Origin of the sequence: Nocardia carnea NBRC 14403 (assembly GCF_000308515.1) — a bacterium.
Taxonomy (GTDB): Bacteria; Actinomycetota; Actinomycetes; order Mycobacteriales; family Mycobacteriaceae; genus Nocardia; species Nocardia carnea.
In genome coordinates this window covers 1-57,671 of sequence record NZ_BAFV01000121.1, presented here as the reverse complement: position 1 = coordinate 57,671, position 57,671 = coordinate 1, and the positions used below count along the sequence as shown (strand labels likewise).

Here is a 57,671-nt window from a genome sequence, read left to right as displayed (position 1 = left end):
TTATCGCCAACGCCGTGGTCCCCCGGTTGATCGAGGCCTCGGGGTGGCGCGAGTCGTATCACGTATTCGGCATCGTCACCGTCGTCATCAGCGTGCTGTGTTTCGTCCTGCTCCGTGATCGGCCGCAGGGAGCCACCGAGCAGACGGCACCGCAGAAATCTCGGGCCGGCGCGCTACCGGATCTGCGGCCGCTGCTGCGCAACCGCGATCTGCTCCTGCTCGCCGTCACGGGATTCGGCGGACTGTGGGGTACCTACGGCTTCGTCACCTGGTCGAATACGCTCATGGTCAAGGCCAACGGTATCGATCCCGTCGACGCCGGAACGGTTCTGGTGATCTTCGCCGGGGTCGCCGTCCTGGCGAAACCCATGGTCGGATGGGTCACCGACCAACTCCGGCTGGGCCAGAAACTGCCGATCATCGTGATCCTGGTCGTCTTCGGCGGAACTCTGCTCACCTTCGGATCGCTGTCGAGCCTCACCCAGTTCCTCTGGTGCGCGCCACTGCTGGGACTGGGCGCCTACGCCTACTCGCCGCTCACCGCCGCGCTGACCCCGGCCCTCGCGGGTCGCGACCTGGTCGGCTCCGCAGCCGGTGGAGTCAACGCGATCTGGCAGCTCGGCAGTGTGGTGGTGCCCGCGGTGGTCGGTTTCGTCTTCCACGCCACCGGTTCGTTCTACGCGGCGTTCATCGTGCTGGCGATCGGTCCGTTCGCCGGGGCGGCCACCTGCTGTTTCATCCGATCCGACAGGCCCCGCAAGAGCGGAACCTCCGGGCACACCGACCGCCCGGACCCCGCCGATCACAAGGTCACTGTCCAGCGGCAGACGAGCAAGGGCCGATCTCGCCGCCGAGCACCGGCAGCGAGGTCGATCCGCGTGGCCGACCGGTCGAGCACGACGGCCGAGCGCTGAGGAACCTGCCGTTATGCGTGCTCGGCCGGTTTCCGCTCGGCTGAGCGAGTCCGGCGCGGGAGGCTGACCAGTACGACCACTGCCATCACCAGCAGTACGGCCGCCCCGGCCGTGGTCGCCACGTGCATACCGCTGACGAACGATTCCCGCGCCGCGTGCACCAGGGCCGGGTCGTCCTCGGCGAATTGGATGGTCTCGCCGATGGTCGGGGCGAAATCGCCGCCGGAGCGGAAGATCACCGCCGCCAGCGATCCGAACAGGGCCAGCCCGAGGGCGTTGCCGAGTTCGAAACTGGTTTCCGAGATGCCCACCGCGGAACCGGCCCGCTCCGGCGGCACCGATGAGACGGCCACTTCCGATACCAGCGTGAACACGATGCCGTAGCCGACACCGGCGAGCGCCGATCCCGCCACATACCAGCCGACCCCACCGTCCACGCCGATACCGAGCAGCATCAGGTTGCCGATCGCGGCCGCCCCGAGTGCCGACGCGAACGCGCCCCGGCCACCCAGCCATTGCGCGACCCGCGACCCCTGCATCGAGAACACGAATACCGTCACCGCCATCGGGATACCCAGCAGCGCGGCCGCCAGCGGGTCACGGCCGGTGACCGACTGCAGGTAGACGCTGGCCAGGTAGCTCAGGCCCGCCAGCGACATCATCCCGGCCAGGCTGGACCCGATCGCGACCGAGAACGGACCGTTCCCGAACAACTGCAGATCCAGCAACGGTTCACTGATCCGCCGCTGCCGGCGCACGAAGAGGGTGAGGAGTGCGCCGCCGACCACGGCCGATACCAACGTCACCGAGTCGATGCCGAATTCGGCGGCATGCTTCACCGCGTACACGGCCGGCAGGATGCCGCCGATCGACAAGACGACGCTCGGCAGATCCAACGGGCCCAGCGTGGTCGACCGGTGTTCGGGTAAGAGCAGCCGGCCGAACACGAGCAGGACCAGAAGTACCGGGACGTTGATCAGGAATACCGACCCCCACCAGAAGTGGTGCAACAGCACTCCGCCGATGATCGGGCCCACTGCCGAACCGCCCGCGAAGAACGCCGTCCACACACCGATCGCGGTGGCACGCTGCCGGGCATCCGAGAACAGGGTGCTGATCAGTGACAGGCTGGACGGCAGCAGGGTCGCGCCGCCGATACCCATCAGCGCCCGCGCCGCGATCAGTACCTCGGCGCTCGGCGCGAACGCCGCGAGTACCGACGCGACCCCGAACATCATCGCGCCCGCCAGCAGGATGCGCCGCCGGCCGATCCGGTCGCCCAGGTTGCCCATGGTGATGAGCAGCCCGGCGATGAGGAATCCGTAGATATCGAGAATCCACAGCTGCTGGGCGGCCGACGGGTCCAGGTCGACGGTCAGTGTCGGCAGGGTCAGGAACAGCACGGACATATCCATCGACACCAGCAGCACCGGCAGTACAAGGACGGCCAACCCGAGCCAGGCGCGCCGCGAGCCGCCCGTATCCGGCGCGGCGTGCACTGCCTCCACGTTCGTCATCAACCATTCCCTTTCCCTGTCGCGTACGGCGTACGCACGAGCCGGGGTACAGTGTACGCATGTCAGACCCGCGGTCGAAGCCAGATATCCGATGACCGAACCGAAGCTCACCAGAACGGCCATCGTCGATACCGCTATCTCCCTCGCCGATACCGACGGTCTCGATGCGTTGTCCATGCGGCGTATCGCCGACCGGATGGGAGTGGGCGCGATGTCGCTGTACCGGCATATCGCGAACAAAGATGTGCTGATCGCCGCCATGGCCGACGAGGTGGCGGGCCGCTACCCCTACCCGTCCGTCGAGGGCAAGAACTGGACCTGGCGGGATCGGGTACGGATCGCCGGCGAGATCGACTGGGAGCTGTACCAGCGGCATCCGTGGGTGCTCCTGGCCTTCGCCACACCCCGCTACGGCTTCGGGCCCAGCAGCCTCGAATGCCTGGCCTGGCTCGTCGAAGGTTTCCGGGAACTCGAGGTCACCACTCACGAAGCCACCGAGATGTCGTTCGCGGTCTGGAACTACATCTCCGGTGCCACCCTCCCCCACATCAGCTCCTCGCTGATGACACGCAAGGGAGCCGACAGCACGGACGAGAACGGGCTGCGGTCACTACTGGCCGGCTACCCGATTCACCCGACCCCACCCGCACTATCGGAACTACACGGCACCGGCGGCCACTTCGCCCAGGTGGACCTGCTACACCTCGGCCTGACTGCCCTGTGCGACGGTTTCGCCCTCCGCGCCGGCCGAACCACTCCGGCAGCCTCCTCGTCAAGCACAACGGGGTAGCCGATCCCGCGGCGGTGATCGCCGAACCTTCGAATCGACAGCCTCCGCCGATTCCCACCCGCGGAGGCTGCTCGATAGCTGCTCGGATTCTGCGCGAATACCGACCGGGACCGACGAGCCGAGATAGCAGCAAAGCTGCAGATGGGGCGTATTGCGCTGTCGCACAAGCTATTCTGCGGCAACCGGCGAACTGCTCACTTTTGTGGACGGACCTCGATCACCGATGCACACTCTATATAACGACGACGTTCGGCACCGATAGCCGAACTCGGGGGTGAGGCAACAGATATGACGCGTCGACCAGCAGACCGGCCGCAGTTCATCGGCGGAGCTCCACTCACCACAACCGGTGAGGCCAGACTCCGGTCTGCGCGACTGGAGGACCTGCCCATCCTGTCGGATATGGAAGAGGCCCAGTTCACCGACTTGGCCTATCCGTTCTTCATCCTGCGTCAGCTGTTCGAACTGCACAGATCACACTGGGTCGTCGCCGAAGAGGCGGGCGCGATCCTCGGGTACGCCGTGGTGGGCGTCGACGGGCAAGGCTGCGCCTGGGTGCTGAGTATGGCTGTTTCCGAACGGGCCCGCCGCAACGGCATCGGAACTCGGTTGCTGGAACACGTATTCGATCGGTGTCGTGACGCACAGGTATACCGCGTCCGGCTCACCGTGCGTCAGGAAAACACTGCTGCGGTCAAGCTGTACGAGAAGACGGGCTTCCGGCAGGTCGAGCGGGACCAGAACTATTTCGGCACCGGCGAGCCGCGCGATGTACTCGAACTCCGGTTCGATCCGGCCCCGCGACGCTGGGACAGTTCCGCTTCCGACGGCCCCCAATGGGTCAAACGCCCACGCGGTCAGCAGTTCTGACCCAGCCATTCGTTCGAGGGGACCCCATATGCCGGATAACGCCGATCAGACCCCACCCGCGGTACGGTCCATGATCGACCTCATCGGTCGTCAATCCGCGCACTACGCGCTGCGTCTGGACGAGCTGGGAACCGTCCAGGACAACGGCAAGCCACTGACCGAACGGAATCTGCTCGCCAATTTCCATCAGCGGGTCGAACAGGTCGTCGTCGAATACGAGAAATCCAATGTTCCGCCGCGTGGTGATGCCCTCGTATTCGAGCAGGTGCACCGGCCGAGCCCGGACGATCCCGATGTTCTGGACGGCCGGGCCGCGAGCATTCGGAAACTGCTCGCGCTGGAGGTGGAGTTCCGCGGGCCCCGCCGGCTCAGCGGTACGCAGAACATGTATCTCGCCGAACTGTACGAAGTGCTCGGCGGGGTACTGAAGAAGAGCGGGTTGCCCGCGCACGCGGCACTCGCCTACAAACGCGCCACCTACTGTTTCGATGTCGCCGAAGATGTCACGGCCCAGGACCGCTGCCGCCTGGCACGGGCCCGGGCCAAGCGGCAGGCGACGATGCCGCGGTGGCGGCGTATCCCGGGCTTCATCTCGGATATGTTGTGCGGGTATGGGTTCAAACCCTTCCAGTTGCTGGCCTGGATCGCGGTACAACTGGTCCTGTTCACCCTCCTGTACTGGATATGGGAAGGGGATGCACTGGGCTGGCCCTCGCTGGCGGCTGCGGCCAAGGTGTGTTTCGCCAACTATCTCAATCCGATGGACGTCCCTGAACTCAACGCCCGAGCCCAGGTTCTGTTGCTGGTCGAATCCTGGACCGGAATCATCTTCCTGTCGGTGCTGTTCGCTCTGCTGGTGCGCCGCTGGTTCCGATTCTGATCCTTACAAGGAGTTCTCGTGCATGGCCTTCCATGTCGAGACCAGCAACCGGTTGCGCATATGCCCGACCGTGCGAAGCCATTGCGCGGCGAGGTCGGGTTCCTCGGCCAGCTGCGCCCACAGGTCACGCAGGCCCGGTGGGGTATGAGCGCCGGGAACCCACAGATGCGCGAGATGTTCCAGTACCGGGGCGAGAATATCCACGGATTCGTTCGTGCCCGGACCTGCCAGGTCCGCCCGCTCGACTGCGTCGGACGCAACGCTCAGCAGCCAATCGTGAGCGGCCAGGTCTTCGCAAAAGCGTTGCACGGCGTCGAGTTCCGATTCCGTGGGCACGACGATCAGCGCCGTCCTCGTCAGGTCATCGTGTACCCGGAACGCCACCTGCGGCCGCGTGAGGTCGCCCACCCGGGCCGCCCAGCGCAGCCGGAGGGTTCCGGCCCGCAGCGGGGCCTCGTTATCGAGACGGCGCAGCCCGATCCGGCCGAGGAGCCGGTCGGTCGGCGAGGTCAGATCGAGGGTCGCCGAGCTCGGACGGTCGCCGAGGAAACCCTCCGCCAGACGTGCCGGTGTCTCGTGGGTGACCCTGGTCATCACCTCGAGAACGCCCACCCGGCTCAGATAGTGGAACCACCCCTGCCGTTTGTCCGATGCCGAACGGGTCACCGAACACCGGGCCGAACTCTGCACGATCCGTCCCCCCACCACGGTCGCGCGCAAGGCCATGGTGCCGACCGCTCGCACTGCCGGATGCCTCGCGACAGCGAGCCCGCAATCCACCCCTTCGGCGACCGGCGGCGATATCCCCAGCGATACCGGCCGTTCCCGCCACCGCACTCGGTGGTCGGGGCTGAATTCGAGCAGCTCCCGGACCTCCCCGTGCTGTAGCGCGGTGGCCGTCGGCAGCAGGGAGGTGCTCACCTCACCGAACATCGCGAGGATGCCGGGCGGCGCATGCGGCGGTGCCGGCGGCGACGGCGTGCGCGGTTGGCCGGCCGCGGCACGGGCGAGAACCCGGACGGCCCGGCCTCTGCCCTGTGCGCGGGCAGAACGGCGGGCAGAACCACGCGGTGGCTCTGCGGCAACGGATCCGGACATCAGGATCCGGCCAGCAGATGATGCTCGAGCCGCTCCGCGACCCGCCGGGACACCGCGATGTTCTCGGCCCGGCCACGTTCGACCACCTGCTCGACCACGTCGTGGTCGAGCTGGATGTGATCGAGAATGACCCGGACCGCGTGTTCTATACCGACGTAGCGCATCGGCAGAATCGACAGCGAACGGTAGGCGGCGAACGGTTTGGCGGTCGGTTCGATCTGGATGACCGAAGGAAGATCCTCCCAGCGGTCCGGCCAGCGTTCCGGGTTCCGCTGCGGTTCCACAGGGGGCCGTCCCTCATATCGCAGCATGCCCAGCCGCAGCAGTTGCCAGATCGCCGCCAGATACGGACACGACCATTTGGGAGTATCCACGCCCTGGTTCGAGTGGTCCCACATTTCGACATCGAGGAATATCGAATGCCCGCGGCGGCCGAATTCCTCAGGCGGCCGATACTCCTGCTCGGGATGCAATGCCTGCCCGCGCTCTTGGTCGGTGGCCCGTTTTCCGTTGCACAACCACCCGGACTCCGCCGTCGGCGGCCGACGGCCGTTCTCTCCCTGGTAGGGCTCGGCGACGATCCGGTGCCGCACCATTTCGGCCAGCGCTATCGAGGGAGTGCGCACGATCCCGTCGCGAACGACCTCGGGAACATCGGCGCAGCCCGCTTCCCGGGCCACATAGTCGATCCGCAGGCCACAGTCGTGGGCCGTGTCCAGTATCTTGTCGAGAATTACGCGCGGGTCGGTATCGGGCCGGAAGTAGTCGTCGACGAGAAAGCAGGTGCTGATCCGGGCCCGGTCCCCGAATTCGTCCTGCGCGGACCGGGTGAACGCGTCGAGCAATGGCACGATACGCCGGAACTGCTTTTGAATGCGGTCTACCCCATTGACCAGATCCTGCATCAGGAAGTGGCCCACCTCGACCGATATATGCGACAACGGCACAGCGCTGACTCGTCCGAGTTCGCCGGCCTCGCTGTAATCTGCCACATTCTCCACGTGGTCGGATGCCTGTTCTGCGAACGATGTCGCGGTCGAATGATTCCGGACGGTTGTCTAGTTCAGTGGTACCCATGTGCGCGGATCGAGCAACCGATCACCGAGGTGGTCGAAAGCTTCGACGGTCGAGCGGTTCGCGATCTGCTTCTGCACGTCGACATCGAGGATCAATTGCTCTCGCCACTGCAGCATCGGCTCGACCGGAATCGTACCGAGCAGGGAACTCGCACCGATCTGAAGCTCTCCGGCGAGTTCGTTCAGGATTCGATCTTGCCGGTGCAGCCAGGCGGCCTGCGGGGCCGCTCCCCCGCGGATTCGGTCGACCTGGGGCACAGCGGTCCGCACGAAGCGGATATTGCTCAGCAGTTCGTCACGATCGTGCCCGGCACGTTCGCCGCAGTCGAGCAGTCCGTGGGGACCGTAGACGAGGCCGCTCGCGGCATAGATATGCTGGCGTGTCCAGCGATGGAATACCAGCCAGCGCGCCGTCCGCGCGGCCAGCACGCCCTGCGCGGTGGCGTTCACCACGATATCGAGGGCGATGGAGCGCCCCGCGCTGAGATCGACGATCGTCAGATCGAATTCCTTGTCCACCGTATGCAGCAGGCGAACGCATCGTTCGACCACCTCCGGGTCCCAGCGCCGGTCGAACTCTCCCCCGCCCTGATCGCCGGGAAACAGCACCAGATGCCCGCCTCGGCCGCGTCGGCGACGGACATCTTCCCGATCGGTCCGGTCGCGGACGTTGATACGGGCAGGCGCGCCTCCCGTTCCCAGCAGGTAGGCGTGCAGGCCGACGCCCTGACCGGCACCGTCGCGATCGACCTCGGGTGCGACCCCGCGCTCGTAGCCGCCGAGTTCGAACAGGGCCCCCGCGGTGGGTGAACCGAAATCGAAGTCGAGATAGGCAACTCGCTTGCCCCTGGAAGACAGCCGGTAGCCGATATTGCAGCTCGTCACCGAGCGCCCGGTACCCCCCTTGTCGGATGTCGCGAAGACGATCATGGGATCACATATTCCTCGTGGCATCCCGGCGTCCCGCGGCGAGCTCGTCGAGTTCGCGCAGTGCGTCGAGCGTGTGGACGAAGGCGGTCGCCGCGTCCTCCCGGATCAGCCGCCGGGCCTCATCGATATGACGTTCGACGCCGTACAGCGCCTCCCGGTTGTCGGAATAATCGTCGATCCTGACCCCGAGCATCTCCTGATCGAAACGATGTTCGGCGGTATTGAGCATGATCCGCGCCATCGATTGCAGATCGGGCCAGTTCGGGGGCGGCTCACGGTAGGTGCGGTCCGCGACGACGAAACACTCGATCATGCGCTCGGTCATGTACCACGAGGGCCGCGTCTCGGCACTGCTCTGGTTACCGCTGCCAGGAGGGTCGGCGAACGCCCCGCCGGGATCGTCCCACAGGCCGATCGCGCCTTCGCGGAGCATGCGTGCGTTGAGATGGTCCATGGTCGCCTTCGACAACTCCATGAGCTTGTCCCGCGCGGCGACATTGTTCGACAGACGGGCCGCCTGCATCATCCGCTTGAGCAGTACCGCCGCGAAGTCCGATACCTGCCACTGCAGCTGCGGGCCACCGTCCACTTCCTCGGTACCCCGCAGGGCGAGCAGAACACCGGGCTGGTGCAGTTGCACCGCCGGATCGCCACGCATCGGTCGCCGGATGATCCGGCCCCGGCCCGCCAGCTCGTCGAAAATTGCCACGGCCCTGGTCAAATCGTCGTCGGAGGCGGCGCGGGCCACGAGGTCCTGGATCAGCACGGCGGAAACGATGAGACTGTAGTAGTCGGACTGCTCGCCGTCGGAGGTCTCCCACGGAATATCCTCCAGCGGCCAGCGCCCTTCACCGAACCGGGCCACGTTCGACCAGTAGCGCTGGGTCAGCTCCCAGCGAGTACGCAGCGCTTGCGCCAGCCGGTGCTGGGTTTCGTCGAGCATGCCCAGTTCACCGGCACGCGGGGAGACCAGGTCGTTGATGCCGTCGAGGGCGACAACGGTGAAATACAGGTAAGGCCGTGACTGTGCCACCCCCGGCGCGTCCGCGATCGGCGCGGAGACGAAATCGACAGGTGAGGCGTCGTTCGCAATTCCCCACGTCCAGCCGCATTCGAAGAGCAGGGAATCGTCTTCGAGTTCCTCGACCGCCTTGTCCTGCCCGAGCGCGATATCACTGCGCAGGCGGGCCCGGACGCGCGCGAGGCCGGTCCGGATACCGGCGAGCACTGTTCGCTCGGTAGTGCCGGACTGGTTCAGCATGCGCAGGATCGCCTGGCCCTCGCGCGAGGCCGGGCGGAACGTGTTGACGACGAAGCTACGCACGAGACCGGTCATGGCGGCGGTGAGTCTGTCGCTGAGACGGGCCGACAACTCTTCGATTTGCACGGTGGATGCCCCGGGCCGGACACGGGTCCGGTAATCGCGCAGGAACCGCAAGCCGGCCATGCACAGGGTCAGCGACATCGAATAGGAGTCGACGATATCGAGCCGCTGCTGCACATCGGTCGCCGGACGGGCCTCGCTCGAGCGCAGATAGCTGCCCCCGGCGAAGATCGGCTGCCCGTCCGCGGCCGAGTTGTTCTCGATATAGGACGCCAGCAGCGACACCACGAAGGCACCGATACGTGTTGTGCCGCCGATGGGTTCGAAGACGGCCTGCACATCCTTCTCGATGCGGTCCGGGTCGTGCAGGGCGAACACGTCGATTTCGGTGGCGGGGTACAGCAGGCAGAGCAGCTGCTCGGAATCGCTGATCGAGTTGACGGAGCGGATCCCGCCCCACTGCCACTGCTCGCCGTCCCAGCAGGCGTCGATCATCGCCTTCCAGATTCCCAGAATCTGTTCTCTCGGTTGAATTCTCATCCGCCGGCGTCCTCACACCCCTCGTAGCGGTCCACCGGGCTCCCAGTCGCGTGGTACCGACCCGGTCGGCGATTGCGGGCAAAACATAGCACGCCCCGATTTCCATCGTATTCGTTGGCACCAGCGCAAAGTCAGGGTTTCGCACACCGGACTTCCAGAGCAGGACCTCACGGTGGCCGCAGCGGCTCCGGAGAGCGGAGCACCGCGTCGCGCGCCCACGCCCGACGGGTCGATTCGGCGGGGCTATTCCACGATGCGACCGTGTTCCCCGAGCCGTGGCGGCGGACGGTAGTCCGGGGTCCAGCCGGCCACCCGGATGGGCGAGGCGACCAGGCGATGCCCGCCCGCCCGGACCACCATCTCCGGGGTGTCGTCGAGTGCCTGCGGCAGGGTGCGCACCGCGGCGGCGGGAACGCCGAGCGGACGCAGGCGGGCCTCCCAGGACAGAGCGGTATCGGTACTCAGGGCGGTGGTCACCGATTCCAGCACACCGTCCCGGTCTGCCGTCCGCTCGGCCATGGTGTCGTAGCCGGTGATCCCGGCCTCCTTCGCGAACGACCGCCAGAAGCTATCGTGGGTGATGAACAGGGCCAGGTATCCGGCTGATGTCGGAAACAACTGGGCGGGAACGTAATAAGAGTGTGCGCCGTGGGGGCGCCGCTGGGGTTCGATGCCGTTGTCGAGGTAGGCGGCGGCGTGGTAGTTCAGCTGGGAGAGCATCACATCGCGCAGGGATACGTCGATCTGGCCACCTTTGCCCGAGACGATCTGGGCGAGCAGGCCGAGGGCAGCGGTGAGGCCGGTGGAGTTGTCGGCGGAGGAATAGCCGGGCAGGGTGGGTGGACCGGCCGGGTCGCCGGTGAGGGCGGCGATGCCGGTGGCGGCCTGGACCACGTAGTCGAATGCCGGGTCGTCGCCGTTGTCCAGCCCGAAACCGGTGAGTGCGACGCAGACGATTCGTTCGTTGTGGTGGCGCAGCGCCTCATAGGTCAGACCCAGTTTGCGGATGGCCGAGGGTTTCAGATTCACCAGGAGCGCATGGGATTCGGCGGCCAGCTCCGCCAGCCGCCGCTGTCCGGCAGCGGAGGTCAGGTCCAGGCAGATACTGCGCTTACCGCGGTTGAGGCTGGCGAAGTAGGAATCGCCGACCTTGCGGGAGATATCGCCCGTGGCCGGTTCGAGTTTGGTGACCTCGGCACCGAGGTCGGCGAGCATCATGGTGGCGTAGGGGCCGGCCAGCATGGTGCCCACCTCGAGCACCCGGATACCCGCCAAGGGCCCCGCGCTCATCGGAACTCCTTCGGAGCGTGGCAATGTGCTCGGCACAGGCCGACACGTCGACAGCGGGGTCGCATCATCGGAGATCCTTGGCGATCTGCGCGATCATCTCGCGAGTGCGGCGTTTCGAGGCGATCAGTTCGTCGCGGTTGTCGCCGATGGGCAGCAGGCGCACGGACAGGTCGGTCGCCCCGGCTTCCGCATAGCGGCGCAGACCCGCCGCGATGGCTTCCTCGTCGCCGGCGATGCAGATATCGCCGATATCCTTGGCTTCGCCCTTTTCCAGGAGTCGCTGGTAGTTCGGGGAAACCTCGGCTTCGCCGAGGATGCGGTTGGCGCGTTCGCGGGCGGTATCGATCTCACCGGAAGCGCACAGGCAGATGGGCAGCCCGGCGACGATACGCGGAGCTGCGCGACCGGCATCGGCGGCGGCCTTGGTGATCCGGGGAACCACATGGTCGGCGATGGCACGTTCATCGGCCATCCACAGAATCGTGCCGTCGGTGTGCTCGCCCGCGATCCGCAGCATCACCGGGCCGAGCGCCGCGATCATCACCGGTAGCGGGGCCACCGGTCCGAGATCCAGCTGGTTGTGCACAGTGAAGCTCCCGTTCGAGACCTCCACCGTCCCCGGGCCGTTCAACGCCGGATTCAGCACCTCGAGATAGTCACGCGAGTACGCGGCCGGCTTCTCGTAGGGCAAACCGAGCATGTCCTGCACGATCCAGTGGTGCGAAGGCCCCACTCCCAGCGCGAGCCGGCCACCGGCCACAGCATGCGCGGACAACGCCTGCCGGGCGAGAGCAATCGGGTGCTGCGCCTGTAACGGGACCACCGCGGTGCCGAGTTCGATCCGCTCGGTGGCGGCACCGAGCAGCGCGACCGTCACCAGCGCATCGAAATCCGTGGGGATCTGCGGTATCCACGCGGTATCCATACCGGCCGATTCGGCCCATTTGATGTCGTCGACCATCCGGGCGGCCTTACGCGCGGTATCGCCACGCTCGGGACCGATCATCACACCGATACGCACGGTTCCTCCACTCTCACAAACGAATTAAGGAGAGCCGCCGCCCACCGTCACGGCGGCGGCTCCGAACCCGGACGCCGGGCGTCCAGGAGATCAGGACGGGGCCGTGGTCCCGGTGAGCTTCCGCATTTCGGTGACCAGGACCTCGAGCGGGGTGCCGGTCGGGAATACGGCGGCGGCACCCGCCTCCTGCAATTTCTCGATATCGCCCTGCGGGATGGTGCCGCCGACGACGACCGCGATATCCCCGGCGTCGGCAGCACGCAGGGCGTCGACCACCCGTTTCGTCAGGGCCACATGGGCGCCGGACAGGATGCTCAAACCCACCACGGCCACGTCTTCCTGCACCGCGATCGAAACGATGTCCTCGATACGCTGCCGGATCCCGGTGTAGACCACCTCGAATCCGGCGTCGCGCAGAGTGCGGGCGACGATCTTCGCACCCCGGTCGTGGCCGTCCAACCCGGGTTTCGCGACCAGTACGCGCGCGGTCATCAGAACACCACCGGCTGCTGGAACTCGCCCCATACCGATTTGAGGGCGGCGGTCATCTCGCCCACTGTGCAATACGCGTTGGCACAGTCGATCAGACGATGCATGAGGTTGTCGTCTCCTTCCGCGGCCCGCGACAGCGCGGCCAGGGTGTCGCGTACGGCGGCGGAATCCCGTTCGGCCTTCACCTTGGCCAGCCGTTTCAACTGGGTTTCCCGGCCTTCGGCGTCCAGTTCGTAGGTGGAGATCTCCGGTGCCGGTTCGTCGGAGACGAATTTGTTCACGCCCACCACAGGTTTCGCGCCGGATTCGACCTCCTGGTGCAGCTTGTACGCTTCGTCGGCGATCAGGCCCTGCAGATATCCGTCTTCGATGGCGCGAACCATTCCGCCCCGGTTCTCCAGGTCGGTCATGATCTCCTTGATCGCTTCCTCCGTCTTGTCCGTGAGGGCCTCGACGAAGTAGGAACCGCCCAGCGGATCGGCCACCCGTGTGACACCGGTTTCGTAGGCCAGGATCTGCTGAGTACGCAGCGCCATGGTCGCCGATTCCTCGCTGGGCAGCGCGAACGGTTCGTCCCAGGCCGCGGTGAACATCGATTGCACGCCACCGAGCACTGCGGCCATTGCCTCGTACGCGATGCGCACGAGGTTGTTCTGGGCTTGCGGAGCGTAGAGCGAGGCGCCGCCGGCCACACAGCCGAACCGGAACATCGACGCCTTATCCGTTGTCGCGCCGTAACGTTCGCGGACGATGGTCGCCCAGCGGCGGCGCCCGGCCCGGTACTTCGCGACCTCTTCGAAGAAATCGCCGTGCGTGTAGAAGAAGAACGAGATCTGCGGGGCGAATTTCTCGATACTCATCCGGCCGCGTTCCACGACGGTATCGCAGTAGGTGACGCCGTCGGCGAGCGTGAAGGCCATCTCCTGGACGGCGGTGGCGCCCGCGTCCCGGAAATGCGCGCCCGCCACCGAGATCGCGTTGAACCGCGGGACCTCCGCGGCGCAGAACTCGATGGTGTCGGCGATCAACCGCAGCGACGGTTGCGGTGGCCAGATCCAGGTACCGCGGGAGGCGTACTCCTTGAGGATATCGTTCTGGATGGTGCCGGTGAGCTTCTCCCGGGGCACGCCTTTCTTCTCTGCCGCCGCCACATAGAAGGCGAGCAGGATCGCGGCCGTGCCGTTGATGGTGAAACTGGTACTGATCTTGTCCAGCGGGATGCCGTCGAACAGGATTTCGGCGTCGGCGAGCGTATCCACTGCGACACCCACTCGCCCGACCTCCTCCCCCACTTCGGGATCGTCGGAGTCGTAGCCGCATTGGGTGGGCAGGTCCAGCGCGACCGACAAGCCGGTGCCGCCCTGGTCGAGTAGATAGCGGTAGCGCCGGTTGGACTCTTCGGCGGTGCCGAATCCCGAGTACTGCCGGAAGGTCCACAGCCGTCCCCGGTAACCGGTGGCGTAGTTGCCCCGGGTGAACGGAAACGCGCCGGGCGCGGGCGGTTCGGTATGCCGGTCGGCCGGCCCGTAGACCGGTTCGAGCGGGATACCCGAGGAGGTATGGACTGGATCGTTCATCGTTGAATACGATACTTGCATAAAATGAGAATGCCAATACCGCTTCGCGGAAACGCGTAATCGACCAGGAGTGATATGTCGACCGAGCAGCAGAACCTCACCGACCGGACCCTGGTGGTCTCCGGCGCCAGCCGCGGTATCGGACTGGCCATCGCCCTGTCCGCGGCGCGCCGGGGCGCGAATGTGGTGCTCCTGGCCAAGACCGCCCAGCCCCATCCGAGGCTGCCGGGCACCGTGCACACCGCAGTGGCAGATATCGAGGCAGCCGGCGGGAAGGCGGCCGCTGTCGTGGGTGATGTGCGGGAGGAAGCCGATGTGGCGCGGGTCGTGGACACCGCACTCGAACGCTTCGGTCGCATCGACTACTGCGTGAACAACGCCAGCGCCATCGCCACCGACCCCACCGAAAAGCTCTCGGCGAAGAAATTCGACCTGATGCAGCAGATCAACCTGCGCGGCACCTTCCTGCTGACCCGGGCCTGCCTACCCCATCTGCGGCAGGCCCCGAACCCGCATATCCTCACCATCGCGCCGCCGCTGAACACCAGCCCGCGCTGGCTCGGCGCCCACCCCTCCTACACGCTCTCGAAATACGGGATGACGCTGCTGACGCTGGGCTGGGCCGCGGAATACGCCGACGCCGGAATCGCCGCGAACTGCCTGTGGCCGCAGACCTATATCGCGACCTCCGCGGTCGCGAACCTGCCCGACGGCACGAACCTGCTGGAATCCTCGCGCAGCCCGCAGATCATGGGCGATGCGGCCACCGAAATCCTGTCCCGCGAAGCCAAGTTCAACACCGGCAACACCTATATCGATGCCACAGCGCTCCTGGAGTCGGGCCGCACCGACCTGTCGGAATACGGCGGCGGCGCCAACCCGATCCCCGATATGTTCCTCGACTGAACAGTCGGCCCCGGAGCACCGTGGCGGGCTGTCCGGTTTCCTGGCGGCACGTGCCCGCCGCGGGTTCCGGCAACCTCCACCCCAAAGTCACGGACGCGTCCGGCGATCCTGTTGCCGGGCATCGAGCCCGTCCAGATAGTGCCCGAGGGCGAGTTCGAAAGTTTCGTCCAACCCGGTGAGACCGAATATTTCGGTGGGCAGCGTGTCCAATTCGGCAAGTCGGCGGAAGTTGGCGCCGTGGAGCAATTCGGATGCTTCGGCGTCGATTGTCGCCCACCACTCTTCGTTGCGCAGGCGGCTCTGTCGTTCGGCGCGCACTTCGTGCAGTGCCCCCAGAGCGAGGCCATGAACCAGCGCTGCCAGAGCCAACGCGGTGCGAATTCGGGTCGGCGCGTCGAGCTGCAGTTCGGCGAGGGCTTCGAGGGTCCATTCGGTGTGCAGCATGGCCTCCGGGGCCAGCGGTGGACGGGTCACCAAGGTCAGCTCCGCGAGCCAAGGATGAGCCCGGTACAGCCGCCACTGCCGTCGATAGACCGTTTCGAGTCGCTCGCGCCATCCGGCAGGCATGGGGTCGGGTAACGGACTGGAGTTGAAAATGGCCCGAACCATCAGGGTCTCCAGCTCGTCGCGACCCGCGACATGCCGGTACAGCGACATGGGCGACACTTTCAACACACCGGCGAGTTTGCGAACCGACACCGCCTCCAGACCTTCGCGGTCGGCCACCTGAACAGCCACACCGAGGATTCGACTCCGGGTGAGGGCCGGGCGATCTGTCCCGGGGCCACCACGGACCACGGTTCCGGAACCGGTCCGGGTCGTCACCAAGCCCTCGTCGCGAAGGATCGCCAAGGCGCGGCTCGCCGTTGCCATGGCCACTCCCCAGTCGCGCACGAGCTGGCGGGTGGACGGAATCCGATCACCGGCTCCGAGCTGTCCGTTGGCGATTTTCTGTCGCAACGCTGCCGCGATTCGCTGCGATGGGATGTCGTTCGATTCGGACACACCGGAAAGTGTACTAGTGCATCGAGTCGGCGGACCAGACACCGACCTTCATTTTGACGCGATAGAACGGACAGTAAAAGCAAGTGCACTGCAGGGACTTTCGCGTGACTAGTGCGTATATACGCTGTACTCATGACGCACTCCGAGATCGTTGCATATGTCGGCGCTACGGTGATCGACGCTACTGGTGCTATGCCACGGCCCGACCAGACCGTGATCGTGATCGACCGAATGATCACGACGGTGGGGCCGGCGGCGCAGGTTCCGATTCCGGCCGGAGCTCACGTGCACGACCTACGGGGCAAGTACCTCATCCCGGGCCTCACCGATATGCACGTGCACAGCGAATCAGAAACCGATGACCCGAGGCACTTCGCCGGGTTGTACATCGCCAATGGCGTAACGGCCGTACGGGAGATGTGGGGCCGGCCGGTGCTCCACCGAATCCGCCAGAAGATCGAGTCCGGCGAAATACTCGGGCCACGGATGACCATCGCCAGCCCCCTCCTCGACGGCGCCCCAGGCCTGTGGTCCGATGTCCCCGATACGCCGATCGTGACCATAAGCTCACCCGAACAGGCACGACGGGCTGTATCCGAGGCGATCGACTCCGGCGCGGATTTCATCAAGGTCTACTCCCGGCTCGCGCCCGACGCGTACCGGGCGATCCTTGCCGAGGCGCACCGCCGGGATATCACCGTGGCCGGCCATCGATCGGACAATGTGCCGTTTTTGGAGCAGATCGAGTCGGGTCAACGTTCGTTCGAGCATATGTTCGGCATCTGGACTGCGACCTCATCTGACGTCGAGCGGCTCGAAGCGGCACTGGCCGGCATCGAAACGTCTCCGGAGTTCCACCTCGGCAGCTGGTTACGCCAGATCGGCAAGATCGAGTCGGAGGGCGTCGCGTCGTACGACCACGCGGCGGCAGGTTCGGTGTTCGAGCGACTCATAGCTGCCGATGTCGCCTGCACGCCGACGCTTGCGGTGCACGCGGTCGTCGACCGGCCCGAATCGTTCCGGCTCGATGACGAACGGATGGACTATATGGTCCCCCACACTCCGGAGTCCTGGGACTTCCTCCGAACACATATCTACTGTGGTGGCGGCCGGTCGGCCGAGGAAACAACGTATTACAGCGATCTGCTCGATCGGCGCCGTGCGACGGTGGGCGCCATGGCCGAGGCGGGAGTCCGGTTGCTCGCCGGTACGGACTCGGTCGGCCCCGGCTTATTCCCCGGCTTCAGTCTGCACTTCGAACTGGAGCAACTCGTCGCCTCCGGCTTGAGTCCGCTGCAGGCTCTCCAATGCGCGACCCAGGAACCTGCCAGGTTCCTGGGTCGCGAGAATTGGGCCGGCACGGTCCAGGAGGGCCGCGTAGCCGACCTGGTGATCCTGGACGCCGATCCCTTGGTCGATATCCGAAATACCCAGCGAATCCACGCCGTTGTCGTCGACGGACACCACCTCGGCCCCGAGGAGCGTAAGCGCCTGCTGGCGACCGTGAAACAGATTGCAGGCGGCGACCGGTGAACAGCCCGACCCGTACGAGCGCATCCCCGCGTGACTGGGCCGGAATGGCAGTGCTGGTGCTCCCCGCCCTGCTGGCCTCGATGGATCTCTCCGTACTGTTCATGGCATCGCCATCGATCAGCGCGGATCTGAACCCCACAGCCGGCCAGCTCCTTTGGATCATGGACATCTACGGCTTCATGATGGCCGGCCTGTTGATCACCATGGGTAGCCTCGGCGACCGGATCGGGCGGCGGAGACTGCTGATCATCGGCGCATTGGCGTTCGGCGCCGCCTCGGTTTTGGCCGCATGTGCCTCCAGCGCGGAGATGCTCATCGCCGCGCGCGCTCTTCTGGGGTTGGGAGGCGCGACACTTGCTCCTTCGACCTTGTCGCTCATCCGCGGAATTTTCCTCGACGAGACTCAACGACGCATCGCCGTCGGCGTCTGGACCAGCGCGTTCATCGGCGGTGTTTCGATCGGCCCGATCATCGGCGGTCTCCTGCTGGAGCATTTCTGGTGGGGTTCGGTCTTCCTCGTCAACGTCCCGGTCATGGTGTTGCTGTTGATCGTCGCACCACTGCTGATTCGCGAGTCTCGCGACCCGGATCCGGGCAGGTTCGATCTCCTCGGCGCCGCACTGACGCCGGCCTGGATCCTACCGACCGTCTATGGCATCAAGAAGATGGCCGAGGGCGGCGTCGACTGGATCGTCCTTGTACCGATCGCGGTCGGTGCGGCCTTCTTCGCACTCTTCGTAGCACGTCAGCTGACTGCCAACAGCCCCATGATCGATCTGCGCCTGCTTCGCCGGCCCGCGTTCGCTGGTTCGATCCTGTCGAACGCCGTCGTCGTCTTCGCCGCTGCCGGAACGGGTTTGCTGGCGGCAAGCTACACCCAGACCGTTCTCGGCTATGCGCCGCTGACGGCCGCGTTGTGGATGCTGCCTACAGTCGCCGGAAGTTTCCTCGGCGCGGCTTGTGCTTCCATGCTTGCGCGAACCGCTCCTCCCGGGATCCTGGTCGCCCTCGGGCTCCTGATCGCAGCCGCCGGATTTGTCGGCATCAGCTTCGTCACCCCGAGCTCACATATCAGCACACTGGTCGCCGGCTACAGCGCGCTGACGCTCGGAGTCGGCCTGGTCGCCACCCTGGCGACCACCCTCGTCCTGGCCACGGCGCCGCCGGAGAAGGCAGGCGCCGCATCCGCGCTCGCGGAGACGAGCAGCGAATTCGGAGGCGCACTCGGTATCGCCGTTCTCGGCACTGTCACCGGAACGATCTACGGCGCCGCGATGCATGCCTACCCCACATCGGGAGAGAACACAGGCGAATCCATCGGAGCGGCTGTTGCCGTCGCCCGGAGCCTGCCGGACGCAGTTTCGGCGCAACTGCTCCAGCAGGCGTTCGCCGCATACACCGATGGGTTCATCGTTGCGGCCCGCGTCGGCGCCGCTGCCCTGGCGATCGCAGCCCTCGGCATCGGCTTATGTCTGCGCAACGTGCCCAACCAGCAGATACTCGAGGCACGTGAGTAGGGACGGACGTTGATCGGTCCAGAAGTCAGTGTTTCGCTACGCCTGGCCGAGCCCCGATGGTGCGGCTTTGATCGTTCTCGCTGCGGAGCGGGCATGGAGAACTCGATTGACCGGCCACTGTTACACCCGCCGGGCCACCACGGCGAAGTTCAGCGGAATCCGGGGGGCGCCGGGCTGCAGGGTCCAGCCCTGCGAGCAAGGGACGAGGTCGGGGAAGGCGCGCCAATCCATATACGGCAGCTCGTGTACCGCTTCGATCCGCAGACCGGCGCTCAGCAGCGAACCGATGATCTCGCCGAGGTCGTGGCGCCATTCGTGGACCGTGGCCTGGGTGATCTGCCCGGCCGAGTTGTCGGTGTAGCTGCCCGAATCGGTATAGGTCCGGGGGCCGGTTCCGCCGAGATAGTCGTCGGTGATCTGCCACGGCTCGAAATCCATCGCGCCGAGAATCGGGTGGTCGTCGCGGATCATGAAGACCGCGCCGGGGGCGAGGAGATCGTGGATCGAACGCGCCCAGCCGTCGAGGTCGGGCAGCCATACGATGGTGCCGGCGCTGGTGACGATGAGATCGAACTGCCGGTCGATCAGCGCGGACGCGTTGCGCGCATCGCCTTCGACCCAGGTGAGTTCGCGGCCGTCGGCCCGGGCGATCCGGTCGGCATGGTGCAGCGAATTGGGTGAGAGATCGAGACCGTGGACATCGACCGCGCCGAGGCGAGCCCAGGACAGCGTGTCGGTGCCGATATGACACTGCAGGTGCAGCAGAGATCTGCCCTGGATACCGGTTTCCGGCAGGTGCGGTGCCAGTACCGAGAGGTCGTTGCGCACCACCGATGAGATGTCCTCGGGGGCGGCCAGAAAGGCGTCGACGTCGTACATATCGGACCGGCGGTGCACATCGGCCCGTTCGTCCCAGTTCGCGCGGTTGGCGGCGAGGGCTTCGGCTTCGTCCATGGCGGGTTCTCCTCGGCAGTCGGATGCGGTGCGACCGATTTTGTATCACACGTGTGATGTAACCCGATACCGGTTTTCTAGACTGTGTCCGTGCCAATCCGGGTAGATGCCGATGCGCGACGACGCCATATCGTCGATGCCGCCCTGAATCTCATCGTCGCCGGCGGTCCTTCCGCCGCGACCTTCCGCAAGGTCGCCGCCGAAGCCCGGCTGAATATCGGCTCGGTGCGCCACTATTTCACCGACCACGAAGCCCTGGTCGTCGCCGTGGCCACCGAGGTCGGCGACCGAATGGGCCGGCGCCTCACCCGCCACCCGGCCGCAGCGGCCGGCGACAGGCCCGCAGCGAAACGTCACCTGCTGCGATTACTCGAAGAATTGGTCCCCCTCGACGACGAACGGCACCGCGAAGCGGTCATTCTCATGGAGATCATCGCCGCCGCCCGTATCAACCCCGCATTCGAACCCGTCGTCCGTCGGATGGCGGCAGACCTACGCCAAGTCCTCGCCGACGCCCTGGCCGCCACCGGCACCCCCGCCCCCGAACACCACGCCGTCCACCTGGCCGCACTCATCTCCGGCCTCTCACTGGACGCCGTCACCCCACACGGCTCGGTCGAACCTGCCACCATTCGCGCCGTACTGGAGCAGCAGATTGCGGCGCTCTGACCCGGTGCGAGTCACCGGCACAGCGGCGGTACTGTTCCCCACGCTCCGAGCAGCACAACAGCGAACGCGGCCGGCGGCTGCGGTCAGGCTTCGATCGCAGCGCCGCAGATACCACAAACCTCCAGCTGACGACGCTTCCAGCGGGCGACCGGGATGAAGAACAACGTGAACTGCTTGAACTCCCGCACTCGCTGCCACTGACTCGTGTTGTGGCAACGCGGGCAGGTCCGGGCTTGCCCGAAGCCGAGGTTCTGCCGCTTGGTTCCGAAACCGAAGATGAAGAACATCAGCCCAGCGTAAAGGCAAACCGCAGAGCTACCGGGCGTGAGCGCCTACGATCGCGCGGGAGCCGCCGACGGTTGGATCGCAACGCTGTGACCGGCGGCGCGGGCCAGGAGCACCTCGGCACTCCGACCCGGCCACCGATTCCGATCAGAAAGATGCCGGCATGGATTCCCAGCCGCGCACTGTCGAGGTGGGTGAGAGTTTTGCCTGCGACAGGTCGGTATCCCATTCGGGGAAGCGTTTCAGGATCTCTTCCAGGGCGACCCGCCCTTCCAATCTGGCCAGGGCCGAGCCCATGCAGAAATGGGTGCCGACGCTGAAGGCGAGGTGGGGTTTGCTTTCGCGGTGGATATCGAAAATATCGCCGTCGGGGGTGAAGTGGCGGTGGTCGCGGTTGGCGGCGCCGATGAGCAGCATCATGGCGCTGCCTTCGGGGACTGTTTGCCCGTGGTATTCGATATCGCGGGTGACGTAGCGGGCGACATGCGGTGCCGGGGGTTCGAAGCGGAGTAGTTCTTCGACGGCGGCGGGGATCAGAGACGGGTTCCGGACCAGTTCTCGGCGCTGGTCGGGGTGTTCGGCGAGGACTTTTCCGGCCCAGCCGATCAACCGGGTAGTGGTTTCGTTACCGGCGCCGGAGACGACGTTGATGTAGGTGAGGATTTCGTCGCGGGTGAGGTGCCGCAGGGTGCCGGTTTCGTCTTCGAATTCGACGTTCAGCAGTTCGGAGATGATGTCGTCGGACGGATGCTCGGTGCGCCAGTCGACATATTTCTCGAAGAGTTCACCGCTGACCATGCCCTCCGTGGAGGCCTTCATCGGTTTGCCCTCTTCGGTGCGCATCTGCTCGTTGGCGAAATCGCGGACCGCTTCCTGATCCTCCTCCGGAATGCCGAGCAGCATACCGATGGTGCGCATGGGCATCTGGGCGCCCAGATCGGCGATGAAGTCGATTTTCCCGGTACCGATCAGCGGGTCCAGGCTCTGGCAGCAGAATTCGCGGATCTTCGCCTCGAGTGCGGAGATCTTGCGCGGGGTGAACATACGGGACAGCAGTTTGCGGTGCATGGTGTGGATCGGCGGATCTTCGAAAATGAGGACGCCCGGCGGTATTTCGATATTCGCCTTGATCAGTTCGATGATCGCGCCGCGGGCCGAGCTGAAAGTGTCCTTGTCGATCAACGCGGCATTCACGTCGGCAAACCGGCTCAGCGCGTAGAAGTCATGGGTTTCGTTGTAGTACAGCGGTTTGTCGTCGCGGATCCGCTTGAACATGGGATACGGGTCGGCATTGAGTTCGACATCGTAGGGGTCGTAGTAGACATCAGTGGGCGCGGTGGTCGTCACAGCTGAGTCTCCTTTCGGCGCAGTTGTTCGGGTTCACCACGTCACCGGCAGGCGGTACAGACCGTAGGCCAGTTTGTCGTGTTTGAATTCGACCTCGTCGAGCGGAATCGCGAGCCGCATGGACGGGATCCGCTCCAGCAAGGTTTTGAAAACGATCTGCAATTCCACGCGGGCCAGTTGCTGGCCCACGCACTGGTGCGGGCCGAACCCGAAGCCCACATGCAGGCGGGCGGGGCGGGTCAGATCGAGGGTGTCCGGGTTCGGGAACTGGTTCGGGTCCCAGTTCGCGGGCGCGAGGTCGATGATCACGCCCTCGCCGGCCTTGATGGTGTGCCCGCCGAATTCGATATCGTCGAGGGCGACCCGGCGCTGCCCGTTCTGGATGATGCTCAGATAGCGCAGCAGTTCCTCGACCGCGTTCGCGACGACCTTGGGATCGTCGGTATCGCGCAGCAGAGCCAATTGGTCCGGGTTCTCCAGCAGTGCGAGTGTGCCCAGCGAGATCATATTCGCGCTGGTCTCGTGCCCGGCGATGAGTACACCGGTGCCGATCTGGGCGGCTTCTTTCATGGAGATCTCGCCGGCGGTGACCCGTTCGGCGAGTTCGGTGACCATATCCTCGGCCGGATTCTCCATTTTGGATTTGATCAGGTCGATCAGATAGCGGGCCAGCCCCACTCGCCCCTTCGCCGATTCCTCCGCGGTGGCGAAACGGGACACACCGGTCGTCGCGTGCTGCTGGAAGAATTCGTGATCCTCATAGGGCACGCCCAGCATTTCGCTGATCACCAGCGAAGGTACCGGCAAGGCGAGCGCTTCGACGAGATCCGCGGGCTGCGGGCCGGCGAGGATGGCGTCGAGATGGTCGTCGGTGATCTGCTGGATCGCCGGGCGCAGTGCGTCGACCCGTTTCACCGTGAACGGTTTGGTCATCATCCGGCGGAAACGGCTGTGTTCCTCACCGTCGGTATTGAATACCGAGCGGGCCCGGTGATTCACCATTTCGAGCATGCCCTCGTTCCAGTGCGGGAAGCCGGGCTGGTGATCGTCGGTGCTGATCCTCGGATCGGACATCAGCGCTTTGAGTTCGGCGTAACCGGTGACCAGCCACGGGGTGCTGCCGTCCCAGATCCGGACCCGGGACAGCGGGCGTTCGGTCACCAGCCCGAGTACCTCCGGCGGCGGCGCGAACGGGCATCCGGCGGCCCGTTCCATCGGATACTCCAGGATCGATCCGGTATCGGATGCGGCGTGGGTCTCGGACCCGGACGTGTTCGTCATTGTCACTCCTCGTGGACGTGAATGGCCATGGCGGGGCAGACGGCGGCGGCTTCGCGCACCTCGTCGGCGAGATCGTCCGGGGGGTTCTCGTCCAGCAGGACGACGATGCCGTCTTCCTCGCGCTGATCGAATACCGCGTCGGCCGCCATCACGCAGTGCCCGGCGGCAATGCATTTCCCTTGTTCGACAGTCACTTTCATGACTTCCTCTTTCTCGGGTGAAGGTGGGCGGGGCTGGATCCGCTCAGGATTTCGCGGCGGCGGAGCCGTTGGCCGCCTCGGCACTGCGTCGCATCAGGGGTTTGCCGGCAGTGGTGCCGCCGTCGACGGCCAGGACGGTGCCGGTCAGGTAGCGCGACCGTTCGGCGGCGAAGTAGACCGCGGCCTCGGCGACATCGGAGGGGGTGCCTTCGCGCGGCAGCGGGCGGTCGCGGTTCATCATGTCGCGCATGGCGCGGGTCATCCGCTCGGCTTTTTCCGGCGACATCGTGCTCGACGCCTTCGTCAGCAGATCGGTGGGGATATTTCCCGGGGCGATACAGTTCACCCGCACGTCGTACTGGGCGAGTTCGATCGCCGCGGATTTCGTGAAATGGATGACCGCGGCTTTGGAAGCGCGGTAGGTCATCACACCGCCGCCGGCCTGCACGCCGCCCACCGACGACAGATTGATGATCGATCCGCCGCCGTTGTCCGCCATATGCCGGGCCGCCAGCCGGGTACCGGCCATCACACCGAGCACGTTCACCGACATCACATGCTGGAAGTCGGCGAAATCGTCGTCCAGGATGCTTTTGTGCATTTTCCCGGAGATCCCGGCGTTGTTGCACATGATGTGCAGGCCGCCGAACTCGCGAACGGCGAGATCGACGAGCTGGGCGACCTGGCCGGGATCGCCGGCATCGGTGACGCGGAACTGCACGGCGGCCCCACAGCGGTCGGCCAGGGCCTGCCCCTTCTCAGCGTCGATATCACCGACTACCACGTGCGCACCTTCGGCAACGAACCGTTCGACCATGGCACTGCCCAGCCCGGACGCGCCGCCGGTGACCACCGCGACCTTGCCCGCCAATTCGTTACCCATGCGCTGCATATCCTTTCGTCACGAAATCCCTGTTCCTGTCCGGGCGCCGGTTCATCCGCTGTGTGCGTATTGCGCCGGCGCTGCGGCTCGCGCCTGCCGGCCCAGGAAATCCAGGAGCAGCGGGTTCACCGCGTCCGGGCGTTCGATCTGCGGGCAGTGGCCGGCATCGGCGATCACCGCGGATTCGGCCTGCGGGATCCGGGCGGCGACCTCGGCGGCCCAGCCGCGGGGCAGAAGTTTGTCGGCGCCGCCTTCGAGCACCAGTGTCGGCACCCGGATCCGTTCGAACCGCCGGTCGCCCGGCGCGGGCGGTGTCGGCGCGCCGGGGCGACGGAAACGGGCAGCCGCGATGGCCTCCCAGGCGCCGGGCTCGGTCGCGGAATCGAACCGGCGCCGCACATAGTCCTCGTCGGCCGGGTACGCGGGCGAGGCGAACAGGGCGGTGACGATCGCGCGCATGGCGGGCAGTGTGGCGTCGAAATCGTAGAGGGCGCGCATATGCTCGTTCGCCTGGATCTGGCCGCCGCCGCAGATCGTCACCATGGCGCGCACCGGCAGCAACGGATTCGTGGCGGTGGTATCGGCGAGCAGATTCACCGCGCCCATCGAATTACCCACGAAAAAAGCGGATTCGATACCGAGCACGGCCAAGAACCGGGCGATATGCCGGATCCGCATTCCACGACCGTCGGTGAAATCGACGACTTTCGCGGAATCGCCGTATCCGAGCATATCGGGGGCGAGCACGCGGTATCGCTGCGCGAGCGCGGGAACGACGTGTTCCCAGCCCAGTTCGGCGCTCGCACCGAACTCGCCCCCGTGCAGCAACACAACGGGCTCACCCGCGCCCGCTTCGAGAAAATGGGTTCGCAGACCGTCGACCTCGATCGAACGATGCTCATATCCGGAAGCCACCGCCCCCGGGCGGCCCGACTCGCTCATGTCGTGCCTATCGGCTTGGCGCTGGTGAGCACCTGGACGGCGAGCAGCTCGAGCTGATTCTGCACGCCGGTGTCGATGAGGGCGCCGGTGTCGTCCCAGATCTTGTCGGCCGAATTGATCGCGACCCCGATAGGTGTGGGCCAGGCCCGCAGCGCATGCCCTATCCCCCGCAGCTGGCCCAAGGTTCCGACGGCGGCCTGCCAGCCGTAGGCGCAGGTGATACAACCCCAGGGTTTGTTGTCCAGGTAGACCGTGGGATCGGTGCGCATATCCTCGACATAGTCGAGGGCGTTCTTCACCAGGCCGGAGATGGCACCGTGGTAGCCGGGCGAGCCGACGATCACCGCGTCGGCGGCGCGTAATGCCTCCACCAGCGCCTGGGCCTGCGGGGTGCGCGCCGGATCGTGCGGGTTGTACATCGGCAGATTGATCTGTTCACCGCTGAACAACGCGGTCCGGCCACCGCGCTGCTCGACGGCGTCCAGGCAGTGCCGCAGCGCGCGCTCGGTCGACGAGCCGGCGCGTAGCGTGCCGCCGAGTCCGACGACGAACGGGCGCGAACCGGTTTCGGATGCTGCGCGATCCATCATTGTGCTTCCCACGGTCATAGCCGGTCTCCTACTTGATGGCGATGGGGTTGATCGGTGAACCGACCGCGCCCACCACGCGCAGCGGCGGGGCGATGAGCTGGAATTCGTAGACGCCGTCGGCGGCGCAATCGGCGGCCAGGGCGGTGAAATCCCAGTATTCGCCGAGCATCAGGCCCATATCGCGAAGGCACAGCATATGCATCGGCAGGAATGTGCCCTCGACCCCCGATATCGGATTCTCGACCATGAGATTATCGGCGGCCACGGCCGCGATCTCGTGGTCGTGCAGCCATTTGGCACAGGTCCAGTCGAGGCCCGAATAGGGTTCGGAACCGTCACCGGCTTCGAGGAAACGGTTCCACCAGCCGGTGCGGACCAGCACGATATCGCCGGATTCGATGGTCACGCCCTGACGTTTCGCGCATTCGTCGAGTTCGTCGCCGGTGATCGGTTCGCCGACCTCGAGGAAAGTGTCCGCGCCACGGTACTTCACCAGGTCCAACAGGACACCGCGGCTGGTGATCCCTTTGCTGTCGACCTTTTCGATACCGCAGTGGAAGGCGCCCATACTGGTGACCGAATCGGCCGGGAAACCGTTGTAGAGCTTCTCGTCGTAGTAGACGTGGGAGAAGGCGTCCCACTGGGTGGCGGCCTGCAACGGCATGATGAGCATATCGTCGTTGAACCGGAACGGATTGTCGGCGAAGAATCCGGCCAGTTCGCCGGCCACCGAATTCTGCAGCCATTTCGGGCCGTATTCGGTCAGCGTTTGGGCGTCGCCGCCGTCGACGGTCATCACGTGGGTGGGATTGGCCCGGAATTTGAAGGCGCCCTGCGGGCCGTTGGAACCGAAGTCGATGCCCAGCGGGAACACTTTTCCGTGCCGGACCAGTCCGGCCGCGGCGGCGATCTTCTGCGGTGTGATGAAGTTCAGTGTGCCGAGTTCGTCGTCGGCGCCCCAGCGACCCCAGTTGCGCACGGTGTCACCGAGTTTGTAGAAATCGGTCAGAGTTGCCACGTCGATTTTCCTTCCAGCTGCCTATTTCCGCTCGCCCGGGGGCGGGCCGGCCAGTTCGCCGGCCAGGCGCGCGGCGAGGTTGCCGCCGTCGACCCACAGCACTTGGCCGGTGATGTATCCGGCGGCGCGGCTGCCCAGGAACAGCAGTGCGGACGCCTGTTCGACGGGATCGGCGGACCGGCCCAGCGGTTTGGGGATCCCGTCGAGATAGTCCTGGCCGTATGCCGAACGCAGCTGGTCCAGGATGGGGGTTTCGGTGACGCCGGGGCCGGTGCAGTTCATCCGGATACCGCGGCGTGCGAGCTCCACCGATCTGCGCACGGTGTAGAGGATGATCGCTTCCTTGGACAGCCGGTAGCCGCCGTCCGCGATGGCCTCGGGATTCGCGGTACACCAGGCGATTCCCTCCTCCATCGAGGTGGTTTCCAGCAATCCGTTGACCGCCCAGCGGTTCTCCAGGTATCCGGAAGCGGCCAGCGAGGAGACACTGACCACCGCCGAACCCGGTGCCATATGCGGGACGAGCGCTTCGGTGACATGCCGCATCCCGAGAAAATTGATGGTGGCCACGCGCAGCGGGTCGCCGATACCCGAGGAGACGCCGGCGATATTGAACAGGACGTCGACCTCGGTCCCGATCTTGCCCACGGCGCGGTCGATGGACGACGGATCCGCCTGATCCATCTCGTGGAACTCGTCGAGTTCGGTGCCCGGGCGCAACCGGTCGAGTCCGACGATCTCGGCGCCGAGATCCCGCAACTGCGTCACCAGGCAGGCACCGATACCGGAGGCGCAGCCGGTCACCACCACCCGTTTACCGTCGTAACGCCACCGCCGGCCGATCGAGTCCACCTCGGGCACCACACTCTCCTCTCCCGCTGCTGCCGCTCAGCTCTGCTGGTCCTTCAGGGCCTGCGCGGCCTTCACCCGGCCTTCGTTGATCTCGGCCATGGCCTCGGGGATCTCGCTGGCGGTGAATTTGCCGCCGCGGCCGGTCGGCAGGCCGCCGATCGAATAGCTCTCGTCGAATTCCGGCACTGCCCAGGGCCGCCGTCGCGCTTCGGCCTTCTCCAGGACGGGCTCGAGCCGTTTGGCTTTCTCCGCGCGGGCCACCTCATCGCGTTCGATGAACTCCGGCAGGATCTCGGAGCCCATGATCTCGATGGATTCCATGGTTCCTTCATGGCTGCGCGGATTCAGCAGCAGGATGATCTCGTCGACCCCGCTCTGCTCGTAACCGCGCAGGAATTCGCGGACCGTCTCCGGGCCACCGATGGCACCGCGGCCGGGACCGTAAGCGAGGGTTTCGTCTTCCTTCACCGCGTCCAGGTAGCTGTCCCATACGCCGGTGCGGCCGGGAGTGTGCATACCGGTCATGTAGTAGTGCATGATGCCGAACGAGAAGAACCCGCCGCCCAGGCCGAGGCGTTTGACCGCTTCGTCGTCGGTCTTGGCGACCATCATCGACAGGTCACCGCCGATGGCCAGGATATTCGGGTTCATCTGCGGTACCGAGGGCGCGGCCGCGTTCTCGAATTCTTCGTAGTAACCGCGCACGCGTTCACCGAGCGCCTCCGGGCCGGTGTAGGCGAAACTCAGTGCGCCGATACCTTTCTGAGCTGCCATCTGCACCGACGACGGCCGGGTGCAGGCCACCCACAGCGGTGGGTGCGGGGTCTGCCGCGGTTTCGGAATGATATTGCGGGGCGGCATGGAGATGTGTTCGCCCTTGAACCCGCTGAACGGGGTCTCGGTCATCGCGCGGACGGTGACCTCGAGGGCTTCCTCCCACTGGGCGCGCTTATCCGCCGGGTCGATATCGAACCCGCCGAGCTCGGCCACCGACGACGATTCGCCGGTACCGAATTCCACCCGGCCGCCGGACAGATGATCCAGGGTCGCCACGCGTTCCGCGGCGCGGGCGGGATGGTTGATTCCCGGCGGCAGATGCATGACACCGAAACCGAGCCGGATGTTCTTCGTCCGCTGGCTGGCCGCGGCGAGGAACATCTCGGGCGCGGTGGCGTGGCAGTACTCCTCCAGGAAGTGGTGCTCCGTGAGCCAGACCGTGGAGAACCCGGCTTTATCCGCCGCCTCTACTTCGTCCAGCCCGTCCTGGAACATCTGGAATTCGTCGTCGTCGGTCCACGGCCGCGGCAGCGCGAACTCGTAGAAGAGGGATATTTTCATCGATTACCTCCGGTGGATTCGATCGTTTCTGCTTCGGATGCCGCCCGCTGCGCGCAGTGCTGCGCGGCGATGTATCCGAAGGTCATGGCGGGCCCGATGGTGGCCCCCGCGCCGGCGTAACTGCGGCCCATGACCGCCGCCGAGGCGTTCCCGGTCGCGTACAGGCCGTCGATCACCGTGTCGTCGGCGCGCAGCACCCGGGCGTATTCGTCGGTGCACAGCCCGCCCGAGGTGCCCAGATCGCCGAGCACGATCCGGAACGCGTAGTAGGGCGGTTTGCCGATCGGATACAGGTTCGGGTTCGGCAGGGTGGGGTCGCCGTAGTAGTTGTCGTAGACGCTGTCGCCGCGCCCGAAATCGTCGTCGTGCCCCTTGCGGGCCAGTTCGCCGAACCGCTCCGCGGTCGCTTTCAGCGCGTCGGCGGGCACATCGATCCTGCGGGCGAGCTCGTCCCAGGATCCCGCTTCGACCACCACCCCCGATTCCAGCCAGGCCCGCGGGACCTTGCCACCGGTCGGGACCGGCGCGAACGGCACCTTGGGGATCGGCAGATGCCCGCAGATCACATACCGGCGCCAGGACCGCGCATCGGTGATCAGCCAGCACGGGATATGGGTGGTGCCGGCCCGCTGGCCTTCGATCATGGCGTGCCCGAAGTCCATATAGGGTGCGGCTTCGTTGATGAACCGCTCGCCCGCACCGTTGACGATGAACTGGGCGGGCATCATCCGTTCGTTGAGCATGAACTGCATCCGGCCGTCCGGCCATTGCACGGCCGGGAACCACCACGATTCGTCCATCAGATCGGTGGCGGCACCGACTTTCTCTCCGGCGCGGATACCGTCGCCGACGTTCAGCGGGTTACCGAAGCTCCAATCGGTATCGACCTCCGGCAGTTCCGCGCGCCGCCGGTCCATATCGCGTTCGAAGCCGCCGGTCGCCAGGATCACGCCGCGGCGGGCCCGGATCCGGATCTGCGCACCGTCCCGTTCGACCACCGCGCCGGTTACCCGGCCGTCCGGGTCGGTGAGCAGCGATTGCATCGGCGCATTGAGCCAGAGCCGGATATCGCGCTCTTTCAGTGCGAGCCGCAGGCGGGCGACCAGCGACTGCCCGATGGTGACGATCCGATCGCCGAACACCCGGGCGCGCACCATCCGCCAGATCAGTTTCAGCAGCACCGCTTTACCGCGCCAGTTCTGCCGCACCTGATAGAACAGCCGCAGATCCATGGGACCCAGCCAGATACCCTTGGGCGCCAGGGCGAGTGGTTCGAGCAGTTCGTTTTCCTCGGGCCCCAGCGCACGGGTGTCTATCGGCGGGACGTTGATAGTGCTGCCCTGTCCGGAGCCACCTTCGAGTTCCGGGTAGTAATCGGCATATCCGGGTTTCCAGATGAATTGCATCCAGTCGCTGCACTCTTCGAGGAAGGCCATCATTTCCGGGGCCTTCTCGACATACATCCGCAGGCGCTGTTCGGTGACCAGTCCCCCGGTGATCGTCTTCAGGTATTCGACGACCTCGTCCGGGTCCAGTGCGAAATCGGCCCGCCGCTGGGCGGGCGCGTTCGGCACCCAGATACCGCCGCCGGAGAGCGCGGTGGAGCCACCGTATTTCGCGCCCTTCTCGACGATCACAACCTCGAGCCCCTCGGCGTCGGCCTTCAGGGCGGCCGACATCCCCCCGCCGCCGGACCCGACCACCAGCACATCGACGGTTTCGTCGTAGCCGGCGCCGGAATCCTCGGCGCCGGCGATCTCCGGTTCCTCCGTGGTCACGATGTTCTTACCTTTCGTCGGGTGGTCGATGCGGGGTGCCGGCGGCGGGCTACCCGGGGTCGGCCGGACGCGCGGTGCGGATGGCGAATCCGGCGATCAGTTCGGGCGAGGGCCGGTAGTAGCGGACAGTGGTCCGATACGGGCCCTGCGCCGCGAGGGCGGAGAACGCCGCCACCCACGTCCGGACCTCGTGCGCGGAATTACCGGCGGTACGCGTGATCTCGCTGTTGGTCCAGCTGTCGACGGCCGACAGCCGCCCGGTATCGACCAGGTCGAGGAATTCCTGATCCCAGTCCGGATTGAGCGGTTGCAGCGGCCCGTCCCCGGCCGCGAATTCTGCTGCGGCCGCCATCACCGCGCTCTGCCGGGCCTGACGCTGTTCGGTGGTCATCGGCCGGCCGTGCACGATCCGCTCCAGCACCGGTGGCGGCGCGGTGGCGCGCTGCGGAACCGGCGGATCATGCGACAGTCCTCCGGAGCCGAGTACCAGTACCCGTTTCCCGAGGGTCGCGAGATGCTGCCCGACCGCGGTCCCGAGAGCCCGCACCCGGCGCAGCGGGCCGAGCGGTGTCGCGACCGAGTTCAGGAAGATCGGGATAACCGGCCGGGCGGTGGCGTCTCCGAACAGCTGCTGCAGCGGTTGCACGGTGCCGTGATCGACCGACATCTCCGCCGAGGTGGCGATATCGATTCCGGCGTCGAGCAGCGCCTCGGCCAGCGCCAGCGCCTGTCCCTCGGGAACGTCGAGCGGACCGGAGTGGGTGCCGTAATCCCCGACGCCGGCCGCCGCGGTGCCCAGGCAGAACGGCGGCATCAGTTTGTAGAAGAACCCGTTGTAGTGGTCCGGGGCGAACAGCACCACCAGTTCGGGATCGAAGTTCTGCACGAATTCCCGGGCCTGATCGAGGGCCCCACCGATCTCGCTGAGCAGTTCCCGGCCCGGGCCCGGGAGTTCAAGGAGCGGGCTGTGCGAGACGCAGCATACGGCCAGCGGCATCGGTACCTCCCGGAGTCAGGGTGAGCGTGTCCCGCAGTGCCGCACCGAGTTCAGGGGCATGCTGGGCGATACAGGCACCGGCCACGAACCGGTCCGGCCGCAGGAACAGCACCGAATCGAGCTGCCCGTCGAACCATTTCTTCAGGACGCCGGTGTGATCGCCGACCACGAGCACATCGGGGTCGTCGTGGCCGGTCCAGTGCAGTTGAGTCGCCGGCCGGGCCTCCACGAACCGGGCGCCCAGCGCTTTCCAGCGCGCGAACTCGATATCCCCCAGCACTTTCCGCGGCTGATTGTTCCAGCACAGCACGGCGAACCAGGGGCCGAGCGTTTCGTCCAGCAGTACATCGGGCCGGGTCCGGGTGGCGACCCGCGGCTGGACGAACAGGGTGCCGACCGCCGAATTCGGCGACCGGGACCAGCCGTGCACCACCGCGCCACGGTCGTAGCGCGGCATGGGTTTGAACCGCATCCCCAGGACGTAACGTTTCAATGGCGGTACCGCGGCCAGCGCACGCACCGCCACATCCCGCACCGCAGCGACCCGCTCATTCGTCGGTGAGATGACCCGCCCGACCATGGTCGACAGGTCGATCATCGCGCGTGCGTGTTTCCGCCGCTCCTGGTCGTAACTGTCGAGCAGGGCATCCCCGGCCAGCCCGGAGGCCACGGCCGCGAGCTTCCAGCCCAGGTTCGCCGCATCCCGGATCCCGCTGTTGTAACCCTGCCCCTGCCAGACCGGCATCAGGTGCGCGGCATCCCCCGCCAGCAGTAACCGGCCCTTCCGGAATTCACCGGCGATGCGGGAGTGATGGGTGTAGACCCGCCGCCGGATCACATCCAGCCGCTCCGGGTACGGGACGAACGGTTCGAGCAGCCGGGCCAGGAATTCCGGGGTTTCGGCGTCTTCATCGGTTTCGCCGGGATGCAGCAGGAATTCGAACCGCCGGACCCCGTGCGCCAGCGAAATGGATACATTCGGCCGCACCGGATCCGCCCCGACCTCGACGTTCGGATGGCCGAGCGGATCACCGTCGATATCGACCACGAGCCAGCGGGTCGAGGATGTGGTGCCCTCGAAACTCACGCTCATGGTGTGCCGGGTGGCGCTGCGCCCGCCGTCACTGCCCACCACATAACGGGCGTGAACCGTTTCCGGCCCGTCGGCGGTATCCAGCCGCACCCGGACCTCGTCGCCGGTGTCGTGGCAGTCGGTCATCGCGGTGGCCCAGCGGATATCGACGCAGTCGTACCGGTCCAGCCCGCGCAGCAGTTCGGCATCGACCAGCGGCTGGATGAAACCGCTGCGTTTGGGCCACCCGAACTGCTGGTCGGTGGGCGCGATCTCGGCCAGCAGCCGCCGGTCACCGTCGACGAACCGCATGATCTGGTTCGGGTTGGTATGCGGCAGGATCTGCTCCACCAGACCGGTGGATTGCAGGGTGCGCAGCGATTCGTCGTCGATACCGACACCGCGCGGATAGTCGATGAGGGCGGGCCGCTCCTCCACCAGCAGGGTCCGCACACCGTAGCGGCCCAGCATATTGCAGATGGTCAGCCCGACCGGGCCCGCGCCGACGACGAGAACGTCGTAGCGGGCGGGGGTGCCGCCGTTACCGGTTTCCATATCCACCACCCAGCAGGAATTCGAGATGAAGGGCGTTGAACGCCGCCGGCGATTCGTATTGCGGCCAATGCCCGCAGTCCGGCAGCACTTCGAACCGGGCGCCGGGGATCATCGAGGCGATCCGTTTACCTTCGGTGACGTCGGCGGTGGGGTCGTCGCTGGTCCACACCACCAGCGTCGGTGCGGTGATCGCGCCGTACTCCCGCGGCCCCAGCAGGTTGCGGGCCCGGATCTGCGGATCCTGGAGCGCCATGATGTCGCGCATGGCATCGACGAATCCGGGTTGCCGGTAGATCCGCTGCCGGCTCGCGACGATATCGTCGTAATCCTTGGATTTGTCCGCCATCAGCCATTTGATACGGGCCTGCACCGTCTCCCACGTGGGATCGGCGGCCGCGGCCATGGACAGGGTCACGATCCGCGCCATGACCTCGGGATCGGCCTGGGAACCGCCGGCGGTGTTGAGGACCAGCCGGTCGACCCGTCCGGGGTGGTCACAGGCAGCGCGGGCCGCCACCCAGCCACCCAGGGATTCCCCGCTGATATGGGCGCGGGGGGCGCCGATGGTGTCGAGGAATGCGATCAGATGCCGCACATAATGCTCGACCTCGAGCGGATGCCCGGGTTTATCGGTGTAACCGTGCCCGAGCATATCGATCGACCAGGTCGAGAAATGCCCGGCATGCGCCGCCAGGTTCCGGATATAGGCCTCGGCGTGCCCGCCGGAGCCGTGCAGGAAGACCAATGCCGGTTTGTTCCGGTCACCGGCGTGCAGGTAGCGCGTCCGCACTCCCGCCACATCCAGGTATCCCTGGCTGAACGCGACCCCCTGCAGATCGCACCACACGCTCTCGTATTCCGACACTGCTACCTTCCCTATCCGTTCGCCCACGCCTGTCGGCCCGCACCTCGCGCCGTGTCGCCCGGCACCGAGGACGGGTTCAGCACTTGGCCGACTCCCCGGTGGCCGCGTTGTATCCGGCCCGGAACCCGAAAACCATGCCCGGGCCGAGGGTTCCGCCGGCACCGCCGTAGGCGCGGCCGGTCACCCCGGCCATCGCATTGCCGACCGCGTACAACCCCGGAATCACCGCCCCGCCGATATGCCGGACCCGGGCGTCGCGATCGGTCCGCGGCCCGCCTTTGGTTCCCATGGCACCGACCGTCACGGGAACGGCGTAGTACGGGCCGGTATCGACGGGCCCCAGCGTGCGACCCGCGACGGTTTCGGCATCGGGATCACCCCAGTAGCCGTCGTATTCGCTGGCGCCGCGGCCGAACTGGGGATCCGCTCCCGCAGCCACGGCTCGGTTCCAGCCCGCCACGGTGTGCTGCAGGCCCTCCGGGTCGATACCGGTCCGGGCGCCGAGTTCGGCGAGATCGGCCGATTCACAGAACCAGTCCGGGGCCGCGCCGCCGGGTTCCACGCCCAGGAATCCGTACCGGCGCAGATGTTCGGCGTCGAACACCATCCAGCCGGGATTGTTGACGTAGCCGCCGCGTGGATCGAGGTAGTGGAAGGCGCCCGCCATCGAGTTGTATTCGGCGGCTTCGTTGACGAACCGTTTCCCGGCCCGGTTCACGATGATGCTGCGCGGGCGGGTGCGTTCCAGCCGGACGCTGCGGCTGCGCTGGTGCCCGTCGATCGTATCGCCCGGCAACTGCACCACCGGCACCCACCAGGCCTCGCCCATATTGCCGAGGTCGGCGCCGTGCGCCATGGCCATCCGCAATCCGTCGCCGGTGTTGTTCGGTGGCGATACCGGTCCGGTCATCGGCCCTCGCAGAAATGCTTTGACCAATCCGGTATCCCATTCGAAACCACCGGTCGCCAGCACGACACCGCGCCGCGCCCGGACCGCGATATCCCGTCCGCCGACGGTGACCCGCACCCCGGCGATCGCCCCGTTCTCCGCGATCAGTTCCACCCCGCGCGCACCGGTACGCGGCGTGATCCCCGCCGCCAGCACGCCCTCGAGCAGCCCCGCCACCAGCGCCTGACCGGCGACACAGACATCGGCGGACGCATCCCCCAGGACGGCGCGCAGCCGGGCCCGGGTTTCGGCGTCGAATCCGACATTGCTCCAGTCCAGCGGGAAAGTGGTGAGGCGCTCCCGCCATTCCCCGAGCCGGGCCAGATCGTAGGCGGCCGGGCCGATGGACCGGCCGCCGGTGGGCCGTCCACCGGGCAGCTCCGGTTTGTAGTCGGGAAAACCTTCGGCCACCTCGAATGTCACACCGCTGTGCTGTTCGACGTAATCGAGCATCCGCGCGCCGGTGCGGACGAACACCTCGACCAGTTCGTCATCCATCGAATCCAGCGACTGTGCACCGAGATAGGCCAATGCGTCGGCGACCGTGAGCTCACGTTCGGCCCGTGAATGCGCGGGTATCCAGGCCAATCCGCCGGAGACCGCGCTGGTTCCGCCGACCGTGGGCGCCTTCTCGAACACTGCCACCGCAGCACCTTCGGTCGCGGCGGTGAGCGCCGCGGTGAGGCCCGCGGCACCGGTGCCCAGGACGACGATATCGGTCTGTTCGTCCCAGATCGTTGGATCGGATCCGGCAACCGGCGACTGGTGCGATGGCACTGCGCTGTCCTTTCGGCGAGCAGGCGGAGTCGGGGGCGCCGGTCCGGCGGGCTGTCGTGCGGGGCACGAGCCGGACCGACTCGCGTAAAACGCTAATCTCCCTTTAAGAGAATCTTATTCTCGCAGGATGGATGCCGCAATACCCTTCCGGACCAAATGTTTCTGGATCTTGCCGCTCGGGGTCCGCGGGAAGTCGGTGGCCTCGAACAACCGCGCGGGCAACTTCTGCCGCGCCACCCCCGCCCGCTCGAAGAAAGCGCGGACTTCGGCTCGCGAAGGCAGCACACAGCCTGGATTCAAGCGCAGCACGGCCCCCACGACCTCACCGAACCGGCTGTCGGGCAGGGCGATCACCACGGACTCGGCCACCTGCGGCATCGCATCGAGCACATCCTCGACCTCGCGCGCACCGACGTTCTCGCCACCGCGGATGATCACATCGGCCTTGCGATCGGTGATGGTCAGGCACCCGGACGGATCCAATACTCCTATATCCCCGGTGTGATACCAGCCCTCGTCATCGAAGACCCGCGCGGTGAGATCCGGATCGGTATATCCCAGACACAGATCCGGGCCCCGGCTGAGAATCTCCCCGTCCGACGCGATCCGGATCTCCACTCCGGGCATCACCCGGCCATCGGTGTCGAGCCGCTCCCGCGGCGGCGCGTCCAGCGCCGAAGCGGTGATCGACGGATGCTCGGTACTGCCGTAGGCCCGGAACGCCACCACACCGAGCTCGGTGAGCATGCGGGTCACCGCCGCCGGCACCGCCGAACCACCCAGCCCGACATACTTCATATGGGCGAGATGCTCCGGTGTGTAATCGGAGTGTTCGACCATGCTGGTCACGAAGTACGGCGGCCCGCCGCCCACGACCAGCCCCCGATCCTTCATCAGGGCCAGCGCCCGGCCGGGATCCCAGACGTCGAGCATATGGACCGGACGGCCGTGCAGTACCGGCAGCAGGAGCGCACCCACCATCCCGATGAAATGACCGACCGGGGTCGCGGTGAGCTGTTCACCGCGATCGTCGCGGTTGCGCTCGGCGAGCTGGAGTGTTTCGCAGCCGAGAGTCTGATGACTGTGTACCACCCCCTTGGGCGCACTGGTGGTACCGGAGGTGAAGGCGATGAGCGCAGGACCGGCCGGATCCGCAGGTAGTACACCCGGCATCGGATCCGCGGCGAGCAGCTCGTCGAAATCCCCACCCACCACACCGACGATAGGCACGTCCGCGGAGAGCTCGGGATCATGGGTCCGGGTGCCGAACTCCGCCATGGTGATGAAGACCTTCGGCCGCGAAACGCGCAGGATATGCGCCAGTTCGGCGGGGCCGTAGAAATGCACCACCGGCACCACCGCCGCGCCGAGGAACGACGCCGCCCAGAAGGTCGCCGCGGCCTCCATCCAATTCGGCAGCTGGAATGCGATCACATCGCCGGGCCCCACGCCACGATCCCGCAGACCCGCGGCCAGGCGACGCGCCAGACGTTCCACATCGGCGAATGTGCCCTGCCACGGCCGGATATCGGAATACACCCGGAACACGGTGCCGGGCGCGGCCGCCAGCGAGCGGCTCAGCAGATCCCCCATGGTGTCGCGGGTCCACCAGCCGGCCGATTCGTAGCGCTGCCGCAGGTCGTCCGGAACGATGCGGGTCATCGGTGCTCACCTCGTACGCCTCGGATCGTCATAACCGTTCACCCCTTTCGCGCCGGCGGAATCGTCGGTCCACTGCCCGGGCCGGCCCGGGCACCCGCGGCGATATCGGCACCGCCGACTGGTGAAAATTCAATTCTCTTGCAAAGAAAATGCCGAAATCGCCGACCGGCCCCCGAACACTGGGACCATCATGCGAGGCAGAGCGCCCGAAGTGGCACGCCGGCCCGAATCGGCCGAGCCGACCAGGCTTCTCGCAAAACCTTGCCGCCGACCCCACAGGTAGAGTACCGTTCTCGTATGCGAAAACGCAGTTCTTTTCGCATACGAGAACAGCCGTACGTCCGCAACCGGTACCCGGCGGTGCTGGGTCGACACCGCATCGGGGCCGCGGCCGGATCGACGCGTGGCAATCGCCGCGCACCCTGCCCCGTGCCGCCGCTTCCGGCGGCCCGGCACACCCGGGCAGGTGTCTAGAAAACAGATCGAAAGGGAATGCTGTGGGACGTGTTGAGGGCAAGGTCGCATTCATCACGGGCGCCGCGCGCGGTCAGGGCCGCAGCCACGCCGTACGACTGGCGGAGGAAGGCGCCGATATCATCGCCGTCGACCTGTGCCAGAACATGTCGACCATCGGTTACCCGCTGGCCACACCCGAAGACCTCGAGGAAACCGTGCGCCTGGTCGAGAAGACCGGCCGCCGTATCGTCGCGACCCAGACCGATGTCCGCGATGCCGTCGCGCTGAAGACGGCACTGGACGCCGGGGTCGCCGAACTCGGCAAGCTCGATATCGTCATCGCCCAGGCCGGTGTCGCCGGTATGAAGGGCCGGCCCGATATCCAGGCGTGGATCGATGTCATCAATACGAACCTCGTCGGCACCATCAACGCCATCCAAGCCGCGCTTCCCCACCTCGGTGAGGGCGCGTCCATCATCGCCACCGGTTCCACCGCCGCCATGATCGACACCGGCAAGATGGACAACCCGGGCTCGGATCTCGGCGGTATGGCCTATGTGCACTCCAAGCGCGCATTGTCGTATTACATCTTCGATATCGCCCGGCACCTGGCGCCCCGCGGTATCCGCGCCAACGCGGTACACCCGACCAACTGCAATACCGACATGCTGCAGAGCGAGCCCATGTACCGCTCGTTCCGGCCGGACCTGGAGAATCCGACGCGCGCCGACGCCGAGCCCGCCTTCCATGTCCAGCAGGCCATGAAGACGCCGTGGATCGAGCCGGTCGATATCTCCAACGCCATCCTGTATCTCGTCTCCGACGAAGCCCGCTTCGTCACCGGTATGCAGATGCGTGTCGACGGTGGCGGCTACCTGAAGTGGTACGACCACAAGATGTGAGCCGCCCCCGGCCACTCCGGCGCAGGCGGCGCGCGCATATCGCAGGCGATCGACGCGCACGCCGCCGGCCCGGTGGCGAATCGGCAATCCGACGATTCCCGGAGCGGCGCAGAGTTCCGGGCCCCCGGCGAAGATTCGCCGACCAGTGACCAGCAAGGGACAACAAACCGTGACATCTACGGATAACGACCAGCGCAAGCAGAATCGGTACCACTTCGATCGGCACACTCCCGAGTACCGGGAGAAGTTCTCCGAAATCACCCATGAGATGCACGCGAAATGCCCGGTGGCGTGGACGGATACCTACAATGGGCACTGGGTCGCCGCGGGCGGTAACGCGGTCTTCGAACTCGCCCGCTGCCCCGAGGTATCGGTCGACCACGACGTACACAACGAACGCCGCGGGTACCAGGGCATCTCGATTCCGAAGGCGCAGCGGGCCGCGCTGGTCCGCGGTGGCATGCTGGAAATGGACGAGCCCGAACACCGCACCTACCGCTCGATCCTCAATCCGTACCTGTCGCCCGCCGCGGTGAAACGCTGGCAGCCGTTCATCGACGAAATCGTCCGGGCCAGTATCGACGAGAAGATCGAGACCGGCCGTATCGATTTCGTGGACGATCTCGCCAATATCGTCCCCGCGGTGCTGACCCTGGCGATGCTGGGCATCCCGCTGAAGAAGTGGTCGGTGTACAGCGACCCGGTACACGCCTCGGTCTACACGCCGGAGGACTCCCCCGACGCCCCCCGGGTCGCCGAAATGCACCGGACCATGGGTCTCGATATCCTCACCAGCCTGCACGAGGCCAAGAGCAACCCGAAGCCCGGCCTCATCAAAGCGCTCGTCGAACTGCGCATCGACGGTGAACCGGCCCCCGATATGGAACTGCTCGGGATGATGGGCCTGCTCATCGGCGGCGGCTTCGACACCACCACCGCGCTCACCGCCCATTCCCTCGAGTGGCTGGCGGAGAATCCGGACCAGCGCGAGGAACTCAGCCGTGATCGCGAGGACCTGCTGGACCCCGCCACCGAGGAATTCCTGCGCTATTTCACGCCCGCCCCGGGCGACGGCCGCACCATTGCCGACGATTGCACCTATCAGGGCACCGAATTCAAAGAGGGCGAACGGCTGTGGTTGTCCTGGGCGATGGCCAATCGTGACCAGAGCATCTTCCCCGACGCCGACGATATCGTTTTGGACCGGAAGGGAAACCGGCACTTCAGCTTCGGACTGGGCGTGCACCGGTGCATCGGCTCCAACGTGGCCCGGACGGTCTTCAAGTCCATGTTGCTGGCGGTGCTCGACCGGATGCCGGACTACACCTGCGACCCGGAGGGCACGGTGCACTACGACACCATCGGCGTCATCCAGGGGATGCGCCATCTGCCGGCCACCTTCACCCCGGGTAAACGGCTGGGTCCCGGTCTCGAGGAAACCCTCGAGCAGCTGCAGCGGATCTGTGATGAACAGGGGCTGGCCGCACCGGTCACCGAACGGCCCGATGCCGCGGTGATCGACTTCCAGTACTGACCGCGAGTGGCGGCCGGTACCGCGGGGTCCGGCCGGCACTCTCGACTTTTCCGACGAGGACCGCGATGAAGGATCTGCCCGACGGCACCCGCACCCCGGTGATCGATACCAGCGTGCATATTTTCTTCCGCTCGAACGACGATATGCGCGACCATCTGCGCGAGCCGTTCAAGAGCCGCGGAATCCCCGACCCGGAGATGGATTGGTACGGCGCGCCCGGTGGCGAATACGTCGCCGGCGCCCGCGGGCCGCACAAGGGATACCCGGGTTCGGACCCGGAGTTCGTGGGGCAGCAGTTGTTCGGGGAACGCGGTGTCGATGTGGCCGTCCTGCATCCGATGACCCGGGGCATCCTGCCCGACCGGCACCTCACCACGGCGGTACTGTCCGCCCACAACGACATGATGGTGTCGCGCTGGCTCGACAGCGGCACCTATCACGAGCGCTTCCGCGGCACCCTGCGCGTCAACCCCGAGGACATCAGCGGCGCACTGCGCGAAATCGACCGGCTGGGCGATCACCCCCGCATCGTCCAGCTCGGTATCCCGCTGCAATCACGCGAAGTGTACGGAAAACCGCAGTTCTGGCCGCTGTGGGAGGCCGCCGCGGCAGCTGACCTACCGGTAGCCACCCATATCGAGACCGGCGAAAGTATCGGCCTGCCACCCACACCGTCCGGCCACCCGCGCACCTACGAGCAGTACTACGGGTTCATGGGGCTGAACTACATCTATCACCTGATGAACATGATCGCCGAGGGCGTTTTCGAGCGATACCCGGACCTGAAATTCGTCTGGGGCGACGGCGGCGCCGATCTGCTCACCCCGTTCACCTGGCGGATGGACACCTTCGGCCGGCCCCACCTGGAACAGACCCCGTGGGCGCCCCGGATGCCCAGCGATTACCTGCCCGGACATGTGTATTTCGTGCACGCCACGATCGACGGCCCCGGTGATGCTCCCTTCGCCGCGGAATGGTTCGACTTCACCGGCAAGGACGAGATGGTGATGTTCGGATCCAGTTATCCGCACTGGCATTCCGGCGATACCGACGTTCTACCGGCCGCGCTGACCACCGAACAGCGCGAAAAACTGTACTGGCGAAATGCTGCGCGGCTGTACAGCATCGATGTAGACGCCGTGACGGCGGTCGGCTGAGGAGGCGCGATGACCATGGCACAGGACAGGGCACGGGTTCCTTCCACGGAACTGGTGCCGGTACGCGTCGTCGATTCCGATGTCCATCCGGTCCCCCGGCGGGGCGATCTGGTGGAACATATTCCGGAACCGTGGCGCAGTTCGTACTTTCTCAGTCGCCGGGTCGGCGACACCATCGTCTACGACGCACCCGATTACGCACATGCGAAGGCCATGCGGGTCGACACATTCCCCGCGGACGGTGAATTCCCCGGCAGCGACCCGGATATGGCGTTCCGCCAGCTCATCATGGATGCCGGCTCCGATATCGTGATCCTCGAACCCACCGTGGTGGCGGCCCGGCTGCCCGAAGCCACCGCCGCCATGGCCACCGGGGTCAACGGCTGGCTGAACGCGCAGTGGCTGGATCCGCACAACAATTGGCATCAGCGCTGGCGTGGGTCGATCTGTGTGGCGATCGAGGAACCGCACTCTGCGGTCGCCGAGATCGAGCAGTGGGCCGGGCACCCTTATATGGCGCAGATTCTGATCAAGGCCGAACCGCGCCCCTCCTGGGGCGACCCCCGATACGACCCGATCTGGGCCGCCGCGGTGAAACACGATATCCCGGTGAGCTGCCATCTCAGCCGCGGCGCCTTCGAAACCATGCCCATGCCGCCGGTCGGTTTCCCCAGCTACAACCACGATTTCATGGTGAGTTACTCGCTGCTCGCGGCGAACCAGGTGATGAGCCTGATCTTCGACGGGGTCTTCGACCGGTTCCCGGCGCTGCGCATCGTGTTCGTCGAGCACGCCTTCACCTGGATCCTGCCGCTGATGTGGCGGATGGACGCCATCTACGCGGCTCGCGGCTCGTTCATGTCGATCAAGCGGAAACCGTCGGAATACGTGAAGGAACACATCAAGTTCACCACCCAGCCGCTGGACTACCCGGAGGACAAAACCGAACTCACCCGGGCGTTCGAATGGATGGAGGCGGACAAAATCCTGCTGTACTCCTCGGACTACCCGCACTGGACCTTCGACGACCCGCGGTGGCTGGTGAAGCATCTCCCGACCGCGGCCCGCGAAAAGGTGATGTTCCGCAACGGTATCGAGACCTACCACCTGCCGGAAACCGTACCGGCGCTGCCCGGACAGGTACGGGTGCACTGATGTCGGACGGAAGCGAACCTCTCGTGCGGTCGCCGGGCTCGAGCTCACCGGCAACACCCCGGAGCAACGCCTCGTCCGGGGAGAAATCCGGCAGCTCCGCGACGCGATCAGCGGCCTCCCCTGCCGCCGAGCTCGCCGGCTCCGCTCCGGCACCGGACGGCGGGTCTCCCGGAGACCGATCGGGCACCTCCGCCGACCCTTCCGGTGGGACGCCCATCGACCCGGCAACGGTTGCCGGCAGCAGCCCCGAGGCGCGCGGCGGCAGTTCCGCACCGGCGCCCGGAGTCCGGTCGCGGCTGGCCCAGGGACGGGAGCATATCGTCGCCACCGTGGACGAGATCCCGCCCGGATCGTCGAAAGTGGTACCTATCGGACGGCACGGAGTGGGCGTCTACAACGTCAACGGATCCTTCTACGCCATCGCCAACTACTGCCCGCACGAAGGCGGCCCGCTGTGCTCCGGCCGCGCGCGCGGCCGCACAGTGGTGGACGAATCGGTGCCCGGTGATTCGGTGATGGTGCGGGACAACGAGTTCATCTACTGCCCGTGGCATCAGTGGGGGTTCGAGCTCGCCACCGGTACCACCGCGGTGAAACCCGAATGGAGTATCCGCACCTACCCGGTGCGGGTCGTCGGCGACGACGTACTGGTCACCGCCTGACCCGAACAGCAGATCCCGGCCCGCCGCTCATACGGCGGGCCGCGGGAGTTTCCGCCCCGGGCGGCTCCCCGAACCCTTGGCAGGAGTGTGCTATGCCCGCGGTAACAGTGAACGGCGGCAAGGTGGTCTACGAGATCCTCGGGGACACCGGGAATCTGATCGTGCTCACGCCCGGTGGCCGCTACAGCAAGGAAATACCGGGACTGCGACCGCTGGCCGAAGCCTTGGTCGCCGGCGGTTACCGAGTCCTGCTGTGGGACCGGCCCAACTGCGGTGCCTCGGATGTGCAGTTCTACGGGCAGACCGAATCGCATATGCGCGCCGAAACCCTGCACGGACTGCTGACCGAACTGGGGACGGGCCCGGTGATCCTGGCCGGGGGGTCGGGTGGGGCGCGGGATTCGATGCTCACCACGATGCTGTATCCGGAGCTGGTCACCGATCTCGTGCTGTGGAATATCGTCGGCGGGGTCTACGGCACCTTCAACCTCGGCGCCTACTACGTCCTGCCCAGCCTGCAGACCGTGCGGGCGCTGGGTACCGAGGGCCTGTTGCGGATGAAGGAATGGCAGGAGCTGATCGCGGAGAACCCGGACAACGAACAGCGGTTGCGCGCCCTGGACTCCGGCGAGTTCGTGAAACTCTCGCTGCGCTGGCTCAACGCCTACGTACCGAAACCGGGCCAGACGATTCCCGGCGTGGACGACGAGATGTTCGAACGGATCCAGGTACCCACCCTGATCATCCGCGGCGGCGCGAAGGATATGGACCACCCGAAGCGCACCTCGCTCGAGGTGCACTGCCTGATCGAAGGCTCGACGCTGATCGACCCGCCGTGGCCCGAGGACGCCTGGGAACGCGCCATAGAGGACCGCGCACAGGGCCGAGCGAAGCAGTACAACATGTTCGACACCTGGGTGCTGGCCGCCCCGGAGATCCTGAAATTCTTGGGCGACCGATGATCCGGTGCCCCGTGGCGTCACACCGTGCTGATCCGGACCTCACAATTGGTCGAGGCTTCCAGCGCGGTGTGGATCCGGCTCTCCGGGACCCGCTCGAGATCGGCTTCACGCAAGCGCACCTGCAGGATGTCGTAACCCTCGGTGCCGGGCATTCGGATGATCTCTCCGGTGAGCCCGAACCCTGCCAGCACCCCGTACGCGTCGGCGTCGGTACCGCGGCTGACATAGGTGACAACACCCGCAACCGGTTCGGTACCGAATACCCGGGCACAGATTTCGACCGCCCGCGCCGTATCCGCCGCCGCGTCCGCGGTATCGAGCAGCACCTGCACCACGCGCCGCGACCGCGGGACCGCACCGAGATCCTTCTCCAGGACTTCGCCCCCGGTTTCGACGAGTGTGGTGGCCAGTTCGGCCATACCGCGGGCCAGCGATTCGCCGGTGAGTTCCCCGGCCGGATCGACATTCACCCGCAACACCGCAGTTCGCATGCCGACGAGCCTAACGGGCGCGTCCGCGTCCGGACCAGCACTGAACTTGCACGGCTGCAAGGAGTGCGGCGGTGCACGGAAGGCCACACCGGTCGGTGGGCGCGGCGGGCCACCTGCTCCTCACGCGGACAGCGGCAACGGACGCACGGCACCACCGTTCGGTGGGCGGCCCGTCCGCCGAACGGCGCGCACAGAAACCGCCGGCACGGAGGTGCGCCGAGGGCTCCGTCGACTGGTGCGCGTCCCTCATCGGCGTGCACGGCCGGTGGGCGGGTCATCGACCGGCCGCCGCGTACAGCAGCCGCGACTGCGGAGGTAAGCACGATACGGGCGGCCCGGCGGCCGCGCCCACTCAGGAGGCACGATGCAGCACACCTTCTCGTCGGCCGGGGGCCTGGCGGTGGTCCCGTACCCTGGTAGCGAGCCGCGGCTGCTGCGGCTCGGCGGCGGGGTCGAGACCGCCTACGAATACCGCGACAGCGGAGGTTACCGGCCGATCGGCGCGGTCACCGCGCTGGCCGATGCCGTCGAACGCAGCGGTTTGCGGGGGCGCGGTGGCGCCGGGTTCCCGTTCGCGGTGAAGGTGAACAGTGTGCGCGCCGCAAGCCCGGCCCGGGCGGGCGCGCCCGCCGGCTGGACCGAAACCGTCGTCGTCGCCAACGGCGAGGAGGGCGAACCCGCCTCCTTCAAAGACCGCTGGCTGCTACGCAACCGGCCACATCTGGTGCTCGACGGAATACGGCTGGCCGCCGCGCTGGTGAGCGCCCGGCACGGGTATATCTACGTATCGGATCCGGAATCCGAACGATCGGTGGTCGCGGCACTCGACGAGCTCGGCGGCACGGTGCCCGGTGGCCCGGAACTCGGCGTCGTCCGGGTCGATCCCGGGTACGTCGCCGGTGAGGAAACCGCCGCGGTGCAGGCGATCAACGGCGGTCGCGCCGTACCCACCGACAAACCCCCACGGCCCTACGAGGCCGGTGTCGCCGGGTTGCCCACACTGGTGAGCAATGTCGAAACCCTCGCCAACCTGCCCTTCCTGGACCGCTGGGGCGCCGACGCGTACCGCGCCGCGGGCACCGCGCTCTCTCCCGGCACCTTCCTGGCCACCGTCACCGCCGCGCACCGGGCACCGGTCCTGTACGAGCTTCCCTACGGTCTGCCCGTCACCGATCTGCTCACTCTGCACGGCATCCCGGCCGATTCGGTGCGCGGGGCCCTGGTCGGCGGATACTTCACCGGCCTGCTCGATCGCACGTTCACCGGCCTGACCCTCGATCACGAAACCCTGCGCCGCGCCGGTTCCGGTCTGGGCTGCGGCGCCCTTGCCGTCCTCACCGAGGAATGCCCGGTCGCCGTCGCGGCAGCGGTCCTGAACTACTTCGACCGCGAGAACGCCGGACAGTGCGGTTCCTGTTTCAACGGCACCGCTGCCATGGCCGCCGCCACCACGGCACTGGCCGAAGGGCGCGCCGCCGAAGACGACCTCGACCGCCTGCGCCGCTGGTCGACCGTCCTGCGCGGCCGGGGCGCCTGCGGCACCCTCGATGCCGCCTGCAATACCGCGGCCAGTCTGCTGGACCGCTTCCCGCAGGAGATCGCCGCACATCTCGGCAACAACTGCCCGGACTGCCCGGGTATCCCCGCCACCGACCGAGCCCCCTACCGAGTGGAAACGGAGGCGCTGCTGTGAAGATCAAACTGGACCGCACACTGTGCGACGGTTTCGGTATCTGCGCCAAACACGCCCCCGAACATTTCCCCCTCGACGACTGGGGTTACGCCTCCCTCGCCGGCGACCCGGCCATCGCCCCCACCGACGAGCCCGCGGTGACCCGCGCCCTGCTCGATTGCCCGGTACATGCGATCACCACGCTGCCCGAGCCGAGCCACCCGAGCGCGAAACCGTAACTACTGCGACGATAACCGCGAAGGAACACCGGACCGTCGGCACATCCGATGGTCGACCCCGGCACGGCAGCCGGGTGTAGGCCGGGCTACGCATGGTGGCCGGCCGAGGCCGGTGTAGCGGTGCGTGCACTGTCGAACCGCGAACGGCCGCGCCCCAGGTGCGGAGTCGAAACGGGGTATCCGGCCGGATTGCCCGGCCGCCGCGGCACAGCGGCCGGCGACCAGCGAGGAACTCACCGGCTCAACGAGGTCGACTCCTGCACCCGGGACAGCTTGTCCGGATTGCGCACGATGTAGAGTCCGGACACCCTGCCGTCGTCGATTCGCATCGCCACGACATCGTCGATTTGCCCGCTGGATCGGACGATCAGGGCCGGAGAGCCGTTGATATGCACCGGTTCGGCGGTGAGCGCATCGCCGAACCGTGGCAGGCCGTGCGTCAGCAGCCGCGCTACCGCCTCGGCCCCCACGATCGGTTGCGGGGCCGCCTCCTTCACTCCCCCGCCGTCACCCAGTAGCACCACGTCCGGGGCGAGTAGGTCCAACAGTCCCTGTAGATTCCCGGTTTCGATCGCGCACTGGAAGGCTGCGAGCGCATCGCGGGTTTCGTTCGGGGACACGATTCCCCGGGGCCGGCGGGCAGCCACGTGGGCGCGCGCCCGATGGGCGATCTGGCGGACCGCGGCGGGGGTCTTGTCCACGGCCTCGGCGATCTCGTCGTATCCCAGATCGAACACTTCGCGCAGCACGAATACCGCTCGTTCGGTGGGTGCGAGGGTTTCCAGTACCAACAGCATCGCCATCGACATGTTCTCGGCCAATTCGACGTCCTCGGCGACGTCGGGAGTTGTCAGCAGTGGTTCCGGTAGCCACGGGCCGAGGTAGGACTCCCGCCGCCGGCCGAGGGTACGCAGTCTGCTCAGCGCCTGGCGGGTCGTGATCCGCACCAGGTACGCGCGCGGGTCCCGCACCGTAGCGTGATCGACTCCGACCCATTTCAGCCACGTCTCCTGCAGCACGTCCTCTGCGTCGGCGGCCGAGCCCAGCATTTCGTAGGCAACCGTGAAAAGCAGGTTGCGGTGGGCGATAAAGGTCTCGGTGGCCGGGTCCGTGCGCTCGTTCATGGTCACTCCTGTCTGTGCTTCGCCTCCGGGGAACACACACGGGACGCCGGCCGATCGACACCTGTGACACCTACAGGCTGTGGTTCACAACACACCACTGCACTGTCACAAGTGCAGGGGTCGTCGGCATCTTGTGGTCGTTCTGCGCACAGCGACCCAAGTGAGGACACCATGGACAACCATCACACCACCGGCAAGATCGCACTCGTCACCGGCGCCAACAAGGGGATCGGCCGCGCGGCGGCCGAACTGCTCGCGGTGCATGGCAGTACCGTCCTGGTCGGCGCCCGGGACCTGGAACGCGGCGAGTCGACCGCCGCCGCAATCCGCGAATCGGGGGGCGACGCGCAGGCGATCACCTTGGATGTCACAGACCCGGCCACTACCAGGAAAGCCTCGGAACACGTAGCGGAACAATTCGGGCGTCTCGATATTCTGATCAACAACGCCGGTATGACCAGCTATCAGCAGGTCGACCCCGACAAGGCCTACGACCAGCTCCCGAGCACCGTGGACCTCGATATGGTCCGGGCGGTCTTCGAGACCAACGTCTTCGGCGTGATCTCGGTGACCAACGCATTCCTCCCGCTGCTGCGACGGTCGCAGGCGGCGCGCATCGTCAATGTCGGCAGTCACGCCGGCTCACTGGCCCTCATCGGCGACCCCGACGGCCCCTTCGCCGGGTTGCTACCTTCGGCGGCGTATTCACCGTCGAAGACTGCACTCAACGCGCTGACCGTGAACTACGCGAACGAGTTGCGGAAGGACGGCGTCCTGGTCAACGCCGTGGCACCCGGCTACGTGGATACCGACAGCAACAACCACACCGGATTCCTGACACCGGCCCAGGGCGCCACGATCCTCGTACGCCTGGCGACGCTCGGCGCCGACGGGCCGACCGGCGGATTCTTCGCAGAGGACGGCCCTTTGCCGTGGTGAGGGTCAGCGCGTTTCCTGCCAGCCGCAGGGCATTCCGCAGGTGATATGCGTTTCGCTTTCGGCCGTGCCGTCGGCGAAGGTTCGTACGGTGGTCGACGCTTCGGCGGTGTAGCCGCAGCGCGGACAGACCGAGAAGTAATCGAGCACCGGGTAGACCGTGACGAGTACCGGCGCCTCGGACCGGACCCGGACCGCGCGGCCCGGGTCGGCGGTGTTCAGACGGGATCGAACGACGAGATCAGCCATGAGTCTTCTACCTTCGACAGCGTCACCCGGACGCTACTGGCGGCCAGCGCCGGATCGGGTTTCTCGGCGCTGGTGGTGGTCTGGTTGATGAACAGCAGTGCGACCGCCGAATCCGGTTGCATTTCGGCGACCGCCGAACGCACCACAGTCGCGGAGGTTTTCACCGATTTCTCCTTCGCGGCGGGCGCGATCACCTTCTCGGTGAACTGGGTGTAGTAGTTGAGGAAATCGCCGGTCATCCGGGATTTGGCGGACGCGAAATCCCGGTCCAGGGATTCGGGGGAATACGACAGCAAGGCGACGGTGCCCTCGGTCGCGGCGGAGAGCACGTCGTTCTTCGCCGCGTCACCGCGGGAATCGGGCCGGTACTGGAAGATCAGCAGCGTGGCGGCGAGTGCCACCGCCACTACGACCAGCAGGGTGAGCAGGACCGGTTCCGGAGACCGGCGGACCGTACGAAGGAAACTGGGGATTCTCACGGCACGAACTCCACTTTCGACATCTTCAACTCCGACCCGTCGCGGGTGACGGTGACGCTGAGCCGCCACACCCGTGGTTCCTGCTGCGCGCCTGCCGAGTTGGTGACCCGGGAGACCGCCGATACCAGCACGACCGCCGATTCATCGGTCATGGATTCGACCGCGGCCGCGGTGATCTCCCCCTGGGTCGCGACCTTGGACTGCTCCACGACCTTGGTGAAATCCTCCGACCGGGTCTGGAAATCGGTGCGAAAGGCACCAGTGGAATGGTCGAGTACTCGTTTCACATCATCGGTGGCGCGGCCGGAATCCAGTGTGGTGAGCGCGATAACGCCTTCCCGGGCGGCATTGAGAAACTCGTCCTCCCGCGCCTGGCCGGCGGTGATCTGCTGGTGGTTCCACATCGAATACCCGCCGGCCACCAGGGAGACGAGCACGATCATCGCTACGAGCGCCCGGCCGACTGCCCGGCGACTCGGCCGCCGCACCTTATTCGATTTCACTCGTCGCCCCACGGCCGCCAATCGGCCGGCAACCTTATCCACGCCCTTCGACGCGCGGTTCTTCGTGACGGCGCCGGAGCCGGAATCGGAGCCTTTCGAAGCATCGCCGCTCGAACCGGAACCCGCTGAGATATCGCTGTCGGAATCACCGTCTTTCGACGTATCACCGGCCGCATCGGAACCGGTCGCGGTATCGCCGTCGGTAGTAGCCGCTTTCGACGTATCGACCTGCGGACCCGAATTCGTCGCGGTATCGCGCTCCGGCGTAGCACTCGACGCGGCGTCCCCTTGTGCGACCGTGCGCGCCGTACCGGAACCTTTCGCCGGCGACGCCGTTTTCGCCCCGGATGACGCCGCCGCTGCGGCGGAAGCTCCCCGCTCAGGGGCATCCACAACCGCAGCGGTCTCGACGACCGCACCCGTGTCCGTGGTGTTCGCGCTGGGTGCGGGGTCCGGTGCCACCGGATCCGGCGACACCTCGGCGCCACCGGCCGTACCGGATTCCGCAACCGATGCCGTGGTGCGCTGCTCCCCGGCCTCGCATCGCAGTTTCGCGGCCCGGGCCCGGGCCCGGGCCGCGGTCGCGGACGCCTGCGCGGCCAGCGCCTCGGCTTCCGCCGCCGCTGCCTCGGCATCGGCTTGTTCGGCCGCCAGGATCAGCGGGTCGGTGGCGGTTTCGGGCATCTATCCCACCTCGATCACTCTCAGTCGCTTGCGGGCAGCGGCTTTGCTTCCTTGATGGTCAGCGGTGTGGCCCCCACGCTGAGGGTGCCGGCCCCCGCCTTGGTCACCAGGACCTCCGCGCCCTGGTCGTCGACGTAGCGTTTACCGATCAGGTTGCCGTCGGCGAAACCTTCCTGCGGACCACCGTCCGAAGGGGCCGCGCCGCCGTCGATGGGCACCATCGGTACTCCGCCGGCCCGCAGATCGTCGAGGCTGTCGGCGGCCCGGACGATGATCACCTCGGTAGTACACACCTGACTCCGTAGCCGGGTCCCGGTTTTGGCCATGATCTTCTTCCTTTCGCGTGCGGCGGCTAGGCGCCGGCGGTTTCGCGGGTGAGTTCGGCGACGAGTTCGCGCCGCAGGATCTTCCCCGTCGGGGTGGCGGGTAGTTCGGGCCGGAACACCACGCGGTCGGGGGTGCGGGAACCGCGTAGTCCGGAGCGGACATAGCCGCGCAGTTCTTCGGGGTCCGGGTTCCGGCCCGGTTCGGCCGGGACCACCACCGCGACGATGATCTGCCCCCATTCGGCGTCCTCGACGCCCACGACCGCGCAGTCGTGGACGGCCGGATGTTCCACCAGCACGTCCTCGATCTCGGCGGGCGCGATGTTCTCACCGCCGCGGATGATCGTGTCGTCACTGCGGCCGTGGATGAACAGGTAGCCGTCGGCGTCGAGTACGGCGAGGTCCTTGGTCGGGAACCAGCCCTCGGCGTCGAGCACCGAACCGATCCCGGTGTACCGCCCGGATACCTGCGGCCCGCGGACGAACAGTTCCCCGGTGACCCCGGCGGGCAGCACCGCACCGCTTTCGTCGCGGATCTGCACCTCGATCCCCGGTACCGGCTGCCCGACGGAACCGAGCCTTCGCGCGACCTTCTCGTCACCGGAGGCGAGCGCCACCCGGTGGTCGTCGGGGCCGAGTATCGCGATGGTCGAACTGGTTTCGGTGAGCCCGTAGGCGTTGACGAAGCCGACGTCCGGTAACAGTTCCAGCGCGGTCCGCACCAGCGGCAGCGCGACTTTGGACCCGCCGTAGGCCAGGGTGCGCAGAGTCGGCAGCCCGGCTCCGGTGGCTTTCAACGCGCTGATGATCCGGTCCAGCATGGTCGGGACCACCGTCGCGGTGGTGACCCGTTCGGTCTCGACGAGCCGGATCCATTCGCGCGGGTCGAAGCTGCGCAGATAGACCATTGTGCGGCCGGCGTAGAGGTTCGAGAGCGCGGCACCCACCCCGGCGACGTGGTAGGGCGGAACGCAGATCAGCGATACGTCATCGTCCGCGGCGGAGGCGAATTCCACCGTGCCGGTGATATAGCTGACCAGGTTGTTGTGCGAGAGTTCGACCGCTTTGGGCTGCGATGTGGTCCCGGAGGTGAACAGGACGACCGCCGGAGCATCGGGGTCGGGTTCGACTCCGGCCGGTTCGGCGGCGCGGGCGGCTGCCAGGAAACGCGCCGAATCCCACAGCAGTTCGGCGGTGCCGGTCACAGCGTCGGTGTAGGCCTCGTCGTGGATCACCAGGGGTGCGTCGAGCCGGTGGATCAGTTCGGCGAGTTTATCGCCGCTGAGGCGGTAGTTCAGCGGCGTGAACGGCACACCGGCCCGGGCCGAGGCGAAGATGAGCAGTGGCAGGAGCGCTCCGCCGGTACCCACGTACGCGACACTGCGGGCCCCCGAGCCGGCTATCGCGCCCGCGCCCCCGTGGGCCAGAGCGTCCAGTTCGGCTCCGGTCCACCGCGATTCGCCGGAGACGACAGCCGTCCGATCGGGATTGTCCGAGGCCGCCATATCCAGCAGTAGCGAAATACTCATACGCCAACTTCCTGAATGCCGAGGCGCCGCAAGGCAGCGCCCGGCCGGTAGTGATATCGATATTCTCGAAAACCGAGAATAACATATCCGCTGGCCCGGGAGCCCGAATCGACCAACCGGCCGGTCCGTACCGCGCTCACCGGCGCACCCCCTTGCTCAGCACGCCGAACGCACACAGATTCCACACTTCCGCCGCGGTGATCGGATGGGCGCCGTCATCGGATCGGGCCCCCTGCGCCACGAACATCACCGTTTGCAGCGTCATGGCCGCGAGCCGCCGCGGACGCGTCCCCGTACGCAGGTAGCCCGCAACATCGGCGGCACCCGCCAGATCGGCGAGCAATTCGAAAAGCGACGCATGCGCGACCTGGATCTCGATCGGATCCGACATGAGCAACCGGGGCGCGAACTCGGTGAACAGCGGCCGATGCGCGCCGGGATCGGGCCGGCAGAACTCGAACAGCAGTTCCACCGCCGTGCGGAGCTTGTCCAGCGGATCGGCATCGTTACCGGTGGCTTCGCGGATCTGTTCGGCCACCTTGGCGACGGCCTCCTCATACAGAGCCAGCAGCAATTCGTGTTTACCGTCGAAGAGCAGGTAGAAGCTGCGCAGCGATTGCCCCGCTTCGTCGACCACCTCGTGCATGGTGAAATCGGTACTGCCCCGCTGGGTGATCAGCGCGCGCGCCGCATCCAGGAAGCGCTGCACCTGCGCACTGCCGAACAGTTTGGTGGTGCGCACCGAACGCGCATCGATCCGCTGCTGCAGGGTCAGCCCGCTACCGGTACTCCGCATGGCCGTACCTCCGATTGCTGTAGCCGTCGACCGGCCCGCGCGGTTGCGCGCCGGCCGCTCACTCGTACCGCGGCGGGAACCACCGGAGTGGACCCGTTGCCCGGTCCGGCCACCGGCCGCGGAAACTAGAATATCCGGTTGCGAGAATGATATTCTCATATTCGGCCAAAGGAGGTACACAGTGCAGCTGACTTTCGACGAGGACGTGGAAGAGTTCCGCGCCGAGTTCATCGCGTTCCTCGACGAGCATCTGCCGCCCGAGGCGGTCGCCACCGAGCGTCCGCAGTCGAGCTCACACGTGCCCGCATGGTCACGCGCCTGGCAGAGCACCCAGTTCGACCACGGCTGGCTGGTCCCCGGATATCCACCCGAATTCGGCGGCCGCAACGCCACGGTCCTGCAGCAGTACGTGCACCGGGAGGAACTCGGCCGGCGCAAGATCTACGAAAGCTGTAACCCGCAGGGACAGGGCATCATCGCCGCATCCCTCATCACGTTCGGCACCCCGGAACAGCAGCAGCGCTGGGCCGTGCCGATCCTGCGCGGGGAAATGCCCGCCGCGCTCGGGATGAGCGAACCCGGCGCCGGCTCGGATCTGGCCGGCCTGCGTACCCGCGCGGTCCGCGACGGCGACCATTTCGTCGTCAACGGCCAGAAGGTCTGGACCTCGGGCGCCCACGACTCCGATGTGATTCTCACCTTCGTCCGCACCGACCCGGACGCCCCCAAACACAAGGGCATCTCGGTACTGCTGATCCCCACCGATACTCCCGGCGTCCGCCGCCGCCCGTTCGCCTCGGCCTGCGCCGGCGACGATCTGGACTTCAACGAGGTCTTCTTCGAAGACGCCCGGATACCGGTGGAGAACCTGGTCGGCGAACTGAACCGGGGCTGGACGGTGGCCACCGGCTCGCTCGGCCACGAACGCACCCTGCTGTGGATGAGTTTCGCGCAACGCCTGCGCATGCTGGTCCAGGATTTCCGGCCGCGCACCGAACTCGATATCGACCGTTTCGCCGGCGTCGTCATGGATCTGCAGGCCCTCGAACTGCTCGGTTCGACGGCGCTGGCCAAAGAATCCCGCGGCGAAGCGGATGTAGCCGCGTTATCGGTGCTGAAACTGCTCGGATCCGAAAGCGTGCAGCGCGGTCTGGAAGCCGCCCTCGACGCCGCCGGCGCCGACGGCCTCGAACATCCCGCGGTCACCTCCCGGCACAGCCTGCTCAATCTGGAAGACCACGCACCGAGCTGGTTCGAACGATATCTGCGCAGCTTCTCGGGAACCATCGCGGGCGGCACCTCCGAGATCCAGCGCAATATCATCGCCCAGCGCATCCTCGGCCTGCCACGCAGCTGACCACCGCGCCGGGCGGGCGGTGTTTTCGCAGCAGCTGCGCTGCCGGATCAGCGCAGCTGCTCGGTCACTCGTGCCATGCCGTACCGGATCAGCTGTCCGTACTCGTCGTCGCCGAGCGCACCGATGGTGTCCTGCGCATGACGCAGGTGTTCACGGGCCCGGCCGAGATCACCGAGTTTGCGGTAGCACTCACCCAGGTTCAGGTGCAGCGACGGATACAGAGCTGCTGCGGAAACAGGGCCCGGCCTGCACCAGCTGCGCGTCGGTCACCAGGTCGGCGGCGGTGAGTGCGCGCTGGTCCCAGCGTAGTTCCACACCGGCGTCGTCCTGTGTATCGGCCATCGTGTGTGCGAGCGTGCAGCGATATAAGGGATCGCCGTCCTCGCCCCCGATCTCGTCCAAGATCGGGGGTACAGCAGACGTGCTTCTTCCCGTTGTCCACCGTGATTCAGCTGAGCGGCCTCGCCGATGCGCAGGAGAGTCGGGTCCGTTGTCATCGCCGACTCCTTCCCCGTACCGGTGGCAGACACCGACGTTCGACACGCTACCGCTCCGAAGCAAACATGTTGCGTACTCGATCGTTTCGCCGGCCGGGATCGGGCGTGCTCGCAATACCGGCGGCGCTCCACCCGCCGGAGTCATGGTGGCCGAACAAGGCCTTCACTGCCTTCTCCGACGCCTCAGTGCGGGAGCATTTCCTCCCAGCTGCCGTGACTGTCGGCCACGAGGTCCGTCTGGCGGTACAGCTGTCCGTCCGGGGCCAGGTATTCACCGGTCTCCGGATCGTATTGGGCGTAGGCGACGGCGGGCGCGGCCGCCGGGGCCGGGTTCGTCGCGGCCGCGGGGGCGTTACCGGGAGGCGCGTCGAAACGCGAATCCGGCGGGATACCCTGGCTTTCCAGTTCGGGGTCGCGGGGGTAGGGCCCGACCACCGGTTGTTCCGGTGCGACCGGCACGAACTCCTGGTCGCTGTTGCAGATGGCCGCGGTCGGGGCACGTTTGGCCGGGTCGTTGGCGCAGGGGATATTGCGCGCACCGCGCACCGCGACCGGATGGTCCTGCGGCAGTTTGCAGTACAGGTTGTCGGGAGTGTCGATGGTGGTGACATCCGCCGGGGAGCGCCATTCCGAGGGCGGGAGGAAGCCGAGGGTACAGGCCGGCGGGTCGGAGACGCCGCTCACGCGGAAGTCACCGATACCCAGGCCGGAGGCGTTCTTGGTCGGCTGGACGGCCTGGACCAGCGACACCACGGGCGGAAGCAGAACGAGCAGTTGTTCCAGGCCGGCGTTGTAGGTGACGCCGAGCTGCCCGACCGAGGTCAGGTTGGACAGCAGCACCGGCAGCGTCAGATCCACCGAATCCAGCAGCGCCGACACCTCGTCGGCGAAAGCCGGGCCGGAATGCAGAACCGTGCGGATCTGCGGGTCGTTGGCCACCAGCTGTCCCGTGACGTCCGCGGTGGCGCGGGTCCAGATGCGGATCGCGTCGGCGGTCTGCACCTGTGAGTCGAGCAGCGGCTGGGCGTCCTGCACCAGGGTTCTGGTGGCATCGCCGACACCGTTCATCTCCTCGGTCAGCTTCTCGGCGGAGGTGAGCAGCGAATCGAGGTCGTAGCCCGCGCCGTTGACACCGGCGAACATCTCGTCGAGGAGCCGCCGCAGATCGTCCTTGGGGATCGTGTCCACCAGGGCGCTGAGTTTGTCCAGCATCGGGCCCACCGGCTGCGGCACCGCGGTATCGCGGCGTTCGATGGTGGCGCCGTCGTAGAGGTAGGGCGGGGAATCGGTGCGCGGCAGCAGGTCCACGTACTGTTCGCCGACCGCCGAGACACTGCGCACCTCGGCGGTCAGATCGGTCGGGATCCGGTAGGAACCGTCGATCGCCAGGGTGGCGCGGACACCGTCGCCGTCCAGTTCGACCCCGGTGACTTTGCCGACCTGGATCCCCCGGTAGGTCACATTGCCGAACCGGTACAGGCCACCGGCCTCCGGAAGTTCCACGGTGACCCCGATGGTGCCGATACCGGCGAGGGTCGGTAGTCGCATGTACATCACCGACATCACCACCAGCCCGATCACCGAAAGAATACTGAAGATGATCAGCTGGGCTTTGACGAAACGGGACAGCAGCATCAGCCGCCTCCTATCCCGGGAATCCGGGGTAG

At 66.5% G+C, this 57,671-nt stretch carries 55 protein-coding genes (1 of these 55 running past the window's edge); 18 read left to right on the top strand and 37 right to left on the bottom strand.

From position 1 onward, the window contains the following. On the top strand, positions 1 to 914 hold the 3' portion of the coding sequence (locus ON22_RS30755; protein ID WP_081595951.1) for an MFS transporter. The gene continues 502 nt to the left of window position 1, outside the view; the window shows 914 of its 1,416 coding nt (coding positions 503–1,416); the start codon falls outside the window, past its left edge; it ends in the stop codon at positions 912 to 914. Between the two features lie 11 nt (positions 915 to 925). Here the strand turns inward: ON22_RS30755 and ON22_RS30750 are convergent, their stop codons facing one another. Continuing rightward, the gene (locus ON22_RS30750) at positions 926 to 2,431 is read right to left on the bottom strand and encodes an MFS transporter (RefSeq protein WP_033246772.1); all 1,506 of its coding nucleotides are present in this window, start codon (positions 2,429 to 2,431) and stop codon (positions 926 to 928) included. Positions 2,432 to 2,522: 91 nt separating this feature from the next. Here ON22_RS30750 and ON22_RS30745 point away from each other — a divergent pair, with 91 nt between their 5' ends. The 3 genes from ON22_RS30745 to ON22_RS30735 all read left to right on the top strand — a co-directional run bounded on the left by ON22_RS30745 (position 2,523) and on the right by ON22_RS30735 (position 4,971). Continuing rightward, entirely contained in the window at positions 2,523 to 3,221 is a 699-nt protein-coding gene (locus ON22_RS30745; RefSeq protein ID WP_033246773.1) for a TetR/AcrR family transcriptional regulator, read from the top strand. A gap of 288 nt (positions 3,222 to 3,509) precedes the next feature. Continuing rightward, positions 3,510 to 4,091, top strand: coding sequence for a GNAT family N-acetyltransferase (locus ON22_RS30740; RefSeq protein ID WP_051743137.1), 582 nt, complete (start codon positions 3,510 to 3,512; stop codon positions 4,089 to 4,091). Between the two features lie 28 nt (positions 4,092 to 4,119). Next, complete coding sequence (locus tag ON22_RS30735) at positions 4,120 to 4,971, top strand: hypothetical protein (RefSeq protein ID WP_033246774.1); 852 nt, start codon at positions 4,120 to 4,122, stop codon at positions 4,969 to 4,971. 3 nt (positions 4,972 to 4,974) lie between these two features. On the opposite strand, the gene ON22_RS30730 is transcribed toward ON22_RS30735, so the two are convergent. From ON22_RS30730 to ON22_RS30695, 8 genes are all read right to left on the bottom strand, one after another. Further along, a complete protein-coding gene (locus ON22_RS30730; protein WP_156052404.1) occupies positions 4,975 to 5,892 on the bottom strand; it encodes an SCO2521 family protein in 918 nt (305 codons plus the stop codon). A gap of 176 nt (positions 5,893 to 6,068) precedes the next feature. Next, on the bottom strand, positions 6,069 to 7,061 hold the full coding sequence (locus tag ON22_RS30725; protein ID WP_033246874.1) for an SCO2522 family protein: 993 nt from the start codon (positions 7,059 to 7,061) through the stop codon (positions 6,069 to 6,071). A 66-nt stretch (positions 7,062 to 7,127) separates the two neighbouring features. Further along, positions 7,128 to 8,075, bottom strand: coding sequence for an SCO2523 family variant P-loop protein (locus ON22_RS30720; protein WP_033246775.1), 948 nt, complete (start codon positions 8,073 to 8,075; stop codon positions 7,128 to 7,130). Positions 8,076 to 8,079: 4 nt separating this feature from the next. Next, positions 8,080 to 9,939: an SCO2524 family protein gene (locus ON22_RS30715; RefSeq protein ID WP_033246776.1), complete on the bottom strand. Its 1,860-nt coding sequence runs from the start codon at positions 9,937 to 9,939 to the stop codon at positions 8,080 to 8,082. A gap of 243 nt (positions 9,940 to 10,182) precedes the next feature. After that, positions 10,183 to 11,229, bottom strand: a complete 1,047-nt coding sequence (locus ON22_RS30710; protein WP_033246777.1) for a CaiB/BaiF CoA transferase family protein — start codon at positions 11,227 to 11,229, stop codon at positions 10,183 to 10,185. A gap of 64 nt (positions 11,230 to 11,293) precedes the next feature. Next, positions 11,294 to 12,250: a TIGR03564 family F420-dependent LLM class oxidoreductase gene (locus tag ON22_RS30705; protein ID WP_033246778.1), complete on the bottom strand. Its 957-nt coding sequence runs from the start codon at positions 12,248 to 12,250 to the stop codon at positions 11,294 to 11,296. 90 nt (positions 12,251 to 12,340) lie between these two features. After that, the gene (locus ON22_RS30700) at positions 12,341 to 12,742 is read right to left on the bottom strand and encodes a cobalamin B12-binding domain-containing protein (RefSeq protein WP_033246779.1); all 402 of its coding nucleotides are present in this window, start codon (positions 12,740 to 12,742) and stop codon (positions 12,341 to 12,343) included. Further along, a complete protein-coding gene (locus ON22_RS30695; RefSeq protein ID WP_033246780.1) occupies positions 12,742 to 14,319 on the bottom strand; it encodes a methylmalonyl-CoA mutase family protein in 1,578 nt (525 codons plus the stop codon). The genes ON22_RS30700 and ON22_RS30695 overlap by 1 nt, the downstream gene beginning before the upstream one ends. A 75-nt stretch (positions 14,320 to 14,394) precedes the next feature. On the opposite strand from ON22_RS30695, the gene ON22_RS30690 reads away from it, so the two are divergent. After that, entirely contained in the window at positions 14,395 to 15,225 is an 831-nt protein-coding gene (locus tag ON22_RS30690) for an SDR family oxidoreductase (protein WP_033246781.1), read from the top strand. An 87-nt stretch (positions 15,226 to 15,312) separates the two neighbouring features. Here the strand turns inward: ON22_RS30690 and ON22_RS30685 are convergent, their stop codons facing one another. Continuing rightward, complete coding sequence (locus ON22_RS30685) at positions 15,313 to 16,230, bottom strand: TetR/AcrR family transcriptional regulator C-terminal domain-containing protein (RefSeq protein ID WP_051158309.1); 918 nt, start codon at positions 16,228 to 16,230, stop codon at positions 15,313 to 15,315. Positions 16,231 to 16,362: 132 nt separating this feature from the next. On the opposite strand from ON22_RS30685, the gene ON22_RS30680 reads away from it, so the two are divergent. Both ON22_RS30680 and ON22_RS30675 read left to right on the top strand, forming a co-directional pair. Beyond that, positions 16,363 to 17,763, top strand: coding sequence for an amidohydrolase family protein (locus ON22_RS30680; protein ID WP_197039731.1), 1,401 nt, complete (start codon positions 16,363 to 16,365; stop codon positions 17,761 to 17,763). After that, on the top strand, positions 17,760 to 19,280 hold the full coding sequence (locus ON22_RS30675; protein ID WP_033246782.1) for an MFS transporter: 1,521 nt from the start codon (positions 17,760 to 17,762) through the stop codon (positions 19,278 to 19,280). Before ON22_RS30680 ends, ON22_RS30675 begins: the two co-directional genes overlap by 4 nt. A 120-nt stretch (positions 19,281 to 19,400) precedes the next feature. Here the strand turns inward: ON22_RS30675 and ON22_RS30670 are convergent, their stop codons facing one another. Further along, positions 19,401 to 20,234: a class I SAM-dependent methyltransferase gene (locus tag ON22_RS30670; protein WP_033246783.1), complete on the bottom strand. Its 834-nt coding sequence runs from the start codon at positions 20,232 to 20,234 to the stop codon at positions 19,401 to 19,403. 90 nt (positions 20,235 to 20,324) lie between these two features. On the opposite strand from ON22_RS30670, the gene ON22_RS30665 reads away from it, so the two are divergent. After that, complete coding sequence (locus ON22_RS30665) at positions 20,325 to 20,903, top strand: TetR/AcrR family transcriptional regulator (RefSeq protein ID WP_033246784.1); 579 nt, start codon at positions 20,325 to 20,327, stop codon at positions 20,901 to 20,903. Between the two features lie 83 nt (positions 20,904 to 20,986). Here ON22_RS30665 and ON22_RS30660 read toward each other — a convergent pair whose 3' ends face one another. From ON22_RS30660 to ON22_RS30585, 16 genes are all read right to left on the bottom strand, one after another. Continuing rightward, the gene (locus ON22_RS30660) at positions 20,987 to 21,190 is read right to left on the bottom strand and encodes a zinc-ribbon domain-containing protein (protein WP_033246785.1); all 204 of its coding nucleotides are present in this window, start codon (positions 21,188 to 21,190) and stop codon (positions 20,987 to 20,989) included. Positions 21,191 to 21,335: 145 nt separating this feature from the next. Beyond that, positions 21,336 to 22,535, bottom strand: coding sequence for a cytochrome P450 (locus tag ON22_RS30655; RefSeq protein WP_033246786.1), 1,200 nt, complete (start codon positions 22,533 to 22,535; stop codon positions 21,336 to 21,338). Positions 22,536 to 22,568: 33 nt separating this feature from the next. Beyond that, entirely contained in the window at positions 22,569 to 23,816 is a 1,248-nt protein-coding gene (locus ON22_RS30650; RefSeq protein ID WP_033246787.1) for a cytochrome P450, read from the bottom strand. Positions 23,817 to 23,818: 2 nt separating this feature from the next. After that, entirely contained in the window at positions 23,819 to 24,016 is a 198-nt protein-coding gene (locus ON22_RS30645) for a ferredoxin (protein ID WP_033246788.1), read from the bottom strand. A gap of 43 nt (positions 24,017 to 24,059) precedes the next feature. Beyond that, positions 24,060 to 24,899, bottom strand: a complete 840-nt coding sequence (locus ON22_RS30640) for an SDR family NAD(P)-dependent oxidoreductase (RefSeq protein ID WP_033246789.1) — start codon at positions 24,897 to 24,899, stop codon at positions 24,060 to 24,062. 51 nt (positions 24,900 to 24,950) lie between these two features. Beyond that, positions 24,951 to 25,841 (bottom strand): alpha/beta fold hydrolase, encoded by an 891-nt coding sequence (locus ON22_RS30635; protein WP_051158308.1) that lies wholly within the window; start codon positions 25,839 to 25,841, stop codon positions 24,951 to 24,953. Further along, positions 25,838 to 26,449, bottom strand: a complete 612-nt coding sequence (locus tag ON22_RS30630) for an NADPH-dependent FMN reductase (RefSeq protein WP_081595947.1) — start codon at positions 26,447 to 26,449, stop codon at positions 25,838 to 25,840. The genes ON22_RS30635 and ON22_RS30630 overlap by 4 nt, the downstream gene beginning before the upstream one ends. A 10-nt stretch (positions 26,450 to 26,459) precedes the next feature. Further along, a complete protein-coding gene (locus ON22_RS30625) occupies positions 26,460 to 27,449 on the bottom strand; it encodes a cyclase family protein (RefSeq protein ID WP_033246790.1) in 990 nt (329 codons plus the stop codon). A 21-nt stretch (positions 27,450 to 27,470) separates the two neighbouring features. Continuing rightward, positions 27,471 to 28,310 carry a coniferyl-alcohol dehydrogenase gene (locus tag ON22_RS30620; protein ID WP_033246879.1) on the bottom strand — a complete coding sequence of 280 codons (840 nt, stop codon included), beginning with the start codon at positions 28,308 to 28,310 and terminating at the stop codon, positions 27,471 to 27,473. Positions 28,311 to 28,337: 27 nt separating this feature from the next. Continuing rightward, complete coding sequence (locus ON22_RS30615; RefSeq protein ID WP_033246791.1) at positions 28,338 to 29,639, bottom strand: LLM class flavin-dependent oxidoreductase; 1,302 nt, start codon at positions 29,637 to 29,639, stop codon at positions 28,338 to 28,340. Beyond that, positions 29,636 to 31,417, bottom strand: coding sequence for an FAD-binding protein (locus tag ON22_RS30610; protein WP_255218570.1), 1,782 nt, complete (start codon positions 31,415 to 31,417; stop codon positions 29,636 to 29,638). The genes ON22_RS30615 and ON22_RS30610 overlap by 4 nt, the downstream gene beginning before the upstream one ends. A 49-nt stretch (positions 31,418 to 31,466) precedes the next feature. Then, entirely contained in the window at positions 31,467 to 32,414 is a 948-nt protein-coding gene (locus ON22_RS30605; RefSeq protein WP_033246792.1) for a 3-carboxyethylcatechol 2,3-dioxygenase, read from the bottom strand. Next, the gene (locus ON22_RS30600; protein ID WP_033246793.1) at positions 32,371 to 34,041 is read right to left on the bottom strand and encodes a bifunctional 3-(3-hydroxy-phenyl)propionate/3-hydroxycinnamic acid hydroxylase; all 1,671 of its coding nucleotides are present in this window, start codon (positions 34,039 to 34,041) and stop codon (positions 32,371 to 32,373) included. Before ON22_RS30600 ends, ON22_RS30605 begins: the two co-directional genes overlap by 44 nt. After that, positions 34,028 to 34,906: an alpha/beta fold hydrolase gene (locus ON22_RS30595; RefSeq protein ID WP_033246794.1), complete on the bottom strand. Its 879-nt coding sequence runs from the start codon at positions 34,904 to 34,906 to the stop codon at positions 34,028 to 34,030. Before ON22_RS30595 ends, ON22_RS30600 begins: the two co-directional genes overlap by 14 nt. A 76-nt stretch (positions 34,907 to 34,982) precedes the next feature. Further along, positions 34,983 to 36,632: an FAD-dependent oxidoreductase gene (locus ON22_RS30590; protein ID WP_373280899.1), complete on the bottom strand. Its 1,650-nt coding sequence runs from the start codon at positions 36,630 to 36,632 to the stop codon at positions 34,983 to 34,985. A 114-nt stretch (positions 36,633 to 36,746) separates the two neighbouring features. Continuing rightward, entirely contained in the window at positions 36,747 to 38,294 is a 1,548-nt protein-coding gene (locus ON22_RS30585; RefSeq protein ID WP_033246795.1) for an AMP-binding protein, read from the bottom strand. A gap of 497 nt (positions 38,295 to 38,791) precedes the next feature. On the opposite strand from ON22_RS30585, the gene ON22_RS30580 reads away from it, so the two are divergent. The 6 genes from ON22_RS30580 (at position 38,792) to ON22_RS30555 (ending at position 45,122) form a co-directional block, all read left to right on the top strand. Beyond that, positions 38,792 to 39,652, top strand: coding sequence for a mycofactocin-coupled SDR family oxidoreductase (locus ON22_RS30580; protein ID WP_033246796.1), 861 nt, complete (start codon positions 38,792 to 38,794; stop codon positions 39,650 to 39,652). Positions 39,653 to 39,821: 169 nt separating this feature from the next. After that, positions 39,822 to 41,186 carry a cytochrome P450 gene (locus ON22_RS30575; protein WP_033246797.1) on the top strand — a complete coding sequence of 455 codons (1,365 nt, stop codon included), beginning with the start codon at positions 39,822 to 39,824 and terminating at the stop codon, positions 41,184 to 41,186. A gap of 65 nt (positions 41,187 to 41,251) precedes the next feature. Beyond that, positions 41,252 to 42,343 carry an amidohydrolase family protein gene (locus ON22_RS30570; RefSeq protein ID WP_033246798.1) on the top strand — a complete coding sequence of 364 codons (1,092 nt, stop codon included), beginning with the start codon at positions 41,252 to 41,254 and terminating at the stop codon, positions 42,341 to 42,343. Between the two features lie 9 nt (positions 42,344 to 42,352). Continuing rightward, positions 42,353 to 43,498 (top strand): amidohydrolase family protein, encoded by a 1,146-nt coding sequence (locus ON22_RS30565; RefSeq protein ID WP_033246799.1) that lies wholly within the window; start codon positions 42,353 to 42,355, stop codon positions 43,496 to 43,498. 296 nt (positions 43,499 to 43,794) lie between these two features. Continuing rightward, positions 43,795 to 44,160 carry a Rieske (2Fe-2S) protein gene (locus ON22_RS30560; RefSeq protein ID WP_033246882.1) on the top strand — a complete coding sequence of 122 codons (366 nt, stop codon included), beginning with the start codon at positions 43,795 to 43,797 and terminating at the stop codon, positions 44,158 to 44,160. A 92-nt stretch (positions 44,161 to 44,252) separates the two neighbouring features. Further along, positions 44,253 to 45,122: an alpha/beta fold hydrolase gene (locus ON22_RS30555; protein ID WP_033246800.1), complete on the top strand. Its 870-nt coding sequence runs from the start codon at positions 44,253 to 44,255 to the stop codon at positions 45,120 to 45,122. A gap of 17 nt (positions 45,123 to 45,139) precedes the next feature. On the opposite strand, the gene ON22_RS30550 is transcribed toward ON22_RS30555, so the two are convergent. Next, entirely contained in the window at positions 45,140 to 45,613 is a 474-nt protein-coding gene (locus ON22_RS30550) for a hypothetical protein (protein WP_033246801.1), read from the bottom strand. A 364-nt stretch (positions 45,614 to 45,977) separates the two neighbouring features. Here ON22_RS30550 and ON22_RS30545 point away from each other — a divergent pair, with 364 nt between their 5' ends. Next, positions 45,978 to 47,306, top strand: a complete 1,329-nt coding sequence (locus tag ON22_RS30545) for an NADH-ubiquinone oxidoreductase-F iron-sulfur binding region domain-containing protein (RefSeq protein WP_033246802.1) — start codon at positions 45,978 to 45,980, stop codon at positions 47,304 to 47,306. Next, complete coding sequence (locus tag ON22_RS30540) at positions 47,303 to 47,524, top strand: ferredoxin (RefSeq protein WP_033246803.1); 222 nt, start codon at positions 47,303 to 47,305, stop codon at positions 47,522 to 47,524. Before ON22_RS30545 ends, ON22_RS30540 begins: the two co-directional genes overlap by 4 nt. Before the next feature lie 233 nt (positions 47,525 to 47,757). Here ON22_RS30540 and ON22_RS30535 read toward each other — a convergent pair whose 3' ends face one another. Then, positions 47,758 to 48,648, bottom strand: coding sequence for an RNA polymerase sigma-70 factor (locus ON22_RS30535; protein WP_033246804.1), 891 nt, complete (start codon positions 48,646 to 48,648; stop codon positions 47,758 to 47,760). A gap of 171 nt (positions 48,649 to 48,819) precedes the next feature. On the opposite strand from ON22_RS30535, the gene ON22_RS30530 reads away from it, so the two are divergent. Beyond that, the gene (locus ON22_RS30530) at positions 48,820 to 49,587 is read left to right on the top strand and encodes an SDR family oxidoreductase (RefSeq protein ID WP_033246805.1); all 768 of its coding nucleotides are present in this window, start codon (positions 48,820 to 48,822) and stop codon (positions 49,585 to 49,587) included. Positions 49,588 to 49,590: 3 nt separating this feature from the next. Here ON22_RS30530 and ON22_RS30525 read toward each other — a convergent pair whose 3' ends face one another. The 6 genes from ON22_RS30525 to ON22_RS30500 all read right to left on the bottom strand — a co-directional run bounded on the left by ON22_RS30525 (position 49,591) and on the right by ON22_RS30500 (position 54,150). Beyond that, on the bottom strand, positions 49,591 to 49,833 hold the full coding sequence (locus ON22_RS30525) for a hypothetical protein (RefSeq protein ID WP_033246806.1): 243 nt from the start codon (positions 49,831 to 49,833) through the stop codon (positions 49,591 to 49,593). Then, positions 49,803 to 50,312 carry a hypothetical protein gene (locus ON22_RS30520; protein ID WP_051158307.1) on the bottom strand — a complete coding sequence of 170 codons (510 nt, stop codon included), beginning with the start codon at positions 50,310 to 50,312 and terminating at the stop codon, positions 49,803 to 49,805. Before ON22_RS30520 ends, ON22_RS30525 begins: the two co-directional genes overlap by 31 nt. After that, positions 50,309 to 51,499 carry an Rv1363c family protein gene (locus ON22_RS37030; protein ID WP_051158306.1) on the bottom strand — a complete coding sequence of 397 codons (1,191 nt, stop codon included), beginning with the start codon at positions 51,497 to 51,499 and terminating at the stop codon, positions 50,309 to 50,311. Before ON22_RS37030 ends, ON22_RS30520 begins: the two co-directional genes overlap by 4 nt. A 20-nt stretch (positions 51,500 to 51,519) precedes the next feature. After that, positions 51,520 to 51,825, bottom strand: coding sequence for a hypothetical protein (locus tag ON22_RS30510; protein WP_033246807.1), 306 nt, complete (start codon positions 51,823 to 51,825; stop codon positions 51,520 to 51,522). Positions 51,826 to 51,851: 26 nt separating this feature from the next. Next, positions 51,852 to 53,354: a class I adenylate-forming enzyme family protein gene (locus ON22_RS30505; RefSeq protein ID WP_033246808.1), complete on the bottom strand. Its 1,503-nt coding sequence runs from the start codon at positions 53,352 to 53,354 to the stop codon at positions 51,852 to 51,854. Between the two features lie 136 nt (positions 53,355 to 53,490). After that, complete coding sequence (locus ON22_RS30500) at positions 53,491 to 54,150, bottom strand: TetR/AcrR family transcriptional regulator (protein ID WP_033246809.1); 660 nt, start codon at positions 54,148 to 54,150, stop codon at positions 53,491 to 53,493. Positions 54,151 to 54,331: 181 nt separating this feature from the next. Between ON22_RS30500 and ON22_RS30495 the strand changes: the two genes are divergently transcribed. Further along, complete coding sequence (locus tag ON22_RS30495) at positions 54,332 to 55,507, top strand: acyl-CoA dehydrogenase family protein (RefSeq protein WP_033246810.1); 1,176 nt, start codon at positions 54,332 to 54,334, stop codon at positions 55,505 to 55,507. 189 nt (positions 55,508 to 55,696) lie between these two features. Here ON22_RS30495 and ON22_RS37690 read toward each other — a convergent pair whose 3' ends face one another. Continuing rightward, positions 55,697 to 55,849, bottom strand: coding sequence for a hypothetical protein (locus ON22_RS37690; RefSeq protein WP_197039732.1), 153 nt, complete (start codon positions 55,847 to 55,849; stop codon positions 55,697 to 55,699). Between the two features lie 338 nt (positions 55,850 to 56,187). Continuing rightward, positions 56,188 to 57,636, bottom strand: coding sequence for an MCE family protein (locus ON22_RS30485; RefSeq protein ID WP_033246885.1), 1,449 nt, complete (start codon positions 57,634 to 57,636; stop codon positions 56,188 to 56,190). Positions 57,637 to 57,671: the final 35 nt, after the last annotated feature.

Excerpts from the sequence above, each read along its gene's own strand:
- ON22_RS30715 (WP_033246776.1), bottom strand. The coding sequence starts at position 9,939 with ATGAGAATTCAACCGAGAGAACAGATTCTGGGAATCTGGAAGGCGATG.
- ON22_RS30500 (WP_033246809.1), bottom strand. The coding sequence starts at position 54,150 with ATGCGGAGTACCGGTAGCGGGCTGACCCTGCAGCAGCGGATCGATGCG.
- ON22_RS30745 (WP_033246773.1), top strand. The coding sequence starts at position 2,523 with ATGACCGAACCGAAGCTCACCAGAACGGCCATCGTCGATACCGCTATC.
- ON22_RS30550 (WP_033246801.1), bottom strand. The coding sequence starts at position 45,613 with ATGCGAACTGCGGTGTTGCGGGTGAATGTCGATCCGGCCGGGGAACTC.
- ON22_RS30650 (WP_033246787.1), bottom strand. The coding sequence starts at position 23,816 with ATGACGAACACGTCCGGGTCCGAGACCCACGCCGCATCCGATACCGGA.
- ON22_RS30750 (WP_033246772.1), bottom strand. The coding sequence starts at position 2,431 with ATGACGAACGTGGAGGCAGTGCACGCCGCGCCGGATACGGGCGGCTCG.
- ON22_RS30535 (WP_033246804.1), bottom strand. The coding sequence starts at position 48,648 with ATGAACGAGCGCACGGACCCGGCCACCGAGACCTTTATCGCCCACCGC.
- ON22_RS37690 (WP_197039732.1), bottom strand. The coding sequence starts at position 55,849 with ATGGCCGATACACAGGACGACGCCGGTGTGGAACTACGCTGGGACCAG.
- ON22_RS30640 (WP_033246789.1), bottom strand. The coding sequence starts at position 24,899 with ATGGGTAACGAATTGGCGGGCAAGGTCGCGGTGGTCACCGGCGGCGCG.
- ON22_RS30525 (WP_033246806.1), bottom strand. The coding sequence starts at position 49,833 with ATGGCTGATCTCGTCGTTCGATCCCGTCTGAACACCGCCGACCCGGGC.
- ON22_RS30570 (WP_033246798.1), top strand. The coding sequence starts at position 41,252 with ATGAAGGATCTGCCCGACGGCACCCGCACCCCGGTGATCGATACCAGC.
- ON22_RS30670 (WP_033246783.1), bottom strand. The coding sequence starts at position 20,234 with ATGGACGAAGCCGAAGCCCTCGCCGCCAACCGCGCGAACTGGGACGAA.
- ON22_RS30605 (WP_033246792.1), bottom strand. The coding sequence starts at position 32,414 with ATGCCGCTGGCCGTATGCTGCGTCTCGCACAGCCCGCTCCTTGAACTC.
- ON22_RS30660 (WP_033246785.1), bottom strand. The coding sequence starts at position 21,190 with ATGTTCTTCATCTTCGGTTTCGGAACCAAGCGGCAGAACCTCGGCTTC.
- ON22_RS30690 (WP_033246781.1), top strand. The coding sequence starts at position 14,395 with ATGTCGACCGAGCAGCAGAACCTCACCGACCGGACCCTGGTGGTCTCC.
- ON22_RS30700 (WP_033246779.1), bottom strand. The coding sequence starts at position 12,742 with ATGACCGCGCGCGTACTGGTCGCGAAACCCGGGTTGGACGGCCACGAC.
- ON22_RS30710 (WP_033246777.1), bottom strand. The coding sequence starts at position 11,229 with ATGAGCGCGGGGCCCTTGGCGGGTATCCGGGTGCTCGAGGTGGGCACC.
- ON22_RS30545 (WP_033246802.1), top strand. The coding sequence starts at position 45,978 with ATGCAGCACACCTTCTCGTCGGCCGGGGGCCTGGCGGTGGTCCCGTAC.
- ON22_RS30510 (WP_033246807.1), bottom strand. The coding sequence starts at position 51,825 with ATGGCCAAAACCGGGACCCGGCTACGGAGTCAGGTGTGTACTACCGAG.
- ON22_RS30635 (WP_051158308.1), bottom strand. The coding sequence starts at position 25,841 with ATGAGCGAGTCGGGCCGCCCGGGGGCGGTGGCTTCCGGATATGAGCAT.
- ON22_RS30695 (WP_033246780.1), bottom strand. The coding sequence starts at position 14,319 with ATGAACGATCCAGTCCATACCTCCTCGGGTATCCCGCTCGAACCGGTC.
- ON22_RS30505 (WP_033246808.1), bottom strand. The coding sequence starts at position 53,354 with ATGAGTATTTCGCTACTGCTGGATATGGCGGCCTCGGACAATCCCGAT.
- ON22_RS30565 (WP_033246799.1), top strand. The coding sequence starts at position 42,353 with ATGACCATGGCACAGGACAGGGCACGGGTTCCTTCCACGGAACTGGTG.
- ON22_RS30645 (WP_033246788.1), bottom strand. The coding sequence starts at position 24,016 with ATGAAAGTGACTGTCGAACAAGGGAAATGCATTGCCGCCGGGCACTGC.
- ON22_RS30615 (WP_033246791.1), bottom strand. The coding sequence starts at position 29,639 with ATGAAAATATCCCTCTTCTACGAGTTCGCGCTGCCGCGGCCGTGGACC.
- ON22_RS30600 (WP_033246793.1), bottom strand. The coding sequence starts at position 34,041 with ATGGAAACCGGTAACGGCGGCACCCCCGCCCGCTACGACGTTCTCGTC.
- ON22_RS30740 (WP_051743137.1), top strand. The coding sequence starts at position 3,510 with ATGACGCGTCGACCAGCAGACCGGCCGCAGTTCATCGGCGGAGCTCCA.
- ON22_RS30630 (WP_081595947.1), bottom strand. The coding sequence starts at position 26,449 with ATGACCGTGGGAAGCACAATGATGGATCGCGCAGCATCCGAAACCGGT.
- ON22_RS30555 (WP_033246800.1), top strand. The coding sequence starts at position 44,253 with ATGCCCGCGGTAACAGTGAACGGCGGCAAGGTGGTCTACGAGATCCTC.
- ON22_RS30680 (WP_197039731.1), top strand. The coding sequence starts at position 16,363 with ATGACGCACTCCGAGATCGTTGCATATGTCGGCGCTACGGTGATCGAC.
- ON22_RS37030 (WP_051158306.1), bottom strand. The coding sequence starts at position 51,499 with ATGCCCGAAACCGCCACCGACCCGCTGATCCTGGCGGCCGAACAAGCC.
- ON22_RS30720 (WP_033246775.1), bottom strand. The coding sequence starts at position 8,075 with ATGATCGTCTTCGCGACATCCGACAAGGGGGGTACCGGGCGCTCGGTG.
- ON22_RS30585 (WP_033246795.1), bottom strand. The coding sequence starts at position 38,294 with ATGACCCGCATCGTTCCGGACGACCTGCGGCAGCGCTACGAATCGGCC.
- ON22_RS30735 (WP_033246774.1), top strand. The coding sequence starts at position 4,120 with ATGCCGGATAACGCCGATCAGACCCCACCCGCGGTACGGTCCATGATC.
- ON22_RS30530 (WP_033246805.1), top strand. The coding sequence starts at position 48,820 with ATGGACAACCATCACACCACCGGCAAGATCGCACTCGTCACCGGCGCC.